We start from the raw sequence: 55,850 nt of genomic DNA, 5'->3' as shown, positions 1-55,850 counted from the left end.
ACGCCATGCAGCGCTTTTGCCGGGAGGTGATAGCGCCGGCGGCGGCGGACATAGACGAAGGCAGCCATTCGGCGGTCCGCCACCGGGCGGCGCTGTCCGACATCGGCATCATGGGCATGAACCTGCCGGAACACTGCGGCGGCACCGGGGTGTCGGCGGTGGCGCTCTACCTGGCGGTGGAGCAACTGGCGGCGGCCTGCGGCTCCACCGCCTCCATGGTGACCGCCCATTTCCTGGCGACCGACTCCATCCTGCACGGTGGCACCGAGGCGCAGCGCCGGCGCTGGCTGCCGGGGGCGGCCAGCGGCGAGCTGTTGGGGGCCTTCGCCCTGACCGAGCCCAACGCCGGCTCCAATCCGGCGGCGATGCGCACCCTGGCGGAAAAAACCGGCTCGGGCTACCGGCTGCGCGGGGTGAAGCACTTTATCTCCAACGCCGCCGAGGCGGACTTTCTGGTGGTGTATGCCAAAACCGACAAGAGCGCCGGCCACAGGGGCATCAGTGCCTTTATCGTCGATCGCCACGCGGCCGGGGTGGCGGTGAGCGCGCCCGAGCGCACCATGGGCCTCAGGGGCGGGCATGTGTTCGAGGTGGCGCTGGACTGCGAGGTGCCGGCCGACCGCCTGCTGGGCGGCGAAGAGGGCCGGGGTTTTCGCACCGCCATGCAGGTGCTGGACAACGGCCGGGTGGAAATTGCCGCCAGTTGCACCGGCATTGCCGGCGCCGCCCTCGAGGCGGCCCTGCACTGGGCCAGGACCCGCGAGGTCAACGATCACCCCATCGCCGAGTTCCAGGGGCTGCAGTGGATGCTGGCCGACATGGCCACCGAGCTGGAGGCGGCGCGGATGTTCGGCCTGCGGGCGGCCACCAGGCGCGAACAGGGGGAACGCTTTTCCCAGGAGTCGGCGATGGCCAAGCTCTACGCCTCGGAAGCGGCCGGCCGCATTGCCGACAGGGCGCTGCAGATCCACGGCGGCTATGGCTACACCCGGGAAATGCCGCTCGAGCGCTATGTGCGGGACCTGCGCATCATGCGCATCTACGAAGGCTCGTCCGAAGTGCAGCGCAACATCATAGCGCGCACCCTGCTGAACCACTGAGGAGCAACGGCGATGAAGATACTGGTCACGGTAAAAAGGGTCATCGATTACAACGTCAGGGTCAGGGTGAGGGCGGATCAGAAAGACGTGGATCTGGCCAACGTCAAGATGGCGCTCAACCCCTTCTGTGAAATTGCGGTGGAAGAGGCGGTGCGGCTGAAGGAAGCGGGCGTCGCCTCCGAGGTGGTGGTGGTGTCGGTCGGGCCCCAGGAGGTGCAGGAGCAGATCCGCGCCGCCCTGGCCCTGGGCGCCGATCGCGGCATCCATGTGCACACCGAACAACTGCCCGAGCCGCTGTCGGTGGCGCGCTTGCTGGCGCGGCTGGTGGAGCGGGAGCAGCCGGGGCTGGTGATCCTCGGCAAGCAGGGCATCGACGCCGATCACAACCAGACCGGGCAGATGCTGGCCGCGCTTACCGGCATGGGCCAGGGCACCTTCGCCTCGGCGGTGAAGATAGCCGGGCAGGAGGCACTGGTTACCCGCGAAGTGGATGGCGGCCTGCAGACCCTGGCGTTGCGGCTGCCGGCGGTGGTGACCACGGACCTGCGGCTGAACGAGCCGCGTTATGCCGCCCTGCCCAGCATCATGAAGGCGAAGAAGAAGCCGCTGGAGCAATGCACCCCGGAGGTGCTGGGGGTGAGCCTGCGGGCCCACAGCGAGCTGCTTGGGGTGACGCCGCCGGTGGAGCGCCAGGGCGGGGTCATGGTGGGCTCGGTGGAAGAGCTGGTCGACAAACTGAAACACGAAGCGAAGGTGATCTGATGGCTATCCTGATCGTCGCGGAACACGACAACCGTATCCTCAAGGCCGCCACCCTGAACACGGTGGCCGCCGCCCGCCAGCTGGGCGGGGAACTCATGGTGCTGGTGGCGGGCCAGGGCTGCCGGGCCGTGGCCGAGGCCGCCGCCCGGGTGGAGGGGGTGGCCAGAGTGTGGCTGGCCGACCATGCCGCCTACGCCCATCAGCTGGCCGAAAACCTGGCGCCGCTGGTGGCGGAGCTGGGCCGGGACTGCAGCCATCTGCTGGCGCCGGCCAGCACCGGCGGCAAGAACCTGCTGCCGCGGGTGGCCGCCCTGCTCGGCGTGGGCCAGCTCTCCGACATCATCTCGGTGGAAGGCGCCGATACCTTTCGCCGGCCCATCTATGCCGGCAATGCCATCGCCACCGTCCGCTCCCTCGATCCGATCAAGGTGCTCACCGTGCGCACCAGCGCCTTTGCGGCGGTGGCCGGCGCGGGCGGCAGCGCATCGATAGAAGAGGTGAATTCGGTACATGACACGGGGTTGTCCCGTTTTGTCGCCGAGCAGTTGTCGGTGTCGGAACGTCCCGAGCTGGGCGACGCCCGGGTGGTGGTGTCCGGCGGGCGCGGCCTGGGCAAGGCCGAACACTTCGCCCTGATCGAGGCCCTGGCCGACAAGCTGGGCGCGGCGATAGGCGCTTCCCGCGCCGCCGTGGATGCCGGCTTTGTCGCCAACGATCGCCAGGTGGGCCAGACCGGCAAGATAGTGGCGCCGGAACTCTATATCGCCGTGGGCATTTCCGGCGCCATCCAGCACCTGGCCGGCATGAAGGAGTCCCGGGTCATCGTGGCCATCAACAAGGACGAAGACGCGCCCATCTTCCGCATCGCCGACTACGGCCTGGTGGCGGATCTGTTCGAGGCGTTGCCCCGGCTCACGGCGCAACTGCCCTGAGCGCGGGGACGGGAACGGCAGCAACGAAGGAATGAAGGGGCGCCGCTACCGGTGGCGCCCTGTCGAGGGAATGACCCGCCTGGGCGGGTCCAGCACTAGCCTGTCAATGGAGAAGAAGGATGAATAACGTCGAGGTAATGCAAGGAAGACGCGGGGGCGCTGTCAAGGCGCTGCTGGGCAGTTTGATCGGATTGTTGATTTTCTTTATTCCCTTGTCGCTCGGGGGCGACCAGGCCACTATTCCCCTGGTGAGCCTGATCGGGGCCATCAAGGGGGCGCTGGGCGACAGCCTCCAGTACCTGACCCTGGCGCTGACCCTGTTGCTCTGCCTGACCTGGGGGGCTGCCCGGCTGACCGGCAATGCCGCCCTGGCACGCTACCATCGCAAGGACAATGCCCTGGTCGGCCTGCTGTTCCTGCTGGGCGCGGTATTTGCGGCCTTGCTGGTGTTCCGGATTGGGCCCGACTGGTTCCTGCACAAGGACGTGGGCGGGCTGGCGCTCTATCTCGGGGGCAGCGTCTTTCTGACGGTGGTGGTGGCCGGCTTCCTGGTGCTGTTCCTCACCGAGTTCGGTTTTCTCGAATTCGTGGGCACCCTGATGGAGCCGCTGATGCGCCCGCTCTACCGCCTGCCCGGCCGCTCGGCGGTGGATGCGGTGGCCTCCTTTGTTGCCGCCCCGGCGGTGGGGATTTTCATTACCAACAAGCTGTACCGCAGCGGCCACTATACCCAGCGGGAAGCGGCCAGCATCGCCACCAACTTCAGTATCTGCAGCCTGGGCTTCTTCGCCCTGCTGGCGTCCATCGGCGGCATCATGGAATACCTGCCGCACATGATTGTCTCGTCCTTCGTCATCAACTTCCTGCTGGCCGCCGTGGTCACCCGGCTGCCGCCGCTGAGCCGCAAGCCGGACCGCTACTTCGACGGCCGCACGGCCCGGCAGGGCAGGGACGGCGGCAAACCGCAGGGGCCCATCCTGTTGCGCGCCTGCCAGGCCGCCGCCGAGCGGGCGGCCACCACCGGCCCCGAGGTGTTCGGCCGTTACCTGTGGGAGGCGGCGACCTTCGCCCAGAAGATAGTGGCCTATATCCTGTCGATCGCCACCATCGCCCTGGTGATAGGCACCTACACGCCGCTGTTCGAGTACCTGGGGCTGGTGTTCGAGCCCTTGCTCAGGCTGCTGCAACTGCCCGACGCGGACAAGATAGCGCCCACCGTGTTGCTGTCCATCGCCGAAATCGCCCTGCCCGCCATCATCATCGCCGGGGGCGAGGTGGCGCCGATGAGCGTGTTCTTCGTCTGCACCCTGTCCACCATCCAGATCATCTTCTTCACCGAGAGCGCCAACGCCATGCTGGAATCGGACATCCCGCTGTCGGTGACGGATCTGGTGCTGATCTTTCTCATCCGGACCCTGCTGGCCATCCCCCTGGTGGCGCTGGCGGCACACCTGATCTTCTGAACCTGGAGCAGGGACGGGCCGCCGCCCCTGCCGTTTTGACGGGAAATAACAATGAACAGAGAAATCATGGAGTTCGACGTGGTCATCGTCGGTGCCGGCCCCGCCGGGCTGGCGGCGGCCTGCCGGCTGATGCAGCAGGCGCGGGAGGCCGGCCGGGAGCTGAGCCTCTGCGTGGTGGAAAAGGGCTCGGAAGTGGGGGCCCATATCCTCTCCGGCGCCGTGATCGATCCCCGGGCCCTGGCCGAGCTCTTCCCGGACTGGGCCGAGCGCGGTGCCCCGCTGACGACCCCGGTGGCGGCCGACGAGCTTTACTGGCTGGCGCATGAGGGCGCGGCCCGCCGTATCCCTGGCTGGCTGGCGCCCCCCAGCCTGCACAACGAGGGCTGTTACGTGGCCAGCCTGGGCAAGCTGTGCCGCTGGCTGGCCGAGCAGGCCGAAGCCCTGGGGGCGGAGATTTACCCGGGTTTTGCCGCGAGCGACGTGCTCTACCACGACGACGGCGCGGTCAGGGGCATCGTCACCGGCGACATGGGCGTCGGCCGGGATGGCGAGCCCGGGCCCGGCCATGTGCCGGGCATGGAGTTGCATGCGCGCTACACCCTCTTTGCCGAAGGCTGCCGCGGCCACCTGGGCAAGGAGCTGATCGCCCGCTTCCGGCTGGATGACAAGGCGGATCCCCAGCATTACGGCATCGGCATCAAGGAGTTGTGGGACATCGATCCGGCCCGGCACCGGCCGGGACTGGTGATGCACGGCACCGGCTGGCCGCTGGCGGGCGACACCGGCGGCGGCAGCTTTCTCTACCACGGCGAGCACAACCAGGTGGTGGTGGGGCTGGTGGTCGACCTCAACTATACCAACCCCTGGCTGAGTCCCTTCGACGAGTTTCAGCGCATGAAACAGCATCCGCTGTTCCGCCGGTACCTGGAAGGAGGCAAGCGGGTGGCCTACGGTGCCCGGGCCATCGCCAAGGGCGGTTTCAATTCCCTGCCCAGGATGACGATGCCCGGCGCCCTGCTGCTCGGCTGCGACGCCGGCACCCTGGATCCGGCCCGCATCAAGGGCACCCACACCGCCATGAAGTCCGGCCTGCTGGCGGCGGAGGCGGTGTTCGAGGCGCTGGCCGGCGGCGAGGACGGGCGGGCGCCGACCTCCTTCGACGCCCGTTTCCGCGCGTCCTGGCTGTACGATGAGCTGTATCGCGGCCGCAACTTCGGCCCGGCGCTGCACCGGTTCGGCCCCTGGCTGGGGGGCGCCTTCAACTTCCTGGAGCAGAAGCTGTTCGGCGGCCGCCTGCCCCTGACCCTGCACGATCGCCGGCCGGACCATGAGGGACTGAAGGCGGCGGCGGGCTGCCCGCCCATCACCTATCCCAGGCCGGATGGCAAGCTCAGCTTCGACAAGCCGTCTTCGGTGTTTTTGTCCAACACCAACCACGAAGAAGATCAGCCCTGCCACCTGCAACTGCAGGATGCGGCCATCCCGTTGGCGCAGAACCTGCCGCGCTGGGCGGAGCCGGCCCAGCGTTACTGCCCGGCGGGGGTGTATGAGGTGGTAGAGCAAGCAGCGGGAGCCGGGCTGCAGATCAACGCCCAGAATTGCCTGCACTGCAAAACCTGCGATATCAAGGATCCGTCCCAGAATATCCGCTGGGCAGTACCGGAAGGGGGCGGCGGGCCCAATTATCCCAACATGTAGCCGAAGTTGGAGATATGTTCTTGGTACAGGCGGTACATCATATTGCTACTACATAGCCAAAAAGTTATGAGGTTCATATACAAACTATATTCATTTTAAATGTTTACGGAGTGTTAATTTTCCCCTGTGGGTAGCGGGTTCAGAGCCGGTGCGCCGCATTAAAAGGACGTAACAACACAGGGGAGAGGAACCTATGAATGCCATTGTTTTGGCTATTTTGGTGATGGTGGGGCTGTGTCTGGCCCGGGTATCGGTGGTGTTTTCACTGGTGGTCGCCGCCCTGGTGGGCGGGCTTTGGGCGGGGATGTCGGTGGAGCAGGTGATTGGCGCCTTCAACGAGGGGCTGGGCGGAGGCGCCACCGTGGCGCTGGCCTACGCCACCCTCGGCGCCTTTGCGGTGGCGCTGTCGCGTACCGGCATTACCGGCCTGGTGGCCGATAAAACCCTGGCCTGGGTCGGGGCCCGCCGTGAGCCGGGCCAACTGGGGGGCATCAAGTGGTTGCTGTTCGGCGCCCTGGTTATCGTGGGCGCCGCTTCCGGCACCGTGGTGCCGGTGCATATCGCCTTTATTCCCATACTGGTGCCGCCGCTGCTGGGGCTGATGAGCATGCTGCAACTGGACCGACGCGCCGTGGCCTGTGTGATCACCTTCAGCATCACCATCATGTACATGACCACTCCTGTCGGGTTTGGGACCATCTTCCTCAACGACATTCTCACCGGCAGCGTCAACCAGGCCGGCAGTGAACTGGGTTTGCAGGTGACTCCTGAGATGGCGCCCAGGGCCATGCTGATCCCGGCCCTGGGCATGGTGTTGGGGCTGCTGGTGGCGGTGCTGTTCAGCTACCGCCGGCCGCGGGCATATCGGCATCAGCCGGTGGCGGCCGCAGCCCGGGAAAAGACCGAGCTCCGGCTCTCCAAACGACAGTTGGCGATGATACTGGTGGCGGTGGTGGGGGCCCTGGCGGTGCAGCTTGCTACCGGCTCCATGGTGCTGGGCGGCCTGCTGGGCTTTGCCCTGTTGTCGATGAACGGCCTGTTCAAATGGAAGGAGCAGGACGACGTCTTCACCCAGGGCATGCGGTTGATGGCGCTGATCGGTTTTATCATGATTGCCGCCTCCGGCTTTGCCGGGGTGATGAAGGCCTCGGGCGCCATTCCCGAACTGGTGGCGGGATCGGGGGCGCTGATCGGCAACAGCCCGGCGCTGGCGGCACTGGTGATGCTGCTGGTGGGGTTGTTCATTACCATGGGCATCGGCTCGTCGTTTTCCACCGTTCCCATTATCGCCGCCATCTATGTGCCGCTGGCGCTGAGCTTCGGCTTCTCGCCCCTGGCCACCCTGGCGCTGGTGGGTACGGCAGGCGCCCTCGGCGATGCCGGCTCGCCGGCCTCCGACTCCACCCTGGGGCCCACCGCCGGGCTGAATGCCGACGGCCAGCACGATCATATCCGCGACTCGGTGATCCCCACCTTTATCCACTACAACATTCCGCTGGTGATCTTCGGCTGGATTGCGTCCCAGGTGCTGTAGCTGAGGGTTTCCGGCATCGGCCGGACAGCGCACACAGACACGCCGCAAGTACGTCCATGTAGGCTCGGACATGCCGTCCATGGCATGTCACGGTCTGCTTAGCGCTACTCGGCTGCTGCCGGGTTATACCGAGGCTGTACCTTACTGTCCGGCGACCAGGCCGAGGAACAGCCGGGCCGGCACCGACAGCGGAAAGCGGCGGGAATGGGCCAGCACCACCCGCTGGGGCTGGACCTCGTCGGCGAGCGGCACGCAGGCGAGGGCCGCGCCATCGTAGCTGCGGTCTCCCGCCGGCCGGGTGCAGGACAGCGCCACCCCGTGACCGTGGGCCACCAGGCCCCGTTGCAGTTCGAAGGACGCCGTGGTGTGGACGATGTCGGGCTTGAGTCCCCGGTGCCAGAACAGGGAGAGGAAATACTCCCGGGTGAGCGGCAGATCCTGCAGTATCAGCCGCTCCGCCGCCAGCTCTGTGAGGCTGAGGGAAGGGCTGGCCGCCCTGGGATGGGTGGTGGGCAGCAGGGCATGGGGGAGCAGTTCATCCAGCACCTCGGCGTCTATCTCCTGCGGCAGGCCCAGATCGTAACTCAGGGCCAGTTCGGCCCGGCCCTGCTCCAGCGCCCGGCTCACGCCGGCCAGATCCTCCTCCTGCATCAATACCCGGATCCCGGGGTAGCGGCGCTCGAAGCGGCTCACCAATCGTGGCAGGTAGTAGGGCGCGATATCCCTGAAACAGCTCAGCACCAACTGGCCCTCCACCTCGCTGTCGTCCTGCCGCTGACGGGCCAGCAGGTTGTGGGACAGGGTGAGGATATGGCGCGCCTCCTTCAACAGCGCTTCGCCGCCGGGCGTAAGGCTGACCCCCTGGCCCCGGTGGCGCTGGAACAGGGGCTGCTCCAGCAACCCCTCGAGCTGGGTGATGGCGATGGACACCGAAGGCTGGGACACATGCAGCACCTCGGCCGCCTTGCTGACGCTGCCCTGCTGGGCCACCGCGACAAAGTAGCTCAGTTGCCGGAAGGTAAAAGGTATAGCCATTACTCTATGTATCCTATATGTAAACTGTATTTATAAGCTATGTGATGCCGGTGCTAAAGTCGAGTCGTCGCTAACCACAGGGAGGAATCATCATGGGTCACACAACCACCACGACCTGGCTGACACAGGATCAACGGGACGCCTATGCGCGAGACGGCGCCATCGTCGTCAAGGGTGTGTTCAAGGACTGGATAGAGCCATTACGGACAGGTTTTGAACGGGTGCTGCGCGAGCCTGGCGAGCATGGCCGGGAGAACGTGACCGGCAACGATGGCGGACGTTTTTTCGAGGATTACTGCAACTGGCAGCGGATACCTGAATTCCGGCATTGGATAGAGGCGTCCCCCGGAGCGGCGATTGCCGGGGAGGCTACCGGTTCACGGCAAATTCAGGTATTCCATGAACATATTCTGGTGAAGGAGCCGGGCACCGCCAAGCCCACGCCCTGGCACCAGGATTTACCCTACTACTGCGTGGACGGTGACCAGACGGCCAGTTACTGGATACCGCTGGATCCCATCACCCAGGAAAATGCCCTGCAGGTGGTGCTGGGCTCCCACCGCTGGCCCAAGTTGGTGCGACCGAGCAAGTGGTCCACGAATGCGTCCTGGTACCGGGATGACAGCCCTTTTATGGACATGCCGGATATCGACGGCGGGGACTTCGAGATCCTCATTCCCGAGCTGGAGCCGGGCGATGCGCTGTTGTTCAACTTCAAGACGGTGCATGGTGCCCCGGGCAACCAGACGTCCAACCGGCGCCGGGCTTTTTCTACCCGCTTTATCGGCGACGACGTGCGCTATGTCGACCGGGGCGGACCCACCTCGCCGCCGTTTGACGGCATCAACCTGCAAACGGGGGAGCGGATGCGGGAGGACTGGTTCCCGGTGGTGTGGCGGCGTTAGCCCAGCCGGCGCCAGCCGAAGCGGCGGCGAAAGGCCAGGGGGCTCAGCCCGGTATGGGCGAGGAAGCTGCGGTTGAAGTGGCTGGCGTTGTTGAACCCCGCCTGCTCGCGCACCAGCGCCACCGGCAGGAGGCTGGTGGTGAGCAGGTGGCAGGCGTGGCCCAGGCGCAGACGGTTGAGGTACTGGCTGAAGCTGGTGTCGCAGTGCTGTTGCAGCAGCCGCTTGAGGGTGGCGGGGCTCAGGCTGCAGTGGCGGGCCACCTGCTCCAGGCGCAGGGGCTCTTGGTAATGGCGCTGCAAATGGCCGAGCAGCCGATCCAGGCGTCGGTCCGGCGGTTGCTGTAACCGCCCGCCCAGGGGGCGGCCATGTTCGTCCGCCTGCAGCAGTTGCAGCAGCTCCAGCAGGGCGGCCAGGGCCGGCAGCGGGCCCGGTTGCGCCATGCGCTCGAACAGTCGCCGGGCCCGGCGGGCGGTGGCGGTACCGAACACGGCGCCGTTGCCGAGCCCGGCCAGCCAGTCGAGCAGGGGCGACAGCTCCACCAGTCCCGCCTCCACCTGGGCCTGCAGCCAGTGCCTGGGCAGGAACACCACATACACCTCGGGCGCGCCGTCCGAGGCCTTGGCGTCCCAGGTGTGGGGCACGTCCGGTCCCACCAGCGCCAGATCGCAATGCCCGAAGGGGGCCACGTCCTCGCCGATATAGCGCATGCCTTCCGCCCCCAGGGTCAGGGTGATCTCGTATTCCGGGTGGTAGTGCCACTGAAAGGGCACGCCGGCGTCCTTGAGGTGGGTCAGGGCCCAGGATCTGTGATGGGGCAGGCTCAGCAGTTCGCGTTTAAGCATTTTGGGCCACCTTGGATCTTGGTAATGAGCCAATAGTATCTTTTTTCGGGCCAAAGGAATAAATGGTGCCGGGTCGGGAGAGTAGGATCGGGGTAACGGTAACCGATAAAGGAGAGCACCATGAACACAGTGGCGGCCAAGGGCCTGATCTTCGATTTGGACGGCACCCTGGTGGACTCCCACCGGGCGGTGGAGCAGGCCTGGGCCCGCTGGTGCGACCGGCACGGCATTCCCCTGAGCGATGTGCTGGCCATCTGCCACGGGGTGCGCAGCGAAGAGACCATCCGCCGACTGGCGCCGCAGCTGGATGTGGCGGCCGAGGCCGCCTGGCTGGAAGTGGTGGAGAGGAGCCTGAACGACAGCGTGACCGCCATCCCCGGCGCCCGGGAGCTGCTGTGCTCGTTGCCGGATGACTACTGGGCCATCTGCACCTCGGGCAGCCTGCCGCTTTCCATCCCCAAGCTCGACATCACCGAACTGCCCCTGCCGCGGATCCGGGTGACCGCCGAGCAGGTGAGCAGGGGCAAGCCGGATCCCGAGCCCTACCTGCTGGCGGCCCGGCTGCTGGGGCTGGCGGCACAGGACTGCCTGGTGTTCGAGGATGCCCCGGCCGGCATTGCCTCGGCCCTGGCCGCCGGCTGCCGGGTGGTGATAGTGGGCGGCAGCCGCCACGAGCACGAACGGGTGCTGGGCAATATCCCCGACTACCGCCAGGTCAGCTACCACAACGGCCGACTCAGCTTGCCGGTATAACCAGACGATGGCGCCGCTTCGGTGCCATTAGCCTGTTAATCGCTGATATTTGCCGATATTCTCGTCAATGCACACCCGCCATTTTCGTGCCCACCCTCGTCATTCCCGCGTCCACCCCCGCCATTCCCGCGAAGGCGGGAATCCAGGGAAAACGACACCGGGCCCGCGGCAAGCGCAGGCACAGATGACGGCGCTGTTATCCCAGTTGCCTGGCCAGCGCCGCCACCAGGATGCCGGCGGCGATGGCCGGCAGCGGCTTTTTCAGCACCAGCATGGTCAGCCCCGTGGCCAGCAGCGCCAGGCGGGCGCCGGTGTCGCCGTTGAGGGCCAGGGGAGTGAGGATGGCCACCAGCACCGAGCCGGACATGGCGCCGATAAACTGCTGCACCCGGCGGTTGATGGGCACGAAGGACATCACCAACACGCCGCCCCAGCGGGTGGCCAGGGTGACCAGCGCCATCACGCCGATGATAAGCCAGGGCCCTAGGCCTGCTGTGTCCAGGTTCATGTGCTTTCCTTCTCCATCCACAGGGCGCCGAGCACGCCGCCCGACAGCGCGCCCACCACCACGTGGCTGTTGGCGGGCAGATACCAGTAGGCCAGCATGGCCGAGAGCGCGGCCACCGTCCAGATGGCCAGGTTGCGCAGATCCTTGCGCCCGCCCACCACCATGGCCAGCAGAAAACAGCCCATCACCATGTCCAGCCCCAGGCCGACCGGATCCTCGATGGCGTTGCCGAAATGCAGCCCGAGCCAGGTGCCTAGGATCCAGAACGACCAGATGGCGAGCCCACCGCCGAACAGAATGCCGAGCGCCCGCTCACCCCGGTGAAAGCCCTGCATGGCCATGGCCCAGTTGGCGTCGGAGGCGAACAGCATCACCCCGTAGCGCCTGGCCGGCGGCAGGTGGCGCAGCCAGGGGTAGAGGGTGGCGCCCATCAGCAGGTGGCGGGCGTTGATGGCGAAGGTGGTGATTACCAGGGGCACCAGCGGCACCTGGGTACCCCAGAGATCGAGGGCGGCGAACTGGGAGGCGCCGGCAAACACCAGGGCGCTCATCAGCACGATATCGGTATTGTTCAGCCCCACCTGGGTGGCGGCCAGGCCGAAGGCCAGCCCGAACACGGCGACGAAAAGGGAAAGCGGCACCAGCTGCCTGAAGCCGTGCCAGGTGTCCTGCCGGTCCAGCCGGGCGAGGGCGGCGTAGGTGTCCATGGGGTATCCCGCTTGTTGTTCTGGTCAGGGGCGACAGCATAGCACCATGGCGAAGGTGGAGCGAGCTGGCGGAAAGTAGTAAAGACGGGGCGGGCAGGCGGTGTTGTCTTCGAGTGACGCCGTTTCCGGCAGTGGAACATACCGCGAGGTCGCGGGCAGGAGCGGAGCAAGGGAAAGTGCCTCCTTGGAAGGATCCGCGGTGGCCTGCTCAGTCACCTTGTTCCTCAAGAAGACGGAGCAGTTCGGCGGTTCTGTGCTCGGTCAGCCGGATCAGCTCCTCACCGTGGATCAGCGGCCGGATAGAGCCGCCTTCCCAGGCTGAGGAGACCAACTCGGCCTGGGCATCGCGAAACCTGAGCCAGGCCCGCTGGGCGAGCTTGAGTTTTTCCTGGCGGGGAGCATCCAGCCTGGCCATCAGGCGGACATAGGCCTGGTTCAGGGCCTGGTCGGCTTGTTCGTATTGCCGGCCGGCTGCTTGATTCATATCCTGCTGGGTGGCGCTGTAACCGGCGGTTGCCAGCGTTAGTGCCATGCAGGCGCACATCAAGGGCAAGGCGAGTTTCATAGTGTTTTCCTTTCGATATCACCCGGTAAGCAGACTTCAGTGTAGCCCGGCAGGGAAGTAGCCCGCTTGGGCATCGCGTTTATCTGTGCGGGGATGTATGGATTTCCGCCTTCACGGGAATGGCGGTGGTGAGGTGTGGGAATGGAGAGAATATATGAGTGCCGAGTTGTGGGCTCTGGATTCCCGCCTTCGCGGGAATGACGGAGTGGAGGCCGGAATAACGGATTTGATTTATTCCCGGCCATAAAAAAGCCCGCGTGATGCGGGCTTTGAATACAAGCGGTATCGACGGTGTTACTTGGCGATGCGCTTGTACTTGATGCGGTGGGGCTGGATGGCCTCGGCGCCGTAGGTTTTCTTCTTCCACTCTTCGTATTCGGTGAAGTTGCCTTCGAAGAATTCCACCTTGCCTTCGTCCTTGTAGTCCAGGATATGGGTGGCGATGCGGTCGAGGAACCAGCGGTCGTGGGAGATGACCATGGCGCAGCCGGGGAAGTCCAGCAGGGCGTTTTCCAGGGCGCGCAGGGTTTCCACGTCCAGGTCGTTGGTCGGTTCGTCCAGCAGCAGCACGTTGCCGCCGGTCTGCAGCAGCTTGGCCATGTGCAGGCGGCCGCGTTCACCGCCGGAGAGCTCGCCGACCCGCTTCTGCTGGTCGACACCCTTGAAGTTGAACCGGCCCAGGTAGGCGCGGCTGGGGATCTCCAGGTTGCCGATGCGCATCATGTCCAGCCCGCCGGATACTTCTTCCCACACGGTCTTCTTGTCGTCCATGCTGTCGCGGAACTGCTCCACAGAAGCCAGTTGCACGGTATCACCCAGGGTGATGCTGCCGGAATCCGGCTGTTCGGCGTTGGTGAGCATGCGGAACAGGGTGGATTTACCGGCACCGTTGGGGCCGATAATACCGACGATGGCGCCCTTGGGAATGCTGAACGACAGGTCGTCGATCAGCACCCGGTCGCCGTAGGACTTGGTCAGGTGCTCGACGTCCACTACCTTGTCACCCAGGCGCGGGCCGGGCGGGATGAACAACTCGTTGGTTTCGTTGCGCTTCTGGAAGTCCTGGTTCTGCAGTTCCTCGAAGCGGGCCATGCGCGCCTTGGACTTGGCCTGACGACCTTTCGGGTTCTGGCGCACCCATTCCAGTTCTTTCTGGATCGACTTCTGGCGCGCAGCCTCGGAGGACTGCTCCTGGGACAGGCGCTGATCCTTCTGCTCCAGCCAGGAGGAGTAGTTGCCTTCCCAGGGAATGCCTTCGCCCCGGTCCAGCTCCAGGATCCAGCCGGCCACGTTGTCGAGGAAGTAACGGTCGTGGGTAATGGCCACCACGGTGCCTTCGTAGTCGTGCAGGAAGCGCTCCAGCCAGGCCACGGACTCGGCGTCCAGGTGGTTGGTGGGTTCGTCGAGCAGCAGCATGTCCGGTTTTTCCAGCAGTAGCTTGCACATGGCCACCCGGCGGCGTTCACCCCCGGAAAGCTTGTCGATCACCGCGTCCCAGGGCGGCAGGCGCAGGGCGTCGGCGGCGCGCTCCAGCTGGTTGTCCAGGTTGTGGCCGTCGTGGGCCTGGATGATGGCTTCCAGCTCGCCCTGGCGCTTGGCCAGCTTGTCGAAATCGGCGTCCGGATCCGCGTAGGCGGTGTAGACGGCGTCCAGCTCCTTGAGCGCGCCGGCCACTTCGGCCACGGCTTCTTCCACCGCTTCGCGTACGGTCTGCTCCGGGTTTAGCCGGGGCTCCTGGGGCAGGTAGCCGATGTTGATGCCGGGCTGGGGGCGGGCTTCACCTTCAATTTCGGTGTCGATGCCGGCCATGATGCGTAGCAGGGTGGATTTACCGGCGCCGTTCAGGCCCAGCACGCCGATTTTGGCGCCGGGGAAAAACGACAGGGAGATATTCTTCAGAATATGACGCTTGGGCGGAACCACCTTGCCCACGCGGTGCATGGTGTAAACAAATTGAGCCATTTCTATTTGTCCTGATAAATCAGTAAGTTAATAGGCCGTATTGGCGAGCTGCGCTGCAGCCTGCGGCCAACCGAACAGCTATGGCGATATATGGTACTTGGCTTGGCGGGGAATGCCAGTGCCAAGAGGGGGGAAAAGTGAAGATCCTGGTTGCCCGACGATCGGTAGCAGGCAGCGCCGGAGTTTCACGAAGCCGCGGCAGGGTTGCCGCGTCGCGCCAATGTGCAGGCGGGCCGCCTGCGCTCCATTTGAGCAATGTCCCTTATGGAGCGCGGGCGGCTCGCCCGCATGAGCGCCGCAGGCGCTCATTTACTGAAGGGTATTGAATATCAGGACTTGGCCTTCAGTTCTTCCTTGTAGGACTGATCCACGAATTCTCCGGTGGCCGGGTTGAACTCGGAGCCCTCGTAAGTGGTATTGATGCGGATTTCGCCGCTGATCAGCTTGGCCGCCAGCTGGTCCAGCTGCTGTCTTATCTCGGGCGAGACGTCCTCCGCCAGGGTCAGCTTGACCACCTCGCCCTGGCCCAGGCCGATCTCGGTGATCTGGTCGGGCTGCCAGTCGCCGGTGGTAAAGTCGCGGGCGGCGCTGAGGATAGCCACGCTGGCGTCGGCCACCGCCGAGCCGACGAAGCTGGCGTCCACCTGGGTCCAGTCGGACACGTTGCCGATATGGCGCACCTTGCCGCCATGGGATTTGATCTCGTCGATCACCCCCTGGCGGCCGGCGTTGAGCATGGTGTAGATCACATCGGCGCCCGCGGCGATTTCGGCGGCGGCGGCCTGGGCGTTGATGTCGGTATTGTCCAGATCGCCGGTAAACCAGGTCAGGAACCTGGCGTCGGGATTGACGTGTTTGACCCCGTCATAAAAGGCGGCGCGGCCGATCAGGCCGGGCTTGGGCCAGGCACCGGAGATATGGCCGACCACGTCGGATTGGGTGGTCAGCCCGGCCAGGGCGCCGGCCAGCCAGGCCGAGTCTTCCTGGCGCACCACATAGCTCGAGAGGTTGGGTCCCTGCACATGGCCCTGGATCACCACGAACCTGATGTCGGGGAATTCCTTGCTCACTATCTCCGCCGGGCCGTTGCACTGGCCGCCATGGGCGATGATGAGATCGGGGCCTTCCTGTGCCAGCTTGCGCATGGCCTCGGTAAGCAGGGCCGGATCGGAAGTGGCGGAAATATTGGATACATAACTGGCGTTGACATCCAGCTCTGCCTTGATCTTTTCATAGCCCCGGTAGGCGGCCTGCATAAAGCCGTTGTCGTCGTGCTTGCCGGGGATCAGCACGGCGATATCCGGCCGGTCCTGGGCCAGCGCCTGGGTCAGGGGAGCCAGGGCCAGGCCGGCGGCGAGCAGTGCGGTGCTTCCAAGCTTGTGCATGATGTTCTCCTTGGTGGGATCCTGCGATGGTGGTTGTGGCTTGTTTTTGTGTAAACAATTCAGTCACAACACAACATACATTTTGTTTACATAATTGTTAATTATGAATTGACTCAACTGCGGCAAGAGTCACAGAAATGGGGCGGCACCGGTGATGAGTCGAACAGGAAAAAGAGGAAGGGCTATCGTCGTGGAGGAGGGCTCGCGTCCCTGCGGCCGGGTTATTCGTCGTCTCTGTTGCTGCTCCAGCGGGTCAGGACGGCGGAGATGACGGTGTTGCCGAAAAAGCCCCAGTCCATCCAGGCCGGCTTGTCGGCATGCTTATCGATACTGGCGGCGGTGGCGAGCAGCGGCAGCCAGAGGGCCGCCAGCAGCGTGCAGGTCACCACGCCTTTTCTTATTCTTATGGTTTTCATGGGCACTCCCGATTAAAGGGGATCCCACTTATAGCACGAGTGCCGCGGGCCCTGAAGGCGAAATTTGGAGTGGGTCACATTTTGAGAACTTTTAGTGGAATTAATATTTCGACACTGGCAAGTTTATGGAATATTTGTTTCAATTGTGTAGTGTTCCGGTGCAACGAGTCGGTCGTGTGCAACCGGTAGTATAAACGATGAAGGAGCCGGTTCTGCCGCCGGCGCTGATACGGTTTGGACTGCTGAGTCAAGGGAGTAGAGTTATGCGTTTGGTATACGATCCGTCGCACTATCGTGACAACACCGGCCTGAAGGAGACCATCGACACCGTGGCCCGGCTGGGATACGAATGGGTGGAGCTGTCTCCGCGCAAGGATTTCATCTGGTTCTACGAATATCCCAAGGTCGACCGGCAACTGATCAAGAGTCTGAAAAAGTATTGCGCCGACGCCGGCGTCAGGATCTCTTCGGTGCTGCCGGTGCAGCAGTGGGCCTCCCCGGTGGAAGAAGAGCGCCAGGCCGCGGTGCGCAATTGGAAGCGCTGCATCGAGATCACCGCCGAGCTGGGGGTGGATCTGATGAACTCCGAGTTCAGCGGCAACAAGCGCCGGCCCCAGGCCAGCGAGGACGCCTTCGTCCGCTCGATGGAAGAGCTGATGCCGCTGTTCGAACGCGAGAGCATCAAACTCAACATGCAATCCCACCCTCATGACTTTATCGAGCAAAACATCGAGGCGGTGCGCATGATCCGCGCCCTGGACAAGGACTGGATCAAACTGGTCTATTCGGTGCCCCATGCCTTTTACTACGACGACGGCATCGGCGATGTGGTCAAGCATATCGAGGAAGCGGGCGATTTGCTGGCCCATGTGCTGATCGCCGACACCTTCAACCACAAGGCCGGCTTCGGGCTGCGCTACATCATCAACCCGCCGGATGCGGACGTGACCATTCACCAGCACCTCAACCCGGGCGAGGGCGAGGTGGACTTCGACGCCCTGTACCGCAAGCTCAGGGAGATCAAGTTCGACGGCATCGTCACCAACGCGGTGTTCGCCTATCCCGACCGGCCCGAGTGGTCCAACGAACTGACCCTGAAGTCGATCCGCGAGGGCCTGCGGCTCTGAGGCGCGGAAAACGGGCACAACTCTGATAACACCAATCATAACCATACAAAATCTGTAGCTTGCCTTTGCATCGCCCCTTCGGGGGCGCTTTTCGTGGAGGGCTCCGCCGGGACGGAAGCGTTTGACGAAGCGGTAAGGCCATGCTCAAATTTTGCCTTTGCTACGCAACAATGTCGGGCACAGAGGAACATATGGAAACCGATGACAGATACATGGTCCCCGGCCTGGTGCGGGGGCTGGTGGCATTGCAGGCATTCAGTCAGGAAAAGAAGGATCTGTCGGTCTCGGAGCTGGCGGAGATCATGGGCGTGAACCGTTCCAGCGCCTTTCGTATCGCCTATACCCTGGAGCACTGCGGTTTTCTGCACAAGGCCAGCGATTCCCGGCGCTATGCGCTGAACTCCAAGGTGCTGGATCTGGGCTTCACCTACCTCTCGGGGCTGGATCTGCTGGAGCCTTCCCGTCCCATACTGCAGCGGCTGCGGGATCAAACCACCATCGCCTGCCACCTGGTGATCCGCCAGGGCACCGATATCGTGTTCGTGGATCGGGTCCAGGCCACGGGGCCCTTCACCAGCACGGTGGGGGTCGGCACCCGCTGGCCGGCCCACGCCACCGTTACCGGCCAGCAACTGCTGGCCGACCTGTCCGATGACGAGATCCGCGAGCTGTACCGGGATCACCAGTGGGCAACCTTCACCGAGGGCACACCTACCGGCATCGAGGCGTTGCTGGCGCGCATCCATGAGATCCGCGGGCAGCCGGCCCTGGTCAGCTGGGGCTACTTCAACCCGGCCATGGCCGCCTGCGCCGCGCCCATCTACCGGCTGAGCGACAACAGCATGATCGCCTCGGTGTCGGTGAGCTGCCCGCTGGGCGGCATTCCGCAGGCCGAATTCGAGGGCCGCATCCGGGACGCGGTGATCGCCGCCGCCCATGAATTGTCCCGCACCCTGAGCCTCAACAACGCCCAGCCCTGAGTCCGCACGGCACCATCAAGACGCCGTGACTCCCCACCAACGCCATGCGACCGCATGGCGTTTTTTTATGGCCGGCTCCCGGTGCTAATAACAAATTGTAATAAAAATGTAACTTTATAGACCCAATAAATTTGAGCAAAAAAAAGCCTTTCATTGACAGGGGTCAATAAACGGATCTAATCTTTGTTTTGTAGATAAATCATAGTTTCATATACAAAACACAAAGGAGTGACGAAGCCATGAACTGGGTTTCCATTTGCAAGCTGGGCGACATCTCCGATGAGAGCCCGCTGGCCGTCAAGGTAGGCGACAAGGAGATCGGCGTGTTCAGGGTGGAAGGCCGCCTGCATGCCATCGAGGACATCTGCCCCCACGCCTATGCCCTGCTCACCGAGGGCTTTATCGAAGGCCGCACCGTCGAGTGCCCGCTGCACGAGGCCATCTTCGATATCCCCACCGGCAAGCTGCAAAGTGGCCCCGGCTGTCGTGATCTCCACATCTACGAGGTACGGGTCGACGGCGATGACGTACTGCTGAACATGGCATGACAAGGAACAGCACCATGGACAACTTCAATCCCAAACTGGCCGCCTGGCTGAAGAACGAGCCCGCCACCGAGGCCGGCCTCAACAACATCCAGATCCCGGGCAAAACCCGCAACCTGGTGTGGCAGAACCGCTACCGCGAGCCCACCCGCTACGAGCAGGCGCTGGTCAGCCAGCTGGAAAGCGCCTTCGCCGAGGGCATCGTCGAGCTGGACGCGCTGGTGGCCGCCCTCAACCGGCGCGGGTTGCGCAACGAAGCCGGCGAGGCCTGGACCCTCGCCAATTTTCAGGACGAAATGGCCCGCCTCGGTTACTGAGCGGCGCACCACGGGGAATCTAGGAGAACACGATGAATCAACAGCTTGCAGTAGAACGCCATCTGGATTTGGGCCTCAAGGATCTGTGGTATCCGGTGGTGGCCAGCTGGGAAGTGGGCAACAGCCCGGTCGGCATCACCCGCCTGGGCGAAAATATCGTGCTGTGGCGCGACACCGAGGGCAAGGTCAAGGCCCTGGAAGATCGCTGCCCGCACCGGGGCGCGCGGCTGTCCCTGGGCTGGAACCTGGGCGACCGGGTGGCCTGCTGGTACCACGGGGTGGAAGTGAAGGGTGACGGCGTGGTCGCCGACGTGCCGGCGGTGAGCGCCTGCCCCATGACCGGCAGCAAGTGCCTGCGCTCCTACCCGGTGATCGAAAAGCACGGCGCCATCTTCCTCTGGTTCGGCCTGGACCCGGACGCCGAGCCCGCCGATCTGGTGCTGCCCGAGCAGCTCGACAGCGGGGAGTGGAGCAGCTTCCTGTGCCAGGCGGACTGGGCGGTGAACTACCGCTACGCCATCGACAACGTGATGGATCCCATGCACGGCAGCTACCTGCACAGCACCTCCCATTCCATGGCGGAAGGGGACAGGAGCGCCGACATGCGCGCCCGCAACACCGAGCACGGTTTCATCTTCGAAAAAGTCGGCCAGACCGGGGTCAACTTCGACTGGGTCGAGTTCGGCAGCAGCGGCGCCTTCTGGCTGCGCCTGTCCATTCCCTACCGCCGGCAGTTCGGTCCGGGCGGCGAATTCTGGATCGTCGGCCTGGCCACCCCGGTGGACGAGCACCACACCCGGGTGTTCTTCTGGCGGGCGCGAAAGGTGAGCGGCTGGCAGCGCGACGTGTGGCGTTTCCTCTACCGCAACCACCTGGAGCAGCTGCACTGGGACGTGCTGGAGCAGGACCGTGTCATCCTCGAGCAGATGGCGCCCGACGCCCGCGACCACGAATTCCTCTACCAGCACGACGTGGGGTTGTCGCGCCTGCGCCGGCTGATGAAGAAAACCGCCGAGCAGCAGCTGGCCCGGCTGGCGGCCAGGCAAGAGGCCGAGAACCATGCATAAGTTGCTGCAGGGCAAGAAGCTGCTGATCACAGGCGGCGCCCGGGGCCTGGGGCTGGACTTCGCCCGCGCCGCCACCGCCGCCGGCGCCGAGGTGGCCATGGCCGATATCCTCGCCGGGCAGGTGATGGCGGAGGCCAGGGCGCTGGCCGCCGGGGGACACATCGCCCACGGCCTGGCGCTGGACCTGGCTGATCCGGCTTCCATCGAGGCCTGTGCCCGGGACGCCGCCGGCCTGCTCGGCGGCCTGGATGGCCTGGTCAACTGCGGCGCCATCGCCACCGGCATCGGCGGCGTCGACATGACCGAGCTGGATATCGAGGTGTGGGACCGGGTAATGACCGTCAATGTGCGCGGCAGCTGGCTGATGACCCGGGCGGTGGTGCCCTACCTCAAGGCGGCGGGCGCGGGCAAGGTGGTCAACATCGCCTCCGACACCGCGCTGTGGGGCGCGCCCCGGCTGCTGGCCTACGTGGCCAGCAAGGGCGCCCTGCTGGCGATGACCCGCTCCATGGCCCGGGAGCTCGGCGAATACGGCATCTGCGTCAACACCGTCAGCCCGGGGCTGACCCTGGTGGAAGCCACCGAATACGTGCCCCAGGCCCGCCACGACCAGTACGTGGACGGCCGCGCCATCCACCGGCCCCAGCTGCCGGAGGACGTCAACGGCGCCGTGCTCTACCTGCTGTCGGATCTGTCGTCCTTCGTCACCGGCCAGAACCTGCCGGTCAACGGCGGCTTCGTCTTCAACTGACCCGGATGCCCAACATAGAGAGTGTGACCATGAAAATTACCGGAATTGAAGCCCTGAAATTCGGGGTGGACGACAGACCGAAAGCCGCCAGCTTCCTCGCCGACTTCGGCCTGAGCCGTGGCGAGAGCGACATCCCGGGGACGGATCTGTTCCTCACCCTGAACCAGAGCCGGCTCTACCTGTTCGATATCGACGACGCCCGGCTGCCGGCCGCCTTCGAGCCCGGCTCCACCCTGCGCGAGGTGGTCTGGGGCGTCGAAAGCGCCGCCTGCCTGGAGCCGCTGGCCCAGCGCCTGGCCGGGGTCGAGGGCCTGGCCCGCGACGCCGGGGGCCTGAGCTGCCGGGATCCCAACGGCATGACCCTGCGTTTTCGGCCGAGCGACGTGCAACCGGTCGAACTGCGGGTGGCCGCCATCAACCAGCACGGCGACATCCGCCGGGTGGACGAGGCCAGCCCGGTGTACGAGCGGGGCGAGCCCATCGGCGTGGGCCACGTGGTGTTCTTCACCCCCGAGCTGGCCCGGACCGAGGCCTTCTACCGGGACCGGCTCGGCTTCCACCTGTCCGACTGCTATGAGGGCAAGGGCGCCTTCATGCGCTGTGGCGCCGAAGGCCACCACCACGACCTCTTCCTGCTGCACGTGCCGGGCAAGCCCGCCGGGCTCAACCACGTGGCCTTTACCGTGCGCGACATCCACGAGGTGATCGGCGCCGGCATGGCGATGAACCGCAAGGGCTGGTCCACCTTTATCGGCCCGGGCCGGCACCCCATTTCTTCCGCCTATTTCTGGTACGTGAACAGCCCCCTGGGGGGCGCCTTCGAGTACTACACCAACGACGACTACCTCACTCCCGCCTGGCAGCCCCGCACCATGGAGCACCGGCTGGAACTCTTTACCGAGTGGGCGGTGGAAGGCGGACTGGACGGCCATACCCGGCGCCAGGTCAAACAGGGGGCATGAACCATGAAGCAACTGATTTCCCGCATCGTCATTATCGGCGCCGGCCAGGCCGGAGCCTGGGCCGCCCATACCTTACGTCAACAGGGGTTTGACGGCACCCTGTCCGTGGTGTCCGACGAAGAGCGGGTTTTTTACGAACGGCCGCCCCTGTCCAAGCAGGTGCTGGCCGGCGACATGGCCCCGGCGGCGCTGCAGCTGTTCTCCGACGAGGCCATCGACGCCATGCACATCGACTGGCACAAGCCGGCCCGGGCCACCGCCATCGACCCCCGGGACCATGTGGTGACCCTCGACAACGGCACCGAGCTGGCCTACGACAAGCTGCTGCTGGCCACCGGCAGCCGGGCCCGGGTGCCGGTGCGGGAATGGCTGAGCCTGCCCCAGGTGTACACGGTGCGCACCCCCGAGGATGCGGCCCGCCTGGGCGAGCGGCTGGCGCCGGGCAAGCGGCTGGCCATTCTCGGCGGCGGCTGGATCGGCCTGGAAGTGGCCGCCACCGCCCGGGCCAAGGGGGTGGCGGTGAGCCTGTTCGAGCTGGGCGAGCGGCTCTGCGCCCGCAGCGTGCGGCCCGAGGTGTCCGACTACCTGCGGGATCTGCATCGGGAGCAGGGCGTCGAGGTGGAGCTGGACTGCGGCGCCATCGAGCTGGCGGCCGGCGACGGCGGCGGCCTGGTGCTGTACCGGGACGGGCAGCGGCTGCTGGAGGCGGACGCGGTGGTGGTGGGCGCCGGCGCCGAGATCGCCACCGAGCTGGGCCGCGACGCCGGGCTGGAAGTGGCGCAGGGGCTGGTCGTCGACGACCATGGCCGGACCTCGGATCCGGACATCTACGCCGCCGGCGACGTGGCCATCCACCCCCGGCTGGGCTTTTGCATCCAGTCCTGGGCCAATGCCCAGAACCAGGCCATCTCGGCGGCGAAAGCCATGCTCGGCGAGACCAGCCCCTACCGGGACGAGCCCTGGATCTGGTCGGATCAATACGACTGCAACATCCAGATCCTGGGCACCCCGGCGGGCCACGACAGCCGCCTGGTGCGGCGGCAGGTCGGCGACAAGCAGCTGGCCTTCATCTACCTGGACCAGGACGACCGGCTGCAGTCGATGATCGCGGTCAACGACGCCAGGCTGGTCAAGCTCGGCAAGCGCTGGCTCAGGGCCGGCACCGTGCTGCCCGCCGACCAGTTGGCCGATCCCGCCGTCAACCCGATGGCGCTGAAACCGTAAAATGGAATAAAGGGTTATAAGTATGGAAACGCTGAAAGAAACTATCGAGACCTCAGTCATGCCGGTGCAGTCGAGCGTCATCAAGCAATGGTCGATCTCCGTCGTGCTGATGGTGTGCGTGGTATTGGCCTTTTTCGACAAGATCAGCATCGCCGTGCTGTTCTCGGATCCGGTGTTTCAGGAGGCGATGGGCATCGGCACCGACAAGACCCGGCTCGGCTGGCTGATGACCAGTTTCCTGCTGGCCTACGGTTTTTCCTCCATCTTCCTGAGCGTCGTCGGCGATCTGATCAATCCGCGCACCTGCCTGCTGGTGAGCGTGGCCTCCTGGGGCGTGCTGATGGCGCTGATGGGGCTGGCCACCAGCTACGAGCAACTGCTGTGGCTGCGGGTGCTGCTCGGCATCGCCGAAGGCCCGCTGTTCGCCCTGGCCTACAGCATCGTCAAGCAGTGCTACAGCGCCGGCCAGCAGGCCCGGGCCAGCACCATGTTCCTGCTCGGTACCCCCATCGGCGCCGCGCTCGGCTTCCCCATCACCGCCTTTATCCTGGGCCGCTACGGCTGGCAGATGACCTTCTTCGTGATGGCGGCGCTGACCCTGGTGACCCTGGCGGTAGTGTATTTCGGGCTCAGGGGCGTCAAGCTCCGCGCCGAGACCCGGGTATCCGGCTCCCGCCAGCGGGTGAGCTGGCAGCAGCACATGCGCAACAGCCGGCTGCTGTTCACCACCCCGGCCTTCTGGGCGGTGTGCATCTTCAATACCGCCCTGCTCACCTACCTGTGGGGGCTGAACGGCTGGCTGCCGAGCTACCTGATCGAGGAGAAGGGCGTCAACCTCGAGGAATTCGGCGCCCTGTCGTCGCTGCCCTTTATCGCCATGCTGGCGGGGGAGATCGCCGGCGCCTTCCTGTCGGACAAGACCGGCAAGCGCGCGGCCCAGGTGTTCGGCGGCCTGCTGATCGCCGGCCTGTCCATGTACCTGGTGCTGCAGATCGAGGACGCGGTGCTGGCCATCGCCGCCATGTCGGTCAGCGCCATGAGCTGGGGCTTCGGGGTGTCGTCGGTGTTCGCCCTGCTGGCGCGCATCACCCCGGCCGAGGTGAGCGCCACCGCCGGCGGCATCTTCAACGGCTTCGGCAACTTCGCCGGCGCCGCCGCCCCGGTGCTGATGGGCTACATCGTGACCCGCACCGGCGACTTCAACCTGGGACTGTTGTTCCTGGTGCTGGTGGCGGTGTTCGGCTCCCTGGTGCTGGTGCCCCTGGTCAAAAAATACTGATTCAACCCCACCGTTTGCTTGATTCCGCCGGCGCGGAAGGGGTAAGCCTTGCCCGCCGCCAGTGCGGAACACACTGAGAGAGGAAATGAGATGAACGCGAAATTCGACACCTGGAACAAGCCCGCCGACAAGAGCCTGGGAGAATGGCTGGACAGCCGCATCGCCCGCTTCGGCACCCGTCGCTACGACTTCGAGGCGCTGAAATTCCAGGCCGATTACGATCCCAAGTACCGCCGCGCCCAGATGCGCTACATGGGCACCGGCGCCACCGGGGTGAAGGACGACGGCAATACCGTGCCTTCCGAGCACTTCACCTTCTCCACCATGGTACTGCCGGGCCAGTGTGAAGGCCCGCTGCACGTGCACCACGACGTGGAGGAGGTGTTCTTCATGCTGCGCGGTTCCATCACCCTGTTCGTGGAACACGAAGGGGAGAAATTCGAAACCCGGCTGAGCGAGCGGGATCTGATCTCCATCCCGCCCGGCATCTACCGCGGCCTGTTCAACCACGGCGAGGAGGACGCCCTGATGTGCGTGATGCTGGGCGCCGCCAAGCCGACCATTCCGACCTATCCGGAAGATCACCCCCTGTCCCAGATCAAGCGGGCCTGACCATGAGCGCCCTGGTCAACAGCCTGTCCCGCTTTCCGCTGCGCCACCTCGACCTCGGCGGCCGCCGGCAGGCCTACCGCAGCGCCGGCCGGGGCCCGGCCCTGGTGCTGCTGCACGGCATCAGCTCGGGCTCCGGCTCCTGGGTCGGCCAGCTGGAACCACTGGCCCGGGAGTTCACCCTGGTCGCCTGGGACGCCCCGGGCTACGGCCAGAGCGCGCCGCTGGCGACCGCCACCCCGTCGGCCCTGGACTACGCCGCCGCGCTGCACGAACTGGTGGTGGCGCTGGAGCTGGAGCGGCCGCTGCTGCTGGGCCACTCCCTGGGAGCGATGATCGGCGCCGCCTACGCCAGCCGCCACCCGGACGGGGTGCGCGGCCTGGTGCTGGCCAACCCGGCCCAGGGCTACGGCCGGGCCGATGCCGACACCCGCGAGCAGGTATACCGCAAGCGCCCGGACATGCTGCGCAAACTGGGCCACCAGGGGCTGGCGGCGGCGCGCGGGCCGGTGCTCTTGTCCCAGCATGCCGGCCAGGATCAGCTGGATCTGGTGGCCCACGGCATGATGGGGCTGACCCTGGACGGCTTCGAGGCTGCCTCCTACCTGCTGGCCCATGACGATATCCGCGATTACCTGGCGGACTACCCCGCGCCCATCGGCATTATCTACGGCGAGGAAGACGTGATCACCCCGCCCGCCGGGGTACTGGCGCTGGCCGCCGGGCACCCCGGGGCCGGCATCGAACCCCTGGCCGGGGCGGGCCACGCCAGTTATATCGACCAGCCCGACGCCTTCAACCGGGCCCTGCGCCGCCTGGCCGGGGCCTTACCGAATCGAGGAGTACAAGCATGAGTTTCAAGCTGCAAGGCAAGGTGGCGGTGGTCACCGGCGGTTCGTCCGGCATCGGGCTGGAAACGGTCCGGCTGCTGCTGGCGGAAGGCGCCCGGGTGGCCTGGTGCGGCCGCAACCCCGAGCGGCTGGCCGCCTCCCTGGAAGAGATGCGCGCCGCCTTTCCCGGGGCCGAGTGCCTGACCCGGCCCTGCAACGTGCTGGACAAGGCCGAGGTGGCCGCCTTCGCCGCCGCGGTGGAGGCCCGCTTCGGCGGTGCCGACCTGCTGATCAACAACGCCGGCCAGGGCCGGGTGTCGAACTTCGAGCAGACCGAAGATGAAGACTGGATAGCCGAGACCCGGCTCAAGACCTTCAGCGTGCTCCACCCGATCCGCGCCTTCCTGCCCCAGCTGGAGCGCTCGGACTGCCCGTCCATCACCAACGTCAACTCGCTGCTGGCGCTGCAGCCGGAGCCGCACATGATCGCCACCTCGGCGGCGCGGGCGGCGCTGCTCAACCTGACCCACTCCCTGGCCCACGAGTTTTCCGCCCGGGGCATCCGGGTCAATTCCATCCTGCTCGGCATGGTGGAGTCGGATCAGTGGCGCCGCCGGTTCGCCGAGCGCGGCGACCGGGACCAGGACTGGGACGGCTGGACCGGGGCCATCGCCGAGCGCCGGGGCATCCCCATGGGCCGGCTGGGCAAGCCGGAAGAGCCGGCCCGGGCCCTGGTGTTCCTGGCCTCGCCGCTGGCGTCCTATACCACCGGCGCCGCCCTGGACGTGTCCGGCGGCTTCAACAAGCACCTGTAGGAGGGGCGATGAAACAGCTGATGATGATCGGGTTCGGCGCCATGGCGCGGGAAGTGCTGGCGCTGCTGCCGGCGGAGCTGAGCCTGAAATGGCTGCTGGTGCCGGCGGCCCGGGTGGCCGAGGCGCAGGCCGAACTGGGCCCGGCGGTGACCGTGCTGAGCCGGGTGGAGGACTGTGCCGCCACCCCGGATCTGGTGGTGGAGTGCGCCGGCCAGGCGGCGGTGCGCGAGCACGGCAGCGCCGTGCTGGCCCGGGGCTGGACCCTGGGGCTGATCTCGGTCGGCGCCCTGGCCGACGAGGCCCTGGCGCGGGATCTGCGCCTGGCCGCCGGCCAGGGCGGGGGCCGCATCCTGGCCCTGGCCGGGGCCATCGCCGGCATCGATGGCCTGGCCGCCGCCCGGGAAGGGGGGCTGGAGTCGGTCACCTACCAGGGCCGCAAGAGCCCCCAGAGCTGGCGCGGCAGCCCGGCGGAAACCCTGGTGGATCTGGACGGCGTCACCGAGCCGACGGTGTTCTTCAGCGGCACGGCGCGGGAGGCGGCGCGGCTGTTCCCGGCCAATGCCAACGTGGCGGCCACCATCGCCCTGGCCGGGCTCGGCATGGACCACACCCGGGTCGAACTGGTGGTGGATCCGGACAGCCGGCGCAACCAGCACCGGATCCGGGCCAGCGGCCGCTTCGGCGAGCTGGACATCGCCCTGAGCGGCCTGCCGCTGGCCGCCAATCCCAAAACCTCCACCCTGGCGGCGCTGAGCGTGGTGCGCGCCTGCCGTCAGTGCACGGATCCCCTGGTTATTTAAGGAGTCATGTCATGGTTAGACCCATTTTTATCGGCGGCGAATGGCGCCAGGGCCGGGGCCCGGTGAGCATCAGCCATTTCCCGGCGGACGGCAGCGTCAACGCCGAGGTCAGCACCGCCAGCGTCGAGGACGTGGAAGAGGCGGTGCAGGCCGCCGAGCGCGCCTGGCGGCATCCGTCCTGGCGCCAGGCCCTGCCGCACCAGCGCGCCGCCGTGCTGTACCGGGTGGCGGATCTGATCGAGCAGCGCAGCGAACAGCTGGCCGCCCTGCAGACCCGGGACAACGGCAAGCCGCTGGCGGAAACCCGGGCCCTGGTGGCCAGCGCCGCCGGCACCGCCCGCTACTTCGCCGCCGCCTGCGAGACCCTGGACGAGCAGCTCAATACCCCGCGCGCCCCGGATTTCATGACCCTGAGCGTGCATGAACCGATCGGCGTGGTGGCCGCCATCACCCCCTGGAACTCGCCCATCGCCAGCGAGATGCAGAAGATCGCCCCGGCCCTGGCCGGCGGCAACGCCGTGCTGCTCAAGCCCGCCGACGCCACCCCGCTGGCGGCGCTGGAGCTGGCCAGGCTGTTCGAGGAGGCCGGCCTGCCCAAGGGGCTGCTGAGCATACTGCCCGGGCGCGGCTCGGTGGTGGGCGAGGCCCTGGCCCGCCACCCCCTGGTGCGCAAGATCTCCTTCACCGGCGGCACCAACACCGGCCGCCGCCTGGCCCACGTGGCGGCGGACAAGCTGATCCCCACCTCGCTGGAGCTGGGCGGCAAGTCGCCCACCCTGGTGCTGGAGGACGCGGATCTCGAGCTGGCCGCCAAGGGCGTGGTCTACGGCATCTTCAGCTCCGCCGGCCAGGCCTGCATCGCCGGCTCCCGGCTGTTCGTGCACAGCAGCCTCTACGAGCGCTTCCTCACCCGGCTGCTGGGCCTGACCCGGGAGCTGCGGGTCGGCCATCCGGAGCGGCCCGGCATTCACATGGGGCCGCTCATCAACGAGGCCCACCTCCAGTCGGTGGCCGACTACGTGGCCCTGGCCAGGGCCGAGGGCGGCCGGGTGCTGTGCGGCGGCGAACGGCTGACCGAGGGCGAGCTGGCCGGAGGCTGCTTCTATCCGCCCACCATCATCGCCGGTCTGGCCAACAGCACCCGGGTGTGCCAGGAGGAAATCTTCGGCCCGGTGCTGGTGGTGATGAGCTTCGACGACGAAGACCAGCTGGTGGCCGAGGCCAACGACAGCGTGTTCGGCCTGGCCGCCGGCATCTGGAGCGAGGACTTCCGCCGGGCCTGGCGCCTGGCGCGCCGGCTCGAGACCGGCACCGTCTGGATCAATACCTACAAGAAATTTTCGGTTTCCGCCCCTTTCGGCGGTTTCAAGGAAAGCGGCCTCGGCCGGGAAAAAGGCCGCCAGGGCGTGCTCGCCTACATGCAGCAGAAGAGCATCTACGTGGGCCTGAGTGACCAACCCAACCCCTGGTGCTGCTAAGCCCGGGCTAACGACTGAACAGAACAAGGACAGCATCATGAGCAACAGAGTCAATGTGGGCGAAGCCATCGCCCGGGTACTGGAAGCCCACGGCGTGAACAGCGTCTACGGGGTCATCTCCATCCACAACCTGCCCATCGCCGACGCCATCGGCCGGCGCGAGCGGATCCGCTTCGTGGCCGCCCGGGGCGAAGCCGGCGCCGTGACCATGGCCGACGCCCACGGCCGCTTCTCCGGCCTGGGCGTGGCCATCACCAGCACCGGCGCCGGCGCCGGCAACGCGGTGGGCGCCCTGCTGGAGGCGCTGAACGCCGCCAGCCCGCTGATCCACCTCACCGGCCAGGTGGAGCGGGAATACCTGGACCGGGACGCCAGCTTTATCCACGAAACCCGGGACCAGCTGACCTTCCTCAAGGCCAGCAGCAAGGCGGCCTTCCGCATCACCAGCCCGGAGCAGGCGGTGGGCGTGCTGCGCGAGGCGATCCGCGTGGCCACCACGGTGCCCATGGGGCCGGTGAGCGTGGAGCTGCCCATCGACGTGCAGGCGGCGGAGATCAGCCTGCCCGCCGAGCTGGGTCCGGTGCGCCCCCTGGCGGTGCCGGCGCCGGCACAGCCGGAGCTGGCCGCCCTGGCGGCGGCGCTGCAGGCGGCCAGGCGCCCGCTGCTGTGGGTGGGCGGTGGCGCCCTGCACTGCAGCGAGGAAGTGGCGGCGCTGGCGGATCTGGGGGTGGCGGTGATCTCCTCCACCCACGGCCGCGGCATCCTGCCCGATGCCCACCCGCGCAGCCTGGGCGCCTTCCACAACTCGGCGGCGGTCGAGGCGCTGATGGCCGAGTGCGACCTGGCGCTGGTGGTGGGCTCGCGCCTGCGCAGCAACGAGACCCGCACCTATTCCCTGGCCCTGCCGCGCCCCCTGTACCAGGTGGACGCCAATCCGGCGGCGGCCCAGCGCAACTACCCGGTGGACCATTTCGTCTGTGGCGACGCCAAGGCGGTGCTGGCCGCCCTGGTGGCGGCGCTGCAGGGGCAGGCCAAGGCCAACCCCGAGTTCGACCGGGCCATCACCGAGGCGAAAACGGCGGCGGTGGCGGCGCTCACCGAGCAGCTCGGCCCCTATGCCACCCTCTGCGGCCAGCTGCGGGCGGCGCTGCCCGATGACGGCATCCTGGTGCGCGACATCACCATGTCCGGCAGCACCTGGGGCAGCCGGCTGTTCCCCATCCAGGCGCCCAACACCAATATCCACTCCCTGGCCGGCGCCATCGGCATGGGCCTGGCCATGGCCATCGGCGCCGCCGTGGCCAACCCGGAGCGCAAGGTGGTGGGCCTGGTGGGCGACGGCGGCCTGATGCTGGGGGTGGGCGAGCTGGCGACCATGGTGCAGGAGCAGACCAACCTGGTGCTGCTGGTGATGAACGACGGCGGCTACGGGGTGATGCGCGGCATCCAGAACCAGTACTTCGGCGGCCGCCAGTACTTCAACCAGCTGCACACCCCCGACTTCAAGGCCCTGGGCGAGGCCGTGGGCCTGGCCAGCTGGAAGGCGGCCAGCCTGGCCGAGTTCGAGCAGGCCATCGGCGAGGCCATGGCGGTGCAGGGCCCGGCCCTGGTGGAAGTGGAGATGAACGGCATCGGTCCGCTCAACTTCTCCGGCCCGCCCCAGAAGAAGCTGTACTGAGCGGGAGCAGGGGCCGGTCGGGCACCTGCTGGTTCAGCCCTCAGGCGACACTAGAGCACCGCTCAGTTTAAAACTTAGGCAGTGATGATTCTTGGGGCGCGGGCGGCCCGCCCGCATAGGGTGGCGCCGAGGCGGGCGAAGGCACAGGCCAACCCGCGATGTCTGTTCTGCCTCAAGCCTCTTTAACCCTGTGGTGTGGCAGGCCAGTCCGAGGGTTCCCGCTGCGCGGGAAAGCAGGCGGGCCGCCTGCGCTCCACCGGCAAGGCGCATATCTGCCAAGGGCGGTGTTTTGCTGCCGGAGAGGAAACGGAGTGGGGGGCGCCCCTTGCTTCACCGGATCGTAACGGCCAGGCTTTGCAACGTTTATAAACAGGTGCCTGGGCACGCTGCGGCCCCGTCGTGCCCGCCGTTCTGGCGTTGCCGGCCGGCTTGCTTTGTACCGCTTTAGCAGCGGCTGCCGGCCTCTGCCGACAGGGCGGGGACCCGACTGAATAAGTGTTAAAAAATTGTTTCAGTTTTGGTTTGACAGGGGGAAACAAAGCGTTTTAGAGTTCGCTCTGTCACAATGTAAACATTGTTTCTTATGTAAAACATCATGCCGGGCACAGCTGCCGCCCGGTGTCATCGGATTCAACGGCACCCTGCGGGTGCCAAGGAGAGCAAAATGGAATTGACTCGCAGATTCTTCCTCGGCGCGGCCATGGCCGCCGCCGCCCTGCTGGCCACCGGGGTACAGGCCGAGGGTTATCCCAGCAAGCCGGTGTCCATCGTGGTGTCCTACCCGCCGGGTGGCGACGTGGACGCCATCGCCCGGCTGTTCGCCGACAAGCTCACCGGCCGCCTGGGGCAGCCGGTGATCGTGGAGAACCGCCCCGGGGCGGCGGGCACCATCGGCAACAGCTATGTCAGCCGGGCCGAGCCCGACGGTCATACCCTGCTGTTCACCCCCAACACTTTCACCACGGCGCCGCTGGTGATGGCGCTGCCCAAGTCGTCCCGTTACGACGTGCTCAATGGCTTCGAGCCGGTGATCCTGGCCAGCAAGCAGTCGGTGCTGCTGGTGGCCAATCCCCAGTCCGGCATCACCAGCGTGGCGGATCTGGTCGGTCAGGCCCGGGACGGCAAGCGGCTGAGCTACGCCAGCCCGGGGGCGGGCTCGCCCATGCATATCGCCGCCGAGTGGCTGAATCGCGCCGCCGACATCAAGGTGCTGCACATTCCCTATCGCGGCATCGGCCCCATCATCCCGGATCTGCTGGCCGGCCATGTGGACCTGGGTTACGTGGTCTACGGCCCGGCGGCCCAATTGATCGAGTCGGGCCAGCTGGTGCCGGTGGCGGTGACCGATCCGGAACGCTCGCCGGTGCTGCCGGAGCTGGCCACCGTGGCCGAGCAGGGCTACGACCAGGTGCGGCTCGGCGCCTGGCACGGGCTGATGGCGCCGAAAGGCACCCCCGACGAGGTGGTGACCCTGCTCAATCAGCACATGAACGAGATCCTGCAGTTGCCGGAGATCGCCGAGCGGCTGGCCAGTTTCGGCGCCGTGCCGGTGGGCGGCGAGCCCCAGGCCCTGGGGGCCATCAACGCGGAAGACCACCAGCGCCTGTCGGCGCTGATCGAAGAGCTCGATATCCGGGGCAGCTGAGCCCGGCCGGCGGGGGCCCGACCCCCCGCCGCCGGCGAAAACGGATTCCCCGGACGGGGAATGGCGAAACGAGGAGGAGGGTTTTGCCATGATAAAACGAGATTTCAGAGGCGTGATCGGCGGCCTGGGACTCTCGCTGGCCGGCGGCTTTGCCGCCTGGTACGGCAACGGGAATTACCAGGTGGGCGGCATTCACGACATGGGGCCGGGATTTCTGCCGGTGATCCTGGGGGGCGTGCTGGCGTTGCTGGGCCTGCTGATCGCCATCCCCGCCTGGTTCCGCGCCGGTGAGGCGGTCGGTACCGAGTGGGCGAGCGCCTTTTTCGTCATCCTCAGTCTGCTGGTGTTCGGGGGGCTGCTGGCCCTGGCCGGCCTGGTGGTGGCGACCGTCCTGGCCGCGCTGGTGGCGCTGATCCCGGATCGCAAGCTCGGCACCGGCAGGAAGATCAACACCGCCCTCGGCATTGCCGCCATTACCTATGCGGTGTTTTCCCTCGGCCTGGGCATGGCGGTCAAGACCTGGCCCTGGGGGTAACAGCTCCTTGTTTCCCGCCCGCGGCATCGCGCGGCGGGAAGCCCCGCACACAACTCTGGGATGAATGGAAAGATCATGGACATCTTTGACGGACTATTACTCGGCCTGCAGGCCGCGACGCAGCCGACCATGCTGCTCTACTGCTTCATCGGCGTCTTCCTGGGCACCCTGGTGGGGGTACTGCCCGGGGTGGGGGCCATGGCGGCTATCTCGCTGCTGCTGCCGGTGACTTACTATATTCCTTCCAACGCCGCCATCGCCATGCTGGCGGGGGTGTTCTACGGCTCCCAGTATGGCGGCTCCATCGCCTCCATACTGCTCAACCTGCCCGGCACCCCGTCCTCGGCGGTGACCAGCCTGGACGGCTACCCCCTGGCGAAGCAGGGCAAGGCGGGGGTGGCACTCTTTACCGCCATGACCGGCTCCTTCGTGGGCTCGGTGCTCGGCCTGATCATGCTGATCTTCTTCGGCTCGGTGCTGTCCCGGATCGGGCTCAGTTTCGGCCCGGCGGAATACTTCTCGCTGATGCTGCTGGGGCTTATCGCCGCCTCGGCGGTGGGCTCGGGCTCGCCCGCCAAGAGCCTGGCGATGGTGGTGCTGGGCCTGTTGCTGGGCTGCGTGGGCACGGACGTGAACACCGGCCTGACCCGCTTCACCTTCGAGGTGCCGGAGCTGATGGACGGCATCAACCTGGTGGCCCTGGCCATGGGGTTGTTCGGCATCTCCGAGGTGATCACCAGCATCCGGACCGGCGGTGGCGGCGTCAATGCCCGGTTCAGCCTGCGCTCCATGCTGCCCGGGCGGGACGACGTCCGGCGTTCGCTGTGCCCCATGCTGCGCGGCACCGCCATCGGCGGCTTCTTCGGCGCCATGCCGGGCACCGGGGCGGCCATCGCCTCCTTTATTTCCTATGCGGTGGAAAAGAAGGTCGCCCGGGAGCCGGGCCGCTTCGGCCAGGGCGCGGTGGAAGGGGTGGCCGGGCCCGAGTCCGCCAACAACGCCGGCGCCATGACCGCCTTTATCCCTACCCTGACCCTGGGCATTCCCGGCGACGTGGTGATGGCGCTGATGCTGGGCGCCATGATGATCCACGGCATCCAGCCGGGACCGTTGATGGTGTCGGAAAACCCGGTGATGTTCTGGGGGCTGATCGTCAGTTTCGGCATCGGCAACCTGATGCTGCTGGTGCTGAACCTGCCGCTGATCGGCCTCTGGGTGTCGCTGCTGCGTATTCCGTTCAGCATGCTCTACCCGGCGATACTGGTGTTCATCTGCCTCGGGGTCTACAGCGTCAACAACAACGTGTTCGACATCTACGTGGTGGCCATCGTCGGCGCCGTCGGCTATGTGCTGGCCAAGCTGCAGTTCAACCCGGCGCCCCTGCTGCTCGGCTTCGTGCTGGGGCCCATGCTGGAAGAAAACCTGCGCCGGGCGCTGCTGCTGTCGCGCGGGGATCTCATGACCTTCGTCGAACGGCCGGTGAGCGCCGGCCTGCTGTTCACCTGCGTCACCCTGTTGCTCTGGGCGTCTTGGGGCGCGCTGCGAAAGCTCATCCGGGAGTCCAGGCCCCTGGCCGAGCCCCAGGTTTCCTAAGCCCAATCATCCCTATCCAGCCCCGGGCCATGCCTGGCCCGGGCGGGCGCCCCTTGTCCGCGCGCCGGACAGCGCCCTGGTCTTTCAGGAGTATCCCGGCCATCCGGGCCGGTATTTAACGGAGTAATAAACCGATGAAATTGCACAAACTGGCTACCGCCGTCGCCACCGTTCTCGCCGTGTCCGCCCCGCTGCAGGCGGCCACCTGGTCCGACACCTTCGTCGGCTACCGCTACGGCTCGGACTTTACCGAGCCCGGCAACCCCCGGGACGTGAGCAAGAACATAGTGCAGCTCACCCACGCCAGCGGCTATTCCCTGGGGCAGAACTATTTCAACCTGGACGTGCTGAAGTCGGGCAGCGAGGATCCGGCCAGCGGCAGCAGCGACGGCGCCACCGAGTTTTACCTGGCCTACCGCCACCAGCTGCACCTGGGCAAGGTGTTTGACAGGGATCTCGGCTTTGGTCCGGTGAAGGAGGTGGCGCTGACCGCCGGTTTCGATCTCAATACCAAGAACTCGGCCTTCGCCCCGCGCAAACGCTTCCTGGCGGTGGGCCCGACCCTGAAGTTCGACGTGCCCGGTTTCCTCGATCTGAGCCTGTTCTACGCCTACGAGAACAACCACTGCGGCCTGGCCGTGTGCAGCCACAACGATCTGAGCTTCGATCCCTACTACCAGATCAACCTGGCCTGGGGCTTGCCGTTCGAGGCGGCCGGCCTGCCGATGAAGTTCCAGGGCTTTACCAACTACAACGGCGCCAAGGGCAAGGACTACTTCAACAACGAGACCAAGCCGGAGCACCTGCTGCGCACCTCGCTGATGCTGGACGTGGGGCAGCTGGCGTTCAACAAGAAGAACACCTTCTGGGTCGGGGTGGGCTACGAGTACTGGCGCAACAAGTACGGCAACCACGGCAAGCCGGGGGTCGATACCGATGCGCCGACCCTGAACGTGGAATGGCACTTCTGAGCCGGACCGCCCTGGGCCCTCGCTCCGGCACCGTGATGACAGTCTGAGCGGCCGTCAGGCCGCCCTGCCTCGCCGGCTATAATGGAAGGGAGAGCGGGGAGAAAACATCATGACCACGAGCGAGCTGCGTGAACTGTATCAGGCGGGGAAACTGCGCTCGGCCCGGGTGTGCCACGACACCCTGACCATGGGCTGGCTGGCCATCTTTTACGACGAGGAGGGCAACAGGTTCGAGCTGACCGACACCCTGGGGGGGCGGGTCAGCTTCGAGAGCCCCAGGGCCGCGGAGGAAAAGGTGCACCAGGTGGCGGATTGCCCGACCCGGGTCGACAGCCTGTACCGTTTCTTCGAAATCTGAGCCGGGAGCCCCGGCCCTATTGTCCTTCTTCCATCAGGATCTGGGTGGCCACTATCTGATGTTCCTGCAGGAAGGCCAGCAGCTTCAGCATGTTGTCCACCGTGACCTGGCTGTCGGAAGCCAGCACCAGCTCCGCCTCCTTCAGCGCCGGCAGGCGCTCCAGCAGCACCGGCTTGAAGGTTTCCCAGTCGGCGTATTGTTCCCCCTGCAGGGCCCAGGCCGGATCTCCCGCCAGCAGGTTGATGGTCATCGCCTTGTTGTCCTGCACGCTGCTCAGTGCCTCGCTGTCGGTCTTGGGCAGATCCACTTCCAGCGACTGCAACGGAATGTTGGCGGTCAGCATCAAAAACACCAGCACGATGAAGATGATGTCGAGCAGCGGGGTGATGTCGGGGGTGAGCGCCCGCCAGCCGGACTGGGCGGACTCGGGGCGGCCTATCATGCTTCCCCTCCCAGCCGGATGCCCTCGAGGTGCAGGTTGCACTGGTTCAGCTCATGGGTCAGCTTGTCGAGCAGGCGATCGGCCCAGAGCCCGAACAGCTGGGCGCCGGCGATGGCGGGCAGGGCGATCAGCAGGCCGGCGGCGGTGGTGCTCATGGCCAGGCCCAGGCCGTCGGCCAGCAGGGCGGGGGTGACCGGGTCCTGGCTCTGGCTGATGCTCTTGAACATCTCGATCAGCCCCAGCACGGTGCCGAGCAGGCCCAGCAGCGGGCTGATGACCCCCACCAGGGTCAGCACCCTGAGCCCGGCGTGCAGCCGGCGGCGCTGGTGCTGCAGCCATACCGAGGCCAGGTCTTCCCGGGTCGACTTGTCGCAATTGCGGTGCCGTACCAGCAGGGAGCACCCCTCCAGTATCAGCGACTTGTGCTGCCGGTCTTCCTCCGGGGCATAGAGGCTGCCCTGGCCGCGCAGCCGGCGTTTTTCCTGCTCACCGCGCACGCTGACCCAGAACAAGGTGAGGGTGCGCTCCAGCCAGAGGGCCAGGGTGATCACGGAGCAGAGGATCAGGGGCCAGCTCATCGGGCCCAGTTGTTGATGCAGTTGGTTCAGGAACGACATGATTTAATCCAATTTGAAACGAACGGGAATATGGACGCGATGGGCCAGCGCCTGGCCGTTTTCCACGTAGGCGGAAAAACGCCACTTGGCGATGGCTTTCAGGGCGCTTTGATCGAGCACCTTGACCCCGGATGACTGGGCCAGCAGGCGCTTGACCTGTTGCCCCCGCTCATCCAGCCAGACTTCGACGATCACCGTGCCTTCCAGCCCCCGGCGGCGCGCCTGGGAAGGGTAGGTGATGGGCGAGGGCCGGGTCTTGAAACTCGGGGTTTCAATCCGCTTGGGCGCACTGTTTTGGGCCTGTTGCGGCTGCGGCTTGGGCGCCACCTCGGCCGGCGGCGGCTCCGCCACGGGCTGCGGCCTGGGCTGAGGCTTTGGCTCGGGTTTCGGCTCCGGCCTGGGCTTGGGTTCCGGCTTTGGCTCGGGTTTGGGCTTGGGTTCCGGCTTGGGCTTGGGTTCCGGCTTGGGCTTGGGTTCCGGCTTGGGCTTGGGTTCCGGCTTGGGCTTGGGTTCCGGCTTGGGCTTGGGTTCCGGTTTGGGCTCGGGTTTGGGTTTGGGCTCGGGTTTGGGTTCCGGCTTGGGTGGTTCGGGCTCGGGCTCCGGTTGCGGTTCCGTCACCGGCTCGGGCCGGGTCACGGTCGGCAACATCTGCACGCTGATCGGTCCGGGATTTTCATTGGGGGACAAGGCCAGTTCCAGCTCTTGACGCTCCATCGCCTGAACCAGCAGACCGTGCAGGACCAGTGAGGCCAGGGCAAACAAGGCGTAGCGACGAAAGCTCAAAACAGACTCCCGATAGAGGTGCTGGGGTGAACGAGATCCAATGGGCCATAGCATACGTATTTTTAAAAGCATGTCTATTGATGTAGCAAACCTAAATGATAAAAGTTTTTATTAAGATTGATTGGCGGAAGAAGGCGGTCGCCGTTACCGGCTTTTTGATTTTAATCATAAGTAACTGAATTAGCTTTTGTTTTTTATTTATTTTGGTTGCAGCCGGGCCGCCGCTATGTCACAACATGGTGCATACTATGATGAGGTTTCGTCCGCACAAACAAAAAGGAACACCCCATGGCTGTAGAATCTGTTGGCGATATCATGGCCCGCCAGTTGTTGACCCTGGATAACGGCGCCACCCTGAAGGATGCCCACGATCTGATGCGGGAGAAGAGCATCCGCCATATCCCGGTGGTGGACAAGGACGGTGGCCAACTGCTCGGGGTACTGACCCAGAAGCGGATGATCGCCACCGTCATGGGTCTGCTGGCGGACTACGGCGTCAGCGCCCTGGAGCGGCGCGAGCGCCAGATCCGGGTGATGGACATCCTCGATGCGGACTTCGAGAGCGTGGACGCCCGGGCGCCGCTGACCGAGGTGGTGCCCTTTTTCCTCAGCAACAAGCACGGCTGCCTGACGGTGGTGGACGAAGAAGGCCGGCTGCAGGGCATGGTCACCTCCTCCGACTTCGTGCGCCTGTGCGCCGAACTGCTGAAGGAAAGGGCGGGAAGCTAGAAGCTGGATGCTGAAAGTAGGGTTGACTTCAGTCGACCAAACCACAGCGCCGGGGCTGGGTGGTCCACTGAAGTGGACCCTACAGGAAGCTGGAAGACAGGAACTGAAAGTTCACGTCCTTCCGCTTCAAGCCGGATAGTGGATCAGGTTGTAGAACACGGCGGGCTCGGTGCCCGGGTTGCGATAGCCATGGGGCCGGTCGGCGTGAAAGCGCACCGCCGCGCCCGGCCCCAGCCGCTGCCATTCCCCGTCCAGCAGCAGCTCCAGTTCTCCGCGCTGCACGATCACATGCTCGATCACCCCGCTGTCGTGCGGATCCGAGTGCCGCTCGTAGCCCGGCAGCAGGGTCAGCTCGAACATCTCGAAGCCGAAGCGGGCCTCGAAGGGAAACAGCGGGGCCACCAGCATGCCGTCGCCAGCCGGTTGCCGGCGCAGGGCGTCCGCCTGCCGGTAGAGAGGGCCCGGATGCGGCTCGGGCACCGGTTCGAGGAAGGTGGACAGGGAGGTATGGAAGCCGCCGGCGATTTTCCACAGGGTGGCCACGGTGGGGCTGGACTCGCCTCGCTCTATCTGGCCCAGCATCGCCTTGCTCACCCCGGTTTCCCGGGCGCAGGCGTCCAGGCTCCAGCCCCGCTCCTTACGCAGGGCCTTGAGGGTGTCCGCCAGGTATTGGTTCGGCTCTTTCATCGACGATTCCCGTTGTTTTGCTGTTGTGCGTTATAGCATACATTTGCTAGCATGGCCCCATCATGCGTTATAACGCACAGCCAGGAGCCCGCCATGTTCAGCCTGTCCCATCTTTCCGCCGGCTTTATCGCCGTGCTGGTCGGTTACACCAGTTCGGCGGCCATCATCTTCCAGGCGGCCGCCGCCGCCGGGGCCAGCCAGGCCGAGATCGGCTCCTGGATGTGGGCGCTGGGGATTGGCATGGGGCTGACCTGCATCGGTTTTTCCCTGCGCTACCGGGAGCCGGTGCTCACCGCCTGGTCGACCCCGGGGGCGGCGCTGCTGGTGACGGCATTGGCCGGCGTGCCCATGAGCGAGGCCATCGGCGTCTTCCTGTTCAGCTCGGCGCTGATCCTGCTGTGTGGCCTGACCGGCTGGTTCGACAGGATCATGCGGCTGGTACCGGCGGGGCTGGCGGCGGCCATGCTGGGCGGGGTGCTGCTGAGGTTCGGCCTGGACCTGTTCGCCTCGGCACAGACCCAGCCGCTGCTGGTGGCGGCCATGCTGGCCACTTACCTGGCCCTGCGCCGGCGGCTGCCACGCTACGTGATCCCGCTCAGCCTGCTGGCAGGGCTGCTGGTCGCCGGCCTCGGCGGCCTGCTGCGTTTCGACGGTTTCGAGTGGCAGCTGGCACGGCCGGTGCTGATGGCGCCGAGCTTTTCCCTCACCAGCCTGCTCGGCGTCGGCATTCCCCTGTTTATGGTGACCATGGCCTCCCAGAACGTGCCCGGCATCGCCGTGCTGCGGGCCCACGGCTACCATACCCCGGCCTCGCCGTTGGTCGGCTGGACCGGCCTCACCGGCCTGCTGCTGGCGCCCTTCGGCGGCTTCGCCTTCAACCTGGCGGCGATCAGTGCGGCGGTGTGCATGGGCAAGGAAGTGGACCCGGATCCCGGACAGCGCTACAAGGCGGCGGTATGGGCCGGGGTGTTCTACCTGCTGATGGGGCTGTTCGGCGCCACCGTGGTGGGGCTGTTCGCCGCCCTGCCGGTGGAGCTGGTGATGGCCATCGCCGGCCTGGCGCTGCTCGGCACCATCGGCAACAGCCTGACGGTGGCCCTGGCCAACGAGCAGGAGCGGGACGCGGCCCTGCTCACCTTTATGATCACCGCCTCGGGGCTGGCCCTGTTCGGCATCGGCAGCGCCTTCTGGGGGCTGGTGATCGGCGGCGGCGTGCATTGGCTCAACCGCCGGCGGCAATAGGCAAAAAGTCCGGCAGATAGCGAGGGAAGTGTGTCTGATGAAAAAGTCGTTTGCTATCACTTAATGAGTCGGCCAAAGGGCCAGCTCCGCCTGTTTTGACATCGGAATTGCCTATTTAGCTGTCTGAGCTTTGTCAGATGTGAAAACCCCGGCGAGTGCCGGGGCTGTGGGGTTCAGCCGTCGTGGCGGCCGTGGCGCTGGGGCCGGTTGGGCTTGTTGCTGCGCGGCGCCTTGTTGTTGGCTGCCGCGGGGGAACGACCGCGGCCACCGCCGTTGCCCCGGCCGCGGTTGTTGGCCGGCGGCTTGGTGGCGGGCTGAACCTCTTCCGGGCCGGGCTCGAAACCGGGCAGGATTTCCAGTTCGGCGCTTTGCTTGATCAGCTTTTCGATGGCCTTGAGCAGCGGCTTTTCCTCGTGGCAGATCAGCGACAGGGCTTCGCCGCTGCTGCCGGCCCGGCCGGTGCGGCCGATGCGGTGCACATAGTCTTCCGCCACATGGGGCAGCTCGAAGTTGACCACATGGGGCAGCTCGCTGATGTCGATGCCGCGGGCGGCGATATCGGTGGCCACCAGCACCCGCAGCTGGCCGTCCTTGAACTGGCTCAGGGCCCGGGTGCGCGCGCCCTGGCTCTTGTCGCCGTGGATCGCCATGGCCGGCAGGCCGTCCTTGTCGAGCTGCATCGCCAGCCTATTGGCGCCGTGCTTGGTGCGGGTGAACACCAGCACCTGGCGCCAGTTGTTATGGCCTATCAGGTAGCTGAGCAGGGCGCGCTTGCGGCCCTTGTCCACCCCGTAGAACCGCTGGGCGATGGTCTCGGCGGTGGCGTTGCGCACCGCCACTTCGATATGTTCGGGCTGGTGCAGCAGGTCTTCCGCCAGCGCCTTGATCTCGTCGGAGAAGGTGGCGGAGAACAGCAGGTTCTGCCGCTGCTTCGGCAACACGGCCAGGATGCGGCGGATATCGCGGATAAAGCCCATGTCCAGCATGCGGTCGGCTTCATCCAGCACCAGCATTTCGACCCGGGACAGGTCGATGGAGCGCTGGGACACATGGTCCAGCAGCCGGCCCGGGGTGGCCACCACCACGTCAACCTTGCGGCCCAGGGCCTTCATCTGCGGGTTGATGCTGACACCGCCGAACATGGCCAGGGTGCGCAGATCCGTGTGTTTGGCGTAGGCGCGCAGGTTTTCTTCCACCTGGGCCGCCAGTTCGCGGGTCGGGGTAAGCACCAGGGCGCGCACCGGCGCCCGGCCGTTGGCCAGGGGCTTGGCCCTGGTTTCGCTCAGGCGCTGCAGCATGGGCAGGCCGAAACCGGCGGTCTTGCCGGTGCCGGTCTGGGCGCCGGCGAGCAGGTCGCCGCCCTTCAGCACCAGCGGAATGGCCTGGCGCTGGATGGGGGTAGGCTCGGTGTAACCACATTCATTGATGGCTTGAACGAGTTTGTCGTTCAGGCCCAGGGAAGCAAAAGACATGAAACTCCGGGGGTAATAAGGGTCCTGACGGACGGATGAGGCAAAAAGGGCTTGCAATGGCGGGATGATAACAGAAAAGCGGGATTGGGCATAAAAAAGCAGGGGTTGCCCCCTGCTTTTGGCTCAGAAATAGTACTTGAAACGCACCCGGGCTCCGTAGCGGTCGGTGGCGGTGGTGGACTCGGACACATCAAAGTCGGACCAGTAGGCGCCGAGCAGGATGTTGAAGTTGTCCAGCTCCAGCACATCGTCGAACCGGTAGGAGGTATAGAGGGTGTTGCTCTGCTGCACGCCCTCCAGGTACTCGAAGCCGGCGGCGGCCTCGTCTATCTCGTTGCGGCCGTAAATGTAGCCCAGGCCGAACCGGTCGAGCAGCACGTTGGCGCCGAGGGTCAGGTTTTCTTCGTTCAGCGCGTCCAGGTAGGCGGCGTTGAGGTTGGCCTTGATGGCGCCCGACTGCCAGCCGAAGGTGGTGCCGTAACCGGTGCGGCGGGCCACCTTGCGGCCTTCGGCGTCGAGGATGGCGTCGTCCACCAGGTTGTGCTCGGCCCCTACCGCCCAGCTGAAGTCGCCGAGCTGCCAGCGCAGCGCCGGCCGCACCACGATGGAATCCTTCTCCTTGGTCAGCTCATGGCCGTGATAGCGGCGGGCGCCATCCACCACGTTGAACAAGTCCTCCCGATTGCCAAACATGGTGGCCAGTTCCAGATAGACGTCGCCCAGTTGGCGGCTGACCATGACGTGACCCGCGTCCCCGGCCCGGCCGCGGGCTTCCTTGGTCATGTACAGGTAGGCGGAACCGTCGGTGTAGAGGCCGGAGGAGGTGTCGCCGGAGTGCTCCACGAACACGTCCTGGCCGAGGGGGAACAGGTCCAGCGCCTCGAAACGGCCGATCTTCATCTCGCCCACGTCGTTGCGGCCGAAGGCAAACCAGGCATCGTCCGAACCCACGCCGCCGTTGGTGGCCAGGGTGGGCTGGGCCTTGACCCTGGCGTAGGCGCCGGAGTCGGCGACCCGCTCCGCGGAGACGTCGATCAGCAACCGGCCGGTCTGATCCCAGCGGTCGTCACGGCCGTCGTTGCGGTAGAGGTTGCTGTCTTCCTGCTTGTTGGCGGCGTTGACGTCGAACTCCACGTCGCCGCCCAGGCTCAGGCGACCCTTGTTGCCTTCCCAGCTGATTTCCGCCATGGCGGAGGTCGCGGTCCCTGCGACCAGCACTCCTACCAGCAAACTTTTCCTTGTCATTACTTACTCCTTTACTCTCAGGTTGCGATGATCCGAGCCGCCGTTGCTGCCGCCGATTTCCGGCCGAACCGTCAGACCCGACAGTAGGCGAAAGCGGGCCTTCCGTAGCCGGAAAGCAGGCGGCAACAGCCGCGGATCAGGTTGAATCCGTTGATGTCGTTACATCGAGGGTGGCGCCCGGCGGCCAGGGGAGTTCCCGCCGGAGCATCCGATACTGGTGCTCGTGCCCTTATATGAAGGGCAGGGTGGCGCTGGCCGGGTCGTTATCCTTGTCCGGCGAGCGCGTTGTGGTGGCGAACGGGGCGAGGCGACGGGGGTGGGCCGTGCCGATAAGGCTGATTCTGCTGAGCATCACTTTTTCATCCATTAACTAAAGTGGGTGTCTGCCGTAACGGCCGGGTCAGGACTCGTCCGTGTCCTTTTTTGGTGACCCAGCGGTATGTCGTGCGATATGGCATTAACATACCATTAACTTGTTTTAATGGAATTTTTATTTTAATGGCAATGATCACGAAATTGTCATTTTATGCTAAATCTCCTTAATTGATGGCTTTATGAGAAAAGGTTGTTATGGATGAAATTTTTCATATTTATTTAAAACGATTGAATAATTGCGGATTGGTAGAGGCCTGGACGGTGACTGGATATCGTTCGGGGGTATGGCATTACCGGGCAGCCATACGCAGCTCAAGGCCCATGAGCGGGCGGATGCCAGCCTCTGTGTGTGGGCTCCATCCGACCGGAGCCCACTGCAAGACATAGGTTCAGGCGGTTATCGGTTTTGGCCGCAGCAGGCCCAGACCGTGTTTAAGCAGCGGAAAGAACAGTGATACCGCGGTGAGCACCAGCAGCCAGAGGGCGATCGGCTTGTCGATGAAGGTGTGCCAGCTGCCATCGGAAATCTGCAGCGCCCGGCGCAGGGATTCTTCCATCATGCTGCCCAGGATCAAGGCGAGGATCAGCGGTGCCGTCGGAAAACCGAAGTGTTTCATGCCGAGCCCCAGCAGGCCGAACCCCAGCAACAGCAGCAGATCGGCGGCGGCGAAGGTGGTGCCGTAGATGCCGACCATGCAGAAGATCAGGATGAGCGACAGCAACAGTGGCCGGGGCAGGTCGAGCAGCCTGGCGATATAGGGAATAAGCGGCAGGTTCAGTACCAGCAGGAAGAGGTTGCCCACATACATGCTGGCGATAACGCCCCAGAACACATCCGGTCTTTGTTCCATCATGGTCGGGCCCGGGGTGATGCCCATGACCAGCAGGGCACCGAGCAGCACGGCCGTGGTGCCGGAGCCGGGCACCCCCAGGGTCAGCAGCGGCACAAAGGAGCCGGTGCAGGCGGCGTTGTTGGCGGCTTCGGGCGCGGCGACGCCCTTGAGGTTGCCCTGGCCGAAGCTGTGGCCATCTTTGGCCAGGCGTTTTTCCATGATGTAGCCGAGGAAGGAGGCCACGGTGGCGCCGGCGCCCGGCAGTATGCCGACAAAGAACCCCAGCAGGGAGCTGCGTCCGGTGGGGGCGGCAATTTCTTTCACCTCGCTGCGCGACAGCCGGAGCGAGCCGATATGGGCGCTGTTGCCCGATGCCTGATTTTCCTTGTGCTGCAGCATGTTGAACACCTCCGCCAGGGCGAAGATGCCGAGTGCGACCACCAGGAATTCGACCCCGTTGAGCAGGTGCAGGCTGCCGAAGGTGTAGCGCTCGGTGCCGGTTTGCAGATCGATACCGACAATCGAGATCATCATGCCGATCACCGCCGCCATCAGGCCCTTGACCAGGGACTTGCCGGACAGGCTGACCACGGCGGTCAGGCCGAGCAGCATCAAGGCGAAATATTCGGCCGGGCCGAAACTGACCGCCACTTTCGCCAGCAGGGGCGCGACCAGCATCAGGGCCACGGCCGACAGGGTGCCGCCGACGAAGGAGGAGTAGGCGGCGATGGCCATGGCCTTGCCCGCCATGCCCTGACGGGCCAGGGGATACCCGTCGAAGGAAGTGGCGACGGTGCTGGCAACGCCGGGGGCGTTGAGCAGGATGGAGGAGGTGGAGCCGCCGAAGATGGCGCCGTAATAGACCCCGGCCATCAGGATCAGGGCCGAGGAGGGATCCATGCCGAAGGTCATGGGGATCATCAGGGCCAGGGCGCTGATGGGTCCCAGGCCCGGCAGCATGCCGATAATGGTGCCGGCGAAGACCCCGATAAAGACATAGAGCAGGTTCATTGGCTCAAAGGCGACACTAAAGCCGGTGAGCACACCATGGAGTGCATCCATTGCGAAGTTCTCGTTGTGGTGGTTAAAACGGTAACAGGCCCCGAGGCAAATGCACCTCGAGCAGCCGGGTCATGATGAGATAAAGGGACAGCACCACCGCCAGCGTCGCCACGACACTGATGAGGTGGCGCCGGTAGCCGTAGCAGTAGCTCAGGCCGATGCCGAACAGGCTGGATGCCAGGACAAAGCCCAGCCATTCCAGGCCGAAGGCATAGCCGGCGATGGCAAGCAGGGTGATCAGCAACTGGCTGGTCTGCTCCCTAACCTTGCTGGCCTTCTGCGGCGCCTTTTCTTTCTTTGTCGGGGTGTCCTGTTTTTCCAGGCACAACAGGATGGACAGCAGCAGCAGGGCGATGCCCAGCAGTTTGGGGAACCAGTCCGAATCGATGGGTCTCGGCATCGGGAAAGTGGGGATCCGGAAGGCCATCCACAGGTAACCCAGTGACACCAGCCCCATGAGTAACCCTATGATTCTATTGCTATTGATGTATTTCATTGCCTCATTCCGCTATGTTTGGGGATGGTGGTGCTCCCGTCGGAGCACCGCCTATATTCATCCGCTTATTGCTTGAGGAGGCCCAGCTCGGCCAGTACCCGGCCGAACTGTTTCTTCTGCTGATCCAGGAAGATGCCGAATTGCTGGCTGTCCAGGTAGGCGTCGGTCCAGGCCAGTTGATCCCGGGCCTGCTGCCAGCCTTCGCTGTTCATCATGCGTACGTAGAGGTTTTGGTAATAGGCCACGGCATCGGCCGGCATTTCCTTGGGACCCATGACGCCGCGCCAGATATCGAAGGTGTAATCCACCCCCTGCTCCTTGTAGGTGGGGATATCCGCCAGGGTGCCCGGCAGCCGCTCCTCGGCGGCGATGCCCAGGGCGCGCAGTTGGCCGGATTCGGCAATCTGCCCCGAGGACTCGCCGATACCGGCACTGACCGCTTCGATGTGCCCGCCCAGCAGGCTGATAATGGCCTCACCGCCACCGGAATAGGAAACGTAGTTCACCTCCCGGGCGTTCAGCCCGGCGGCCAGGGCGAGGCCGGCGAAGGAAACATGGTGCAATGAGCCGGGGGCGCTGCCGCCGCCGATGCTGAGCCGCGGGTTTTCACGCAGTGCATCCAGCAGGTCATTCAGGGTCTGGTAGGGCGAGTCCTTGCGCACCAGCACGGTCGCCGAGTCGGTGATCAATCGGGCGATGGGGGTAAAATCTTCATGGTCGTAGCGGGACATCCCCGCCAGCGGCACCAGGATCAGGGGTGGGCTGGTCGCGAACAGTTTGTGATCATTGTGTCTATCCCGGGCTATCTGGGCCCAGGCCACGGCACCGCCACCCCCGGGCACGTTGATGGTGGCGAAGCTCTGCGGGCTGAGCTGTTCCTGCATGATCACCCGGGCCGTGGTTCTGGCCAGGGTATCCCAGCCGCCGCCGGGGTTGGCCGGGGCGATATATTCGATGGCCCGGCTCGGTTGCCAGCCGGGCTCGGCGGCCAGGGTGGCGCCGGGCAGCAGCAGGGCCGCCAGCAGGCTGGCCGAAGTCCGCTTTTTCAGTATTCCAGAAAAAATAGTCATGTTATTGCCTCCATGGTGGGTTTGGTCACTTCCTGTTATTTATTGTCTTTTATGGATTGGTAAAACTTGACGCTGCGCTCGCGGGGCTTGCTGACCAGGGCTATTCCCTGTTCTTCCCGGCGTTGTTCCAGGGCATTTTTCAGCAGGGCGCCGAGGCGGTAGAGGCCGTGCACGAACTTGCCGTAGGGCAGGGTGAGAAACAGCGACATCACGAAACCGAGGTGGATCACCAGCATCAGCCCGAGCAGGTCGGTTTCCCGCAGCACCATCAGCAACAGGCCGGTGAAGGCGGTGAGCCAGAGCAGGGCGATAAAGGCGATATCCATACCGGTCTGTTCCACATCGGCGGTGTTGGGATCCCGCTTGCGCTTCAGATACAGCAGGCCGGCGGGGCCGATCAGCAGGCCGAGTCCGCCCAGGGTGCCGAGCAGCTTGGGCAGGCTGAAGAAGCTGTAGGGGGCGCTCCAGCCGAGGACATAGTGAAACAGGGTGCCGGTGGCGGTGGCGGCGAAGCACAGCATGAAGCCATAGGCGGTGAAATGGTGGAAATACCGGCGCCAGTGGGAATGGTTGTCGTCCGGATAGGTGCAACCCCGGTCTTCCTGGCCATGCAGATGGCGCAGGCTGAGGGCGTCGGACCAGGCCTGCCGCCAGGCGGAAAGGTTACCCAGATCCCTTATTTTTTCCCCGCTGTCACGCCAGAAGTTGAGGAAGCCCATCAACAGCGCCAGCATGGCGAACAGGAATACGCTGCCGAAGGCCAGCACCAGGGTGTTGTGGGGGAAGAAGGCGTAAAAATCCCCGCCATGGTGGCTGGAGAACAGCTGCCCCAGACCGCCGTTCAGGGCGATGAACAACAGCAGTATGATGCTGGCGCCCAGCCCCAGGGCGAGGGAGGCGACCAGGCCGTTTTTGTTGAACAGGCGGGCGAACGGGCCGGGCCAGGCATAATGCTGGTACGAGGCTTTCCTGATCTTGGCCAGCGACTGGGGAATGTTGACCCCGAACTCATGGGGCGGCGCGTACTGACAGGCGTAGTAGCACTCGCTGCAGTTGTGGCAGAGGTTGGCCAGGTAGTTGATATCGGCGGCCCCGAAGCTTTGCCGCCGCTCCATGGCCGGAAACACCGGGCAAAAGCCTTCGCAGTAGCGGCAGGCGTTGCAGATGGTCAGGTTCTTGTCCGCTTCCTGAATTAGTACATCAATTTTTTGCATTTCGAGCGGCCTCCGCGCCGGCTATACGTCCAAATACAGTGCCTATGGTCATGCCGAAACCGGCGACATAACCCTTGCCAAGAATGTTGCCCGCCATCACCTCGCCGGCGGCGAACACGTTGTCCGCCATGTCGCCGCTGTTCATTTTCATCCTCGCGGTCTCGTCCACCTGCACCCCCAGATAGGTGAAGGTGATGCCGGTGCGCAGCGGGTAGCCGAAGAAGGGCGGGCTGTCGATGGTCTGCGCCCAGTGGGTTTTCTCGGGGCTGGCTCCCTGGGTGCGGCAGTTGTCGAGCACGCTGTGATCGAAGTCGCCGGGCTGCACCGCCGCATTGTATTCCTTCACGGTATTGAGCAGGGGATGTACCGGAATATTCAGCTTTCTCGCCAATTCCTCGAGGGTATTGGCCTGCTCCGGGGGAAAGACCGAAGGCATAAAGCGTCCTACCGCCTTGGCGTCGGTGATGGAATAGGCGATCTGGTCGGGCTGGCCGGCGACCAGCCGCCCCCAGATGGCATAGCGTTTGGGCCAGAAATCCTCGCCCTCGTCGTAGAAGCGCTTGCTCTGGTTGTTGACCACTATGCCTAAGGAAACGCAGTCGACCCGGGTCACGATACCGCCGTCGTATTCGGGAGAGCGGGCGTCGATGGCGACCGCGTGGCCCTGGGTAGGATCGCCGATGGCGAGGGCGTCGTTGTCGAGCAGGGAGCGCAGCATCTTGCCCTGGTTGAAGCGGGTGCCGCGAATGCGGAAATTCCTGGCCATCGGGCCCCAGGCATCTTCCAGCCACTCCCGGTTGGATTCGAATCCGCCGGAAGCCACCACCAGGGAGCGGGCGCTCACCCTGTGATTGTTGCCCTGCCAGTGGACGACCGCATGCTCGAAGCGGTTGCCCCGGAACGCCAGCTCGAGCGCCTCGGCTTCATAGACGATGGTCACCCCCATCCGCTCCGCCGCCTTGTAGTAGGTATTGACCAGGGCCTTGCCGCCGCCGAGGAAGAAGGCGTTGGTGCGGCCCAGGTGCAGGGTGCCGCCCAGGGACGGCTGGAAGCGGACCCCGTAGCCGGTCATCCAGTCGGTGCAGGTTTCCGAGGCCCGGATGACAAAGCGGGCCAGCGCTTCATTGGTCTGTCCGCCGGTCACGCGCCAGACGTCCTCAAAAAACTCCTCTTCCAGGTAGGCGTCGTTCAACACCGCGGTCGGGGCCTTGTGCATGCAGCGCAGGTTGCGGGTATGGCTACTGTTGCCGCCGCGCCAGATTTTGGGCGCGCTTTCCAGCAGCAGCACGCGGGCCCCCTGCTCGCGGGCCGACAGGGCGGCGCACAGGGCGGCATTGCCGCCGCCGATAACCAGCACGTCATGGCTGGCCTTTAGCCAGTCCGCCGTTGCCTGATGGGTCTCTTGCATCATCTTGAATTCCTCTTCGAATACCAATGAATGCAAATGTATACATTGGTACACAAAATGACAACAGCGGTATCACTTGGTATTATCCCGACATGTTCAATTTGTGATCCGACGCTTATGTCCACAGCCAAAAAAACACCCAAACCCCTGGATGAGGCCACCAGCGAGCGTGGCGAATCGCGCAGCGAACTCGCCTATCGTTTTATTCTCGATGCCATCAAGGAAGGCACCCTGGTGCCCGGAACCCGGGTGAGGGAGGCGGATCTGGCCACCCGTACCGGCCTGAGCCGGACGCCGGTACGAGAGGCGCTGAACCGCTTGTTGATGGAAGGCCTGGTGGCCAATGACCCCAGCCGGGGCATGATAGTGACCGAGCTGGACCATGCCATGATCAACGAGCTGTATGCGATGCGGGAGGTGCTGGAAGGCACCGCCGCCTTCCTGGCCGCCCGCCATGCTTCCGAAGTGGAGATCGCTTTCCTGCGGGAGATCAGCGAACGGGACGCCCAGTTCAGCGAGCCGGCGGATCTGGTCAAGAACAACCGGCTGTTTCACGGCACCCTCTATCGCTGTGCCCACAATCGCTACCTGCTGAAGATGCTCAACTCCCTGCAGGAGTCGATGATGCTGCTCGGGCCCACCACCCTGGCCAAGGCCGGCCGGCCCGAGGCGGCCCGCCGGGAGCACGGCCTGATCGTGGATGCCATCGAGCAGCGTGACGCGGCCGCCGCGGAACAAGCCGCCCGCAACCATATCCGGGAAGCCTACAAGGTTCGGCTTGGGGAGTTGTTCGAGCGGGAGGTGTAAGGGGATTACCGGGACGTCATGGTGAGGCGGTTGAGGCCGGCACCGGCTTAAGCCCCCTTGTCAAAAAGCCAGCCTCCGGGCTGGCCTTCTCTACTTGATGAAAAAGTCGTCTGTTTCACAGGCATGAGCCGGACAAAGGGCCAGCTCCGCCGACACGCTTCAAGCACATCCATGTGTCGCTCGGCACATGCCGGATGTCGCGGAAACCACCGTATCATCGCTTCGCGATGCTGGCGGCGGTGCAAGGCGCTTCGCGCCCCTGGCATGTGACGGTCGATGGAGGCAATCCCTGTTGCCTCTTCCAAGCGCACTCTGATGACCATGCCAACAGGCGACACGGGCGTGTTGGAGAGGACAAAGGGTGCTGCTCTGCCGACCCTCCGCGCCAGGGACGGCGCGGCGGAGCCCCCAGGGATGGGTTCACGGCGTGTCGGCGGAGTAGTGCGCTTTGGCCGAGTACAGATGACTTCAAACTGGCGCTCAGATGGCCTGCTGGAAGATCAGGGTATCGGCCTTCTGCACGTAGCTGTCCAGCTCGTCGAAGTTCAGGTAGCGGTAGGTGTCCGCCGCCGTGGCGTTCAGCGCCTGGGCGTACTCCAGGTACTCCGCCACCGTCGGCAGCTTGCCGTGGATCGCCGCCACCGCCGCCAGCTCGGCCGACGCCAGGTACACGTTGGCGCCCTTGCCCAGGCGGTTGGGGAAGTTGCGGGTGGAGGTGGACACCACCGTGCTGTTGTCCGCCACCCGCGCCTGGTTGCCCATGCACAGGGAGCAGCCCGGGATCTCGATGCGGGCACCGACCCGGCCGAAGATGCCGTAGTAGCCCTCACTGGTCAACTGGTCCTTGTCCATCTTGGTCGGCGGCGCCACCCACAGCCGGGTCGGCAGCTGGCCCTTGAACTTGTCCAGCAGCTTGCCGGCGGCGCGGAAGTGGCCGATGTTGGTCATGCAGGAGCCGATGAACACCTCTTCAATCTGCTCGCCCTGCACTTCGGACAGCAGGCGGGCGTCGTCCGGATCGTTGGGCGCGCACAGGAGCGGCTCCTTGATCTCGCTCATGTCGATTTCCAGCACATGGGCGTATTCGGCGTCGGCGTCCGCTGCCAGCAGCGCCGGGTTGGCCAGCCACTCCTCCATGCCCTTGATGCGCCGCTCCAGGGTGCGCGGGTCGCCGTAGCCTTCGGCGATCATCCACTTCAGCATCACGATGTTGGAGTTGAGGTATTCGGCGATCGGCTCCTGGTCCAGCTTGATGGTACAGCCGGCGGCGGAGCGCTCGGCGGTGGCATCGGCCAGCTCGAACGCCTGCTCCACCTTCAGCTGGGGCAGCCCTTCGATTTCCAGCACCCGGCCGGAGAATTCGTTGATCTTGCCTTCCTTGGCCACGGTCAGCAGGCCCTGCTTGATGCCGTAGTAGGGAATGGCGTGCACCAGGTCACGCAGGGTGATGCCGGGCTGCATCTCGCCCTTGAAGCGCACCAGCACCGACTCGGGCATGTCCAGCGGCATTACCCCGGTGGCGGCGGCGAAGGCCACCAGTCCGGAGCCCGCCGGGAAGGAGATGCCGATGGGGAAACGGGTGTGGGAGTCACCGCCGGTGCCCACGGCGTCGGGCAGCAGCATGCGGTTCAGCCAGGAGTGGATGACGCCGTCGCCCGGGCGCAGGGACACCCCGCCCCGGTTCATGATGAAGTCGGGCAGGGTGTGGTGGGTGGTCACGTCTATCGGCTTGGGATAGGCGGCGGTGTGGCAGAACGACTGCATGGTCAGGTCGGCGGAGAAGCCGAGGCAGGCCAGGTCCTTCAGTTCGTCCCGGGTCATGGGGCCGGTGGTGTCCTGGGAGCCGACGGTGGTCATCTTCGGCTCGCAGTACTGGCCGGGGCGCACGCCCGCCACGCCACAGGCCTTGCCCACCATCTTCTGGGCCAGGGTGTAACCCTTGCCGGAGTCGGCCACGTCGGCCGGGCGCTTGAACACCTCGGAGTGACCCAGGCCCAGCTCGGCGCGGGCCTTGTCGGTCAGGCCGCGGCCGATGATCAGCGGGATGCGGCCGCCGGCGCGCACTTCGTCGAGCAGCACATCGGTTTTCAGTTTGAATTCGGCCAGCACTTCGTCGCTGTCGTGGCGGCAGATCTTGCCCTCATAGGGGTAGATGTCGATGACATCGCCGGTCTGCAGTTGGGTCACGTCGCATTCGATGGGCAGGGCGCCGGCATCTTCCATGGTGTTGAAGAAGATGGGGGCGATCTTGTTGCCGATGCACACGCCGCCGGCGCGCTTGTTGGGCACGAAGGGGATGTCGTCGCCCATGTGCCACAGCACCGAGTTGGTGGCGGACTTGCGGCTGGAGCCGGTGCCGACCACGTCGCCCACGTAGGCCAGGGGGAAGCCGTTTTCCTTGAGCGCCTCGATGGCGGTGATCGGGCCGATGACGCCGTCTTCGTCGGGAGCGATGCCGGGACGGGCGTTCTTCAGCATGGCCAGGGCATGCAGCGGAATATCCGGGCGGGACCAGGCGTCCTGGGCCGGGGACAGGTCGTCGGTGTTGGTTTCACCGGGCACCTTGAACACGGTCATGGTGATCTTGTCGGCCAGTGGTGCCCGCTCCAGGAACCACTCGGCGTCGGCCCAGGACTGCAGCACCTGTTTGGCGTGGCCGTTGCCGGCCTTGGCCTTGTCGGCCACGTCGTGGAAGGCATCGAACATCAGCAGGGTGTGGGACAGGGCCTTGGCGGCGATGGGGGCCAGGGCGTCGTTGTCCAGCTGTTCGACCAGCGGCGCTATGTTGTAACCGCCCTGCATGGTGCCCAGCAGCTCGGTGGCCTGGGCGGGCGAGACCACCGGCGAGCTCACCTCCCCCTTGGCCACGGCGGCGAGGAAACCGGCCTTGACATAGGCGGCTTCGTCGACACCGGGAGGAATACGGTTGGAAAGGAGTTCATAAAGGAAGGATTCTTCGCCGGCGGGTGGGTTCTTGAGGTGTTCAACCAGGGCGGCCACCTGGGTGGCGCTCAGGGGCAGGGGGGCCAGGCCGTCGGCGGTGCGCTCGGCGGCCTGGTTGCGGTAGTGTTCAAGCACGATGAGGTCCTTTTGTTGAATAAGGCGGGGCCCGGGAGCCCCGCCAGGGTTACAGGTTGATCAGGCTCAGCAGGTAGGGGTCCAGCAGGCCGGCGGGGTAGTCGATGCTCATGGCCTTGCCGATGCCCACCAGGAACAGCAGCTGGCCCGCCGCCACCGTGCCCGACAGTCGCCAGCGGGAGCCGGTGAACAGACGCAGGAACAGCAGGGTGAAGACCACGGAGGTACTGATAAAGCCCAGGGTGAAATAGAGCAGGGCAATACCGAGGAACAGGCTGATGTAGAGCAGCTCCCGGCCTACCCGCTGGCTGCCGGGCTCGGCCGGCTTGCGGCTGGCGCCGAAGGCGACCGCCAGTGCCGAGCCGGCGGTGAGCAGGATGGCGAACAGCGGGAAGGCCCGGGTCAGCTCGGAGCGACCCCACACATCGAACAGGGCGAGGGCGCAGGCGACCAGCAACAGGACGATGATGGCGCCGTCCAGCCGGCTCAGGGGAGCCCGTTCCGGCTTGGGTTCCGCATTGGCTGCGCCACCGGTTCTGGCGGCCAGGCGCTTGCGGATAAAGGGCACCGCGAAGCTGAGCAGGATCAGGCCGGCGATGATCAGCACGCCGGGGCGCTGCATCCAGCCGTAACCGTAGAACTGGATGCTCTGGAAGAAATAGTTCTCGGCGCCGGCCGCCAGCACGAAGCCGATCAGGAAGGCCGGGCGTGACCAGTTGGCGCTCTTCAGCAAGATCCCCAGGGTGGCGATGGCGGCCAGCACCACGAAGTCGCCCAGGCTCTGGGTGGCCTGGTAGGCGGCGAACAGGATCAGGGTGAGCAGCACCGGGGCCATGCGCGAGAACGGGATCCGGGTGAGCATGGCCACCGGCGAGGCCAGCCCCAGGCAAAGCAGGGCGCCGAGGATGTTGGCCAGGGCCAGGGACCAGACGATGGTATAGGTCAGGTTCAGGTGGGTATCCACCATGGAGATGCCGGGCTGGATGCCGAGCAGCAACATGCCGCCGAGGAACACCGCCGCCGTGCCCGAGCCGGGCACGCCGAACAGCAGCGTGGGGATCATGCTGCCGCAGGCGCAGGCGTTGTTGGCGGATTCGGGCGCGATGACACCGCGGATCTCGCCCTTGCCGAAGTTGGACTTGTCCTTGCTCGACTGCATGGCGAAGCCGTAGGTCATCCAGTCCACCACAGAGCCGGCCAGGCCGGGGATGGCGCCGACCAGGCTGCCGAACACCGAGCACTTGCCCACCAGCGGCAGGTTGCGCAGGACGTCGCGCACGCCCTGGCCCCAGCCGCTGCCGAGGCTGTTGCCCTTGCCGGAAATGGACTTGTTGCGGATCAGCAGCTCGATGATTTCGGGCAGGGCGAAGATGCCCAGCCCCACCACCACCAGGGGAATGCCGTCGTACAGGTAGTCGATGCCCAGGGTCATGCGGAATTCGCCGGTGGCCGGGGCCGCGCCGATGGTGCCGACCAGCAGGCCGACGCCGCAGGCGGCCAGGCCCTTGAACAGGTTGCCGCCGGACAGCGAGGCCACCACGCTCAGGCCGAGCAGGGTGAGCATGAACAGCTCCGCCGACGAGAACGACAGCACCAGCGGCCGGGCCACTATGATAAAGCCGCTGAGGATGATGGCCCCGGCCACCCCGCCGAGCAGCGAGGAGGTGAAGGCGGCGGACAGGGCCCTGGCCGCCTGACCCTGCTTGGCGAGGGGAAAGCCATCCATCACCGTGGCCTGGGAGGCGCTGGAGCCGGGAATGCCCATCAGCACCGAGGTGAAGGTGTCGCCGGTGGGCACCACCGCCACCAGGCCCATCAGCATGCCCAGACCGACGGAGGGCTCCATGCCATAGAGGAAGGGGAGCAGCAGGGACATGCCCGCGATGCCGCCCAGGCCGGGAATGATCCCGATGATCAGGCCGATGATCACCCCCAGCACCAGATAACTAAGGTGCGCGACGGTGAGTATCTGGCCCAGTGCCGCCAGTAATTCGTTCATGAGTTCAGCTCCTTGCGACCGGACCAGGCCGGTTTATTCCACCGAGACATTGAATTTGCTCTTCAGCCAGTCCTTGACCCAGGCCCGCAGCTCCGGGGTCATGCTCACCGCCTGCTTGAGATGCACTTCCACCACGGCGCCGATCAGGTTCTGGTAGGGA

The 55,850-nt window shown here is 65.4% G+C and carries 54 protein-coding genes (2 of these 54 cut by a window edge); 31 read left to right on the top strand and 23 right to left on the bottom strand.

Going from position 1 to position 55,850, the window contains the following annotated elements; translation table 11 throughout:
• From C7H85_RS07045 to C7H85_RS07020, 6 genes are all read left to right on the top strand, one after another.
• Window positions 1–1,100, top strand: the 3' portion of a protein-coding gene (locus C7H85_RS07045; protein ID WP_094041441.1) for an acyl-CoA dehydrogenase family protein. Its footprint begins 40 nt before the window's first position; the window shows 1,100 of its 1,140 coding nt (coding positions 41–1,140); its start codon lies off the left edge, out of view; it ends in the stop codon at window positions 1,098–1,100.
• Between the two features lie 12 nt (window positions 1,101–1,112).
• Complete coding sequence (locus C7H85_RS07040; protein WP_106729004.1) at window positions 1,113–1,862, top strand: electron transfer flavoprotein subunit beta/FixA family protein; 750 nt, start codon at window positions 1,113–1,115, stop codon at window positions 1,860–1,862.
• Entirely contained in the window at window positions 1,862–2,794 is a 933-nt protein-coding gene (locus C7H85_RS07035) for an electron transfer flavoprotein subunit alpha/FixB family protein (RefSeq protein WP_106729003.1), read from the top strand. The genes C7H85_RS07040 and C7H85_RS07035 overlap by 1 nt, the downstream gene beginning before the upstream one ends.
• A 119-nt stretch (window positions 2,795–2,913) precedes the next feature.
• Window positions 2,914–4,257, top strand: coding sequence for a YjiH family protein (locus C7H85_RS07030; RefSeq protein WP_106729002.1), 1,344 nt, complete (start codon window positions 2,914–2,916; stop codon window positions 4,255–4,257).
• Window positions 4,258–4,308: 51 nt separating this feature from the next.
• Window positions 4,309–5,955 carry an electron transfer flavoprotein-ubiquinone oxidoreductase gene (locus C7H85_RS07025; protein WP_106729001.1) on the top strand — a complete coding sequence of 549 codons (1,647 nt, stop codon included), beginning with the start codon at window positions 4,309–4,311 and terminating at the stop codon, window positions 5,953–5,955.
• A gap of 193 nt (window positions 5,956–6,148) precedes the next feature.
• The gene (locus C7H85_RS07020) at window positions 6,149–7,489 is read left to right on the top strand and encodes a Na+/H+ antiporter family protein (protein WP_106729000.1); all 1,341 of its coding nucleotides are present in this window, start codon (window positions 6,149–6,151) and stop codon (window positions 7,487–7,489) included.
• 141 nt (window positions 7,490–7,630) lie between these two features.
• Here C7H85_RS07020 and C7H85_RS07015 read toward each other — a convergent pair whose 3' ends face one another.
• Window positions 7,631–8,524 carry a LysR substrate-binding domain-containing protein gene (locus tag C7H85_RS07015; RefSeq protein ID WP_106728999.1) on the bottom strand — a complete coding sequence of 298 codons (894 nt, stop codon included), beginning with the start codon at window positions 8,522–8,524 and terminating at the stop codon, window positions 7,631–7,633.
• 92 nt (window positions 8,525–8,616) lie between these two features.
• Here C7H85_RS07015 and C7H85_RS07010 point away from each other — a divergent pair, with 92 nt between their 5' ends.
• A complete protein-coding gene (locus C7H85_RS07010; RefSeq protein ID WP_106728998.1) occupies window positions 8,617–9,429 on the top strand; it encodes a phytanoyl-CoA dioxygenase family protein in 813 nt (270 codons plus the stop codon).
• On the opposite strand, the gene C7H85_RS07005 is transcribed toward C7H85_RS07010, so the two are convergent.
• Window positions 9,426–10,271, bottom strand: coding sequence for an AraC family transcriptional regulator (locus tag C7H85_RS07005; protein WP_106728997.1), 846 nt, complete (start codon window positions 10,269–10,271; stop codon window positions 9,426–9,428). The two genes, C7H85_RS07010 and C7H85_RS07005, sit on opposite strands and share 4 nt — an antisense overlap.
• 120 nt (window positions 10,272–10,391) lie before the next feature.
• Between C7H85_RS07005 and C7H85_RS07000 the strand changes: the two genes are divergently transcribed.
• Window positions 10,392–11,024, top strand: coding sequence for an HAD-IA family hydrolase (locus C7H85_RS07000; protein ID WP_106728996.1), 633 nt, complete (start codon window positions 10,392–10,394; stop codon window positions 11,022–11,024).
• 196 nt (window positions 11,025–11,220) lie between these two features.
• Here the strand turns inward: C7H85_RS07000 and C7H85_RS06995 are convergent, their stop codons facing one another.
• The 6 genes from C7H85_RS06995 to C7H85_RS19530 form a co-directional block, all read right to left on the bottom strand.
• Window positions 11,221–11,532, bottom strand: a complete 312-nt coding sequence (locus C7H85_RS06995; protein WP_094039985.1) for an AzlD family protein — start codon at window positions 11,530–11,532, stop codon at window positions 11,221–11,223.
• A complete protein-coding gene (locus C7H85_RS06990) occupies window positions 11,529–12,239 on the bottom strand; it encodes an AzlC family ABC transporter permease (protein WP_106728995.1) in 711 nt (236 codons plus the stop codon). The genes C7H85_RS06995 and C7H85_RS06990 overlap by 4 nt, the downstream gene beginning before the upstream one ends.
• A gap of 208 nt (window positions 12,240–12,447) precedes the next feature.
• A complete protein-coding gene (locus tag C7H85_RS06985) occupies window positions 12,448–12,804 on the bottom strand; it encodes a lysozyme inhibitor LprI family protein (RefSeq protein WP_106728994.1) in 357 nt (118 codons plus the stop codon).
• A gap of 294 nt (window positions 12,805–13,098) precedes the next feature.
• On the bottom strand, window positions 13,099–14,766 hold the full coding sequence (ettA, locus tag C7H85_RS06980) for an energy-dependent translational throttle protein EttA (RefSeq protein WP_106728993.1): 1,668 nt from the start codon (window positions 14,764–14,766) through the stop codon (window positions 13,099–13,101).
• A 329-nt stretch (window positions 14,767–15,095) separates the two neighbouring features.
• Window positions 15,096–16,151: a BMP family protein gene (locus tag C7H85_RS06975; protein WP_106728992.1), complete on the bottom strand. Its 1,056-nt coding sequence runs from the start codon at window positions 16,149–16,151 to the stop codon at window positions 15,096–15,098.
• Window positions 16,152–16,372: 221 nt separating this feature from the next.
• Window positions 16,373–16,567, bottom strand: a complete 195-nt coding sequence (locus C7H85_RS19530) for a hypothetical protein (protein ID WP_146140430.1) — start codon at window positions 16,565–16,567, stop codon at window positions 16,373–16,375.
• A gap of 263 nt (window positions 16,568–16,830) precedes the next feature.
• On the opposite strand from C7H85_RS19530, the gene C7H85_RS06970 reads away from it, so the two are divergent.
• The 20 genes from C7H85_RS06970 (at window position 16,831) to C7H85_RS06875 (ending at window position 36,131) form a co-directional block, all read left to right on the top strand.
• Complete coding sequence (locus C7H85_RS06970; RefSeq protein WP_106728991.1) at window positions 16,831–17,694, top strand: sugar phosphate isomerase/epimerase family protein; 864 nt, start codon at window positions 16,831–16,833, stop codon at window positions 17,692–17,694.
• Window positions 17,695–17,885: 191 nt separating this feature from the next.
• The gene (locus C7H85_RS06965) at window positions 17,886–18,674 is read left to right on the top strand and encodes an IclR family transcriptional regulator (protein ID WP_106728990.1); all 789 of its coding nucleotides are present in this window, start codon (window positions 17,886–17,888) and stop codon (window positions 18,672–18,674) included.
• Between the two features lie 239 nt (window positions 18,675–18,913).
• On the top strand, window positions 18,914–19,222 hold the full coding sequence (locus C7H85_RS06960; RefSeq protein WP_106728989.1) for a non-heme iron oxygenase ferredoxin subunit: 309 nt from the start codon (window positions 18,914–18,916) through the stop codon (window positions 19,220–19,222).
• 14 nt (window positions 19,223–19,236) lie between these two features.
• Window positions 19,237–19,536, top strand: coding sequence for a recombinase-like helix-turn-helix domain-containing protein (locus tag C7H85_RS06955; RefSeq protein WP_106728988.1), 300 nt, complete (start codon window positions 19,237–19,239; stop codon window positions 19,534–19,536).
• A gap of 32 nt (window positions 19,537–19,568) precedes the next feature.
• A complete protein-coding gene (locus tag C7H85_RS06950) occupies window positions 19,569–20,603 on the top strand; it encodes an aromatic ring-hydroxylating oxygenase subunit alpha (protein ID WP_106728987.1) in 1,035 nt (344 codons plus the stop codon).
• The gene (locus C7H85_RS06945) at window positions 20,596–21,354 is read left to right on the top strand and encodes an SDR family oxidoreductase (protein ID WP_106728986.1); all 759 of its coding nucleotides are present in this window, start codon (window positions 20,596–20,598) and stop codon (window positions 21,352–21,354) included. The genes C7H85_RS06950 and C7H85_RS06945 overlap by 8 nt, the downstream gene beginning before the upstream one ends.
• Before the next feature lie 29 nt (window positions 21,355–21,383).
• Window positions 21,384–22,316, top strand: a complete 933-nt coding sequence (locus C7H85_RS06940) for a VOC family protein (protein WP_106728985.1) — start codon at window positions 21,384–21,386, stop codon at window positions 22,314–22,316.
• A 3-nt stretch (window positions 22,317–22,319) separates the two neighbouring features.
• The gene (locus tag C7H85_RS06935) at window positions 22,320–23,540 is read left to right on the top strand and encodes an NAD(P)/FAD-dependent oxidoreductase (RefSeq protein WP_106728984.1); all 1,221 of its coding nucleotides are present in this window, start codon (window positions 22,320–22,322) and stop codon (window positions 23,538–23,540) included.
• Window positions 23,541–23,562: 22 nt separating this feature from the next.
• Window positions 23,563–24,819, top strand: coding sequence for an MFS transporter (locus tag C7H85_RS06930; protein WP_106728983.1), 1,257 nt, complete (start codon window positions 23,563–23,565; stop codon window positions 24,817–24,819).
• 90 nt (window positions 24,820–24,909) lie between these two features.
• Window positions 24,910–25,431 (top strand): cupin domain-containing protein, encoded by a 522-nt coding sequence (locus tag C7H85_RS06925; protein WP_106728982.1) that lies wholly within the window; start codon window positions 24,910–24,912, stop codon window positions 25,429–25,431.
• Between the two features lie 2 nt (window positions 25,432–25,433).
• Entirely contained in the window at window positions 25,434–26,282 is an 849-nt protein-coding gene (locus C7H85_RS06920) for an alpha/beta fold hydrolase (protein WP_106728981.1), read from the top strand.
• Window positions 26,279–27,073 (top strand): SDR family oxidoreductase, encoded by a 795-nt coding sequence (locus C7H85_RS06915; protein ID WP_106728980.1) that lies wholly within the window; start codon window positions 26,279–26,281, stop codon window positions 27,071–27,073. Before C7H85_RS06920 ends, C7H85_RS06915 begins: the two co-directional genes overlap by 4 nt.
• Window positions 27,074–27,081: 8 nt before the next feature.
• Entirely contained in the window at window positions 27,082–27,873 is a 792-nt protein-coding gene (locus C7H85_RS06910) for an aspartate dehydrogenase (RefSeq protein WP_106728979.1), read from the top strand.
• An 11-nt stretch (window positions 27,874–27,884) separates the two neighbouring features.
• Window positions 27,885–29,351, top strand: coding sequence for an aldehyde dehydrogenase (locus C7H85_RS06905; protein ID WP_106728978.1), 1,467 nt, complete (start codon window positions 27,885–27,887; stop codon window positions 29,349–29,351).
• Window positions 29,352–29,388: 37 nt separating this feature from the next.
• Window positions 29,389–31,029, top strand: a complete 1,641-nt coding sequence (locus tag C7H85_RS06900) for a thiamine pyrophosphate-binding protein (RefSeq protein ID WP_106728977.1) — start codon at window positions 29,389–29,391, stop codon at window positions 31,027–31,029.
• A 664-nt stretch (window positions 31,030–31,693) separates the two neighbouring features.
• Window positions 31,694–32,674, top strand: coding sequence for a Bug family tripartite tricarboxylate transporter substrate binding protein (locus C7H85_RS06895; RefSeq protein WP_106728976.1), 981 nt, complete (start codon window positions 31,694–31,696; stop codon window positions 32,672–32,674).
• A gap of 88 nt (window positions 32,675–32,762) precedes the next feature.
• Window positions 32,763–33,209, top strand: a complete 447-nt coding sequence (locus C7H85_RS06890; RefSeq protein ID WP_106728975.1) for a tripartite tricarboxylate transporter TctB family protein — start codon at window positions 32,763–32,765, stop codon at window positions 33,207–33,209.
• Between the two features lie 75 nt (window positions 33,210–33,284).
• Entirely contained in the window at window positions 33,285–34,802 is a 1,518-nt protein-coding gene (locus C7H85_RS06885) for a tripartite tricarboxylate transporter permease (protein WP_106728974.1), read from the top strand.
• 134 nt (window positions 34,803–34,936) lie between these two features.
• The gene (locus C7H85_RS06880; protein ID WP_106728973.1) at window positions 34,937–35,773 is read left to right on the top strand and encodes an outer membrane protein OmpK; all 837 of its coding nucleotides are present in this window, start codon (window positions 34,937–34,939) and stop codon (window positions 35,771–35,773) included.
• A gap of 109 nt (window positions 35,774–35,882) precedes the next feature.
• Complete coding sequence (locus tag C7H85_RS06875; protein WP_106728972.1) at window positions 35,883–36,131, top strand: hypothetical protein; 249 nt, start codon at window positions 35,883–35,885, stop codon at window positions 36,129–36,131.
• 16 nt (window positions 36,132–36,147) lie between these two features.
• Here the strand turns inward: C7H85_RS06875 and C7H85_RS06870 are convergent, their stop codons facing one another.
• Genes C7H85_RS06870 through C7H85_RS19870 form a run of 3 tightly spaced genes read right to left on the bottom strand, consistent with a single transcriptional unit; the run spans window position 36,148 to window position 37,973 of the window.
• A complete protein-coding gene (locus tag C7H85_RS06870; RefSeq protein ID WP_106728971.1) occupies window positions 36,148–36,573 on the bottom strand; it encodes an ExbD/TolR family protein in 426 nt (141 codons plus the stop codon).
• A complete protein-coding gene (locus tag C7H85_RS06865) occupies window positions 36,570–37,190 on the bottom strand; it encodes a MotA/TolQ/ExbB proton channel family protein (RefSeq protein WP_106728970.1) in 621 nt (206 codons plus the stop codon). The genes C7H85_RS06870 and C7H85_RS06865 overlap by 4 nt, the downstream gene beginning before the upstream one ends.
• A gap of 3 nt (window positions 37,191–37,193) precedes the next feature.
• The gene (locus tag C7H85_RS19870) at window positions 37,194–37,973 is read right to left on the bottom strand and encodes an energy transducer TonB (RefSeq protein WP_146140429.1); all 780 of its coding nucleotides are present in this window, start codon (window positions 37,971–37,973) and stop codon (window positions 37,194–37,196) included.
• A gap of 288 nt (window positions 37,974–38,261) precedes the next feature.
• Here C7H85_RS19870 and C7H85_RS06850 point away from each other — a divergent pair, with 288 nt between their 5' ends.
• The gene (locus tag C7H85_RS06850; RefSeq protein WP_106728968.1) at window positions 38,262–38,702 is read left to right on the top strand and encodes a CBS domain-containing protein; all 441 of its coding nucleotides are present in this window, start codon (window positions 38,262–38,264) and stop codon (window positions 38,700–38,702) included.
• 126 nt (window positions 38,703–38,828) lie between these two features.
• Here the strand turns inward: C7H85_RS06850 and C7H85_RS06845 are convergent, their stop codons facing one another.
• Window positions 38,829–39,389, bottom strand: coding sequence for a helix-turn-helix domain-containing protein (locus C7H85_RS06845; RefSeq protein WP_106728967.1), 561 nt, complete (start codon window positions 39,387–39,389; stop codon window positions 38,829–38,831).
• A gap of 93 nt (window positions 39,390–39,482) precedes the next feature.
• On the opposite strand from C7H85_RS06845, the gene C7H85_RS06840 reads away from it, so the two are divergent.
• Window positions 39,483–40,631, top strand: coding sequence for a benzoate/H(+) symporter BenE family transporter (locus tag C7H85_RS06840; protein WP_106728966.1), 1,149 nt, complete (start codon window positions 39,483–39,485; stop codon window positions 40,629–40,631).
• Window positions 40,632–40,804: 173 nt separating this feature from the next.
• Here the strand turns inward: C7H85_RS06840 and C7H85_RS06835 are convergent, their stop codons facing one another.
• From C7H85_RS06835 to tcuA, 8 genes are all read right to left on the bottom strand, one after another.
• Window positions 40,805–42,103, bottom strand: a complete 1,299-nt coding sequence (locus C7H85_RS06835; protein ID WP_106728965.1) for a DEAD/DEAH box helicase — start codon at window positions 42,101–42,103, stop codon at window positions 40,805–40,807.
• Between the two features lie 123 nt (window positions 42,104–42,226).
• Window positions 42,227–43,348 carry a carbohydrate porin gene (locus tag C7H85_RS06830; protein ID WP_106728964.1) on the bottom strand — a complete coding sequence of 374 codons (1,122 nt, stop codon included), beginning with the start codon at window positions 43,346–43,348 and terminating at the stop codon, window positions 42,227–42,229.
• Window positions 43,349–43,577: 229 nt separating this feature from the next.
• A complete protein-coding gene (locus C7H85_RS20245) occupies window positions 43,578–43,703 on the bottom strand; it encodes a hypothetical protein (protein WP_281257584.1) in 126 nt (41 codons plus the stop codon).
• Between the two features lie 409 nt (window positions 43,704–44,112).
• Complete coding sequence (locus tag C7H85_RS06825; protein WP_106728963.1) at window positions 44,113–45,618, bottom strand: tripartite tricarboxylate transporter permease; 1,506 nt, start codon at window positions 45,616–45,618, stop codon at window positions 44,113–44,115.
• 22 nt (window positions 45,619–45,640) lie between these two features.
• Window positions 45,641–46,114 (bottom strand): tripartite tricarboxylate transporter TctB family protein, encoded by a 474-nt coding sequence (locus C7H85_RS06820; RefSeq protein WP_106728962.1) that lies wholly within the window; start codon window positions 46,112–46,114, stop codon window positions 45,641–45,643.
• 65 nt (window positions 46,115–46,179) lie between these two features.
• On the bottom strand, window positions 46,180–47,184 hold the full coding sequence (locus C7H85_RS06815) for a tripartite tricarboxylate transporter substrate binding protein (RefSeq protein ID WP_106728961.1): 1,005 nt from the start codon (window positions 47,182–47,184) through the stop codon (window positions 46,180–46,182).
• 35 nt (window positions 47,185–47,219) lie between these two features.
• Window positions 47,220–48,398, bottom strand: a complete 1,179-nt coding sequence (tcuB, locus tag C7H85_RS06810) for a tricarballylate utilization 4Fe-4S protein TcuB (protein WP_106728960.1) — start codon at window positions 48,396–48,398, stop codon at window positions 47,220–47,222.
• On the bottom strand, window positions 48,385–49,809 hold the full coding sequence (gene tcuA / locus C7H85_RS06805; protein ID WP_281257582.1) for an FAD-dependent tricarballylate dehydrogenase TcuA: 1,425 nt from the start codon (window positions 49,807–49,809) through the stop codon (window positions 48,385–48,387). Before tcuA ends, tcuB begins: the two co-directional genes overlap by 14 nt.
• Window positions 49,810–49,923: 114 nt before the next feature.
• On the opposite strand from tcuA, the gene C7H85_RS06800 reads away from it, so the two are divergent.
• Window positions 49,924–50,613: a GntR family transcriptional regulator gene (locus C7H85_RS06800; protein WP_106728959.1), complete on the top strand. Its 690-nt coding sequence runs from the start codon at window positions 49,924–49,926 to the stop codon at window positions 50,611–50,613.
• A gap of 480 nt (window positions 50,614–51,093) precedes the next feature.
• On the opposite strand, the gene acnB is transcribed toward C7H85_RS06800, so the two are convergent.
• The 3 genes in view from acnB to C7H85_RS06785 are tightly spaced (at most 49 nt apart) and all read right to left on the bottom strand, a layout consistent with a single transcriptional unit that may run on beyond the window.
• On the bottom strand, window positions 51,094–53,691 hold the full coding sequence (acnB, locus tag C7H85_RS06795) for a bifunctional aconitate hydratase 2/2-methylisocitrate dehydratase (protein WP_106728958.1): 2,598 nt from the start codon (window positions 53,689–53,691) through the stop codon (window positions 51,094–51,096).
• 49 nt (window positions 53,692–53,740) lie between these two features.
• Window positions 53,741–55,690, bottom strand: a complete 1,950-nt coding sequence (locus C7H85_RS06790) for a tripartite tricarboxylate transporter permease (RefSeq protein ID WP_106728957.1) — start codon at window positions 55,688–55,690, stop codon at window positions 53,741–53,743.
• A gap of 33 nt (window positions 55,691–55,723) precedes the next feature.
• A protein-coding gene (locus tag C7H85_RS06785) for a type 2 periplasmic-binding domain-containing protein (RefSeq protein WP_106728956.1) crosses the window boundary here: on the bottom strand, window positions 55,724–55,850 show its 3' end. The gene runs 953 nt beyond the window's last position; only the last 127 of its 1,080 coding nucleotides appear in the window; its start codon lies beyond the right edge, outside the window; the stop codon is at window positions 55,724–55,726.

The sequence above is a fragment of the Zobellella endophytica genome (assembly GCF_003012775.1).
Classification (GTDB): Bacteria; Pseudomonadota; Gammaproteobacteria; order Enterobacterales; family Aeromonadaceae; genus Oceanimonas; species Oceanimonas endophytica.
The sequence above is the reverse complement of the archived record's forward strand: the minus strand, read 5'-3'. Positions and strand labels throughout refer to the sequence as shown.

Bases quoted from the DNA above. Each gene is read 5' to 3' on its own strand.
- C7H85_RS06885 (WP_106728974.1), top strand. From the start codon at position 33,285: ATGGACATCTTTGACGGACTATTACTCGGCCTGCAGGCCGCGACGCAG.
- C7H85_RS06820 (WP_106728962.1), bottom strand. From the start codon at position 46,114: ATGAAATACATCAATAGCAATAGAATCATAGGGTTACTCATGGGGCTG.
- C7H85_RS06865 (WP_106728970.1), bottom strand. From the start codon at position 37,190: ATGTCGTTCCTGAACCAACTGCATCAACAACTGGGCCCGATGAGCTGG.
- C7H85_RS06965 (WP_106728990.1), top strand. From the start codon at position 17,886: ATGGAAACCGATGACAGATACATGGTCCCCGGCCTGGTGCGGGGGCTG.
- C7H85_RS06945 (WP_106728986.1), top strand. From the start codon at position 20,596: ATGCATAAGTTGCTGCAGGGCAAGAAGCTGCTGATCACAGGCGGCGCC.
- C7H85_RS06940 (WP_106728985.1), top strand. From the start codon at position 21,384: ATGAAAATTACCGGAATTGAAGCCCTGAAATTCGGGGTGGACGACAGA.
- C7H85_RS06870 (WP_106728971.1), bottom strand. From the start codon at position 36,573: ATGATAGGCCGCCCCGAGTCCGCCCAGTCCGGCTGGCGGGCGCTCACC.
- C7H85_RS06970 (WP_106728991.1), top strand. From the start codon at position 16,831: ATGCGTTTGGTATACGATCCGTCGCACTATCGTGACAACACCGGCCTG.
- C7H85_RS06955 (WP_106728988.1), top strand. From the start codon at position 19,237: ATGGACAACTTCAATCCCAAACTGGCCGCCTGGCTGAAGAACGAGCCC.
- C7H85_RS06875 (WP_106728972.1), top strand. From the start codon at position 35,883: ATGACCACGAGCGAGCTGCGTGAACTGTATCAGGCGGGGAAACTGCGC.
- C7H85_RS06920 (WP_106728981.1), top strand. From the start codon at position 25,434: ATGAGCGCCCTGGTCAACAGCCTGTCCCGCTTTCCGCTGCGCCACCTC.
- tcuB (WP_106728960.1), bottom strand. From the start codon at position 48,398: ATGCAAAAAATTGATGTACTAATTCAGGAAGCGGACAAGAACCTGACC.
- C7H85_RS06825 (WP_106728963.1), bottom strand. From the start codon at position 45,618: ATGGATGCACTCCATGGTGTGCTCACCGGCTTTAGTGTCGCCTTTGAG.
- C7H85_RS07020 (WP_106729000.1), top strand. From the start codon at position 6,149: ATGAATGCCATTGTTTTGGCTATTTTGGTGATGGTGGGGCTGTGTCTG.
- C7H85_RS06950 (WP_106728987.1), top strand. From the start codon at position 19,569: ATGAATCAACAGCTTGCAGTAGAACGCCATCTGGATTTGGGCCTCAAG.
- C7H85_RS19530 (WP_146140430.1), bottom strand. From the start codon at position 16,567: ATGAAAACCATAAGAATAAGAAAAGGCGTGGTGACCTGCACGCTGCTG.
- C7H85_RS06935 (WP_106728984.1), top strand. From the start codon at position 22,320: ATGAAGCAACTGATTTCCCGCATCGTCATTATCGGCGCCGGCCAGGCC.
- C7H85_RS06925 (WP_106728982.1), top strand. From the start codon at position 24,910: ATGAACGCGAAATTCGACACCTGGAACAAGCCCGCCGACAAGAGCCTG.
- C7H85_RS06835 (WP_106728965.1), bottom strand. From the start codon at position 42,103: ATGTCTTTTGCTTCCCTGGGCCTGAACGACAAACTCGTTCAAGCCATC.
- C7H85_RS06895 (WP_106728976.1), top strand. From the start codon at position 31,694: ATGGAATTGACTCGCAGATTCTTCCTCGGCGCGGCCATGGCCGCCGCC.
- tcuA (WP_281257582.1), bottom strand. From the start codon at position 49,809: ATGATGCAAGAGACCCATCAGGCAACGGCGGACTGGCTAAAGGCCAGC.
- C7H85_RS06915 (WP_106728980.1), top strand. From the start codon at position 26,279: ATGAGTTTCAAGCTGCAAGGCAAGGTGGCGGTGGTCACCGGCGGTTCG.
- ettA (WP_106728993.1), bottom strand. From the start codon at position 14,766: ATGGCTCAATTTGTTTACACCATGCACCGCGTGGGCAAGGTGGTTCCG.
- C7H85_RS07040 (WP_106729004.1), top strand. From the start codon at position 1,113: ATGAAGATACTGGTCACGGTAAAAAGGGTCATCGATTACAACGTCAGG.
- C7H85_RS06790 (WP_106728957.1), bottom strand. From the start codon at position 55,690: ATGAACGAATTACTGGCGGCACTGGGCCAGATACTCACCGTCGCGCAC.
- C7H85_RS06900 (WP_106728977.1), top strand. From the start codon at position 29,389: ATGAGCAACAGAGTCAATGTGGGCGAAGCCATCGCCCGGGTACTGGAA.
- C7H85_RS07010 (WP_106728998.1), top strand. From the start codon at position 8,617: ATGGGTCACACAACCACCACGACCTGGCTGACACAGGATCAACGGGAC.
- C7H85_RS06845 (WP_106728967.1), bottom strand. From the start codon at position 39,389: ATGAAAGAGCCGAACCAATACCTGGCGGACACCCTCAAGGCCCTGCGT.
- C7H85_RS06840 (WP_106728966.1), top strand. From the start codon at position 39,483: ATGTTCAGCCTGTCCCATCTTTCCGCCGGCTTTATCGCCGTGCTGGTC.
- C7H85_RS06850 (WP_106728968.1), top strand. From the start codon at position 38,262: ATGGCTGTAGAATCTGTTGGCGATATCATGGCCCGCCAGTTGTTGACC.
- C7H85_RS07000 (WP_106728996.1), top strand. From the start codon at position 10,392: ATGAACACAGTGGCGGCCAAGGGCCTGATCTTCGATTTGGACGGCACC.
- C7H85_RS06815 (WP_106728961.1), bottom strand. From the start codon at position 47,184: ATGACTATTTTTTCTGGAATACTGAAAAAGCGGACTTCGGCCAGCCTG.
- C7H85_RS06975 (WP_106728992.1), bottom strand. From the start codon at position 16,151: ATGCACAAGCTTGGAAGCACCGCACTGCTCGCCGCCGGCCTGGCCCTG.
- C7H85_RS06880 (WP_106728973.1), top strand. From the start codon at position 34,937: ATGAAATTGCACAAACTGGCTACCGCCGTCGCCACCGTTCTCGCCGTG.
- C7H85_RS06990 (WP_106728995.1), bottom strand. From the start codon at position 12,239: ATGGACACCTACGCCGCCCTCGCCCGGCTGGACCGGCAGGACACCTGG.
- C7H85_RS06905 (WP_106728978.1), top strand. From the start codon at position 27,885: ATGGTTAGACCCATTTTTATCGGCGGCGAATGGCGCCAGGGCCGGGGC.
- C7H85_RS07005 (WP_106728997.1), bottom strand. From the start codon at position 10,271: ATGCTTAAACGCGAACTGCTGAGCCTGCCCCATCACAGATCCTGGGCC.
- C7H85_RS06890 (WP_106728975.1), top strand. From the start codon at position 32,763: ATGATAAAACGAGATTTCAGAGGCGTGATCGGCGGCCTGGGACTCTCG.
- C7H85_RS06995 (WP_094039985.1), bottom strand. From the start codon at position 11,532: ATGAACCTGGACACAGCAGGCCTAGGGCCCTGGCTTATCATCGGCGTG.
- C7H85_RS07025 (WP_106729001.1), top strand. From the start codon at position 4,309: ATGAACAGAGAAATCATGGAGTTCGACGTGGTCATCGTCGGTGCCGGC.
- C7H85_RS06800 (WP_106728959.1), top strand. From the start codon at position 49,924: ATGTCCACAGCCAAAAAAACACCCAAACCCCTGGATGAGGCCACCAGC.
- C7H85_RS06830 (WP_106728964.1), bottom strand. From the start codon at position 43,348: ATGACAAGGAAAAGTTTGCTGGTAGGAGTGCTGGTCGCAGGGACCGCG.
- C7H85_RS07030 (WP_106729002.1), top strand. From the start codon at position 2,914: ATGAATAACGTCGAGGTAATGCAAGGAAGACGCGGGGGCGCTGTCAAG.
- C7H85_RS06960 (WP_106728989.1), top strand. From the start codon at position 18,914: ATGAACTGGGTTTCCATTTGCAAGCTGGGCGACATCTCCGATGAGAGC.
- C7H85_RS07035 (WP_106729003.1), top strand. From the start codon at position 1,862: ATGGCTATCCTGATCGTCGCGGAACACGACAACCGTATCCTCAAGGCC.
- C7H85_RS06985 (WP_106728994.1), bottom strand. From the start codon at position 12,804: ATGAAACTCGCCTTGCCCTTGATGTGCGCCTGCATGGCACTAACGCTG.
- C7H85_RS07015 (WP_106728999.1), bottom strand. From the start codon at position 8,524: ATGGCTATACCTTTTACCTTCCGGCAACTGAGCTACTTTGTCGCGGTG.
- C7H85_RS06910 (WP_106728979.1), top strand. From the start codon at position 27,082: ATGAAACAGCTGATGATGATCGGGTTCGGCGCCATGGCGCGGGAAGTG.
- C7H85_RS06930 (WP_106728983.1), top strand. From the start codon at position 23,563: ATGGAAACGCTGAAAGAAACTATCGAGACCTCAGTCATGCCGGTGCAG.